This window comes from Amycolatopsis sp. NPDC001319 (assembly GCF_042896185.1).
Classification (GTDB): domain Bacteria; phylum Actinomycetota; class Actinomycetes; order Mycobacteriales; family Pseudonocardiaceae; genus Amycolatopsis.
The window spans coordinates 391818-433398 of sequence record NZ_JBIAWY010000010.1 but is presented as its reverse complement, the minus strand read 5'-3'; the positions used below and the strand labels follow the sequence as shown (position 1 = coordinate 433398).

47 protein-coding genes are annotated in these 41581 nt (G+C 71.8%); 14 read left to right on the top strand and 33 right to left on the bottom strand.

Going from position 1 to position 41581, the window contains the following annotated elements:
* Window positions 1–169 precede the first annotated feature (169 nt).
* Window positions 170–829 (top strand): helix-turn-helix domain-containing protein, encoded by a 660-nt coding sequence (locus ACFY1H_RS35390; protein WP_386953789.1) that lies wholly within the window; start codon window positions 170–172, stop codon window positions 827–829.
* A 1-nt stretch (window position 830) separates the two neighbouring features.
* Here ACFY1H_RS35390 and ACFY1H_RS35385 read toward each other — a convergent pair whose 3' ends face one another.
* Window positions 831–1247: a hypothetical protein gene (locus ACFY1H_RS35385; RefSeq protein WP_386953772.1), complete on the bottom strand. Its 417-nt coding sequence runs from the start codon at window positions 1245–1247 to the stop codon at window positions 831–833.
* A 170-nt stretch (window positions 1248–1417) separates the two neighbouring features.
* Here ACFY1H_RS35385 and ACFY1H_RS35380 point away from each other — a divergent pair, with 170 nt between their 5' ends.
* Together ACFY1H_RS35380 and ACFY1H_RS35375 are read left to right on the top strand one after the other, a co-directional pair.
* Window positions 1418–1765, top strand: a complete 348-nt coding sequence (locus ACFY1H_RS35380) for a hypothetical protein (protein ID WP_386953769.1) — start codon at window positions 1418–1420, stop codon at window positions 1763–1765.
* Between the two features lie 126 nt (window positions 1766–1891).
* Entirely contained in the window at window positions 1892–2635 is a 744-nt protein-coding gene (locus ACFY1H_RS35375) for a hypothetical protein (RefSeq protein WP_366578405.1), read from the top strand.
* A gap of 82 nt (window positions 2636–2717) precedes the next feature.
* Here the strand turns inward: ACFY1H_RS35375 and ACFY1H_RS35370 are convergent, their stop codons facing one another.
* The gene (locus tag ACFY1H_RS35370; protein ID WP_386953766.1) at window positions 2718–3113 is read right to left on the bottom strand and encodes a hypothetical protein; all 396 of its coding nucleotides are present in this window, start codon (window positions 3111–3113) and stop codon (window positions 2718–2720) included.
* Between the two features lie 149 nt (window positions 3114–3262).
* On the opposite strand from ACFY1H_RS35370, the gene ACFY1H_RS35365 reads away from it, so the two are divergent.
* Window positions 3263–4687 carry a lamin tail domain-containing protein gene (locus ACFY1H_RS35365; protein WP_386953763.1) on the top strand — a complete coding sequence of 475 codons (1425 nt, stop codon included), beginning with the start codon at window positions 3263–3265 and terminating at the stop codon, window positions 4685–4687.
* A gap of 49 nt (window positions 4688–4736) precedes the next feature.
* On the opposite strand, the gene ACFY1H_RS35360 is transcribed toward ACFY1H_RS35365, so the two are convergent.
* From ACFY1H_RS35360 to ACFY1H_RS35340, 5 genes are all read right to left on the bottom strand, one after another.
* Window positions 4737–5354: a class I SAM-dependent methyltransferase gene (locus ACFY1H_RS35360; protein ID WP_386953760.1), complete on the bottom strand. Its 618-nt coding sequence runs from the start codon at window positions 5352–5354 to the stop codon at window positions 4737–4739.
* On the bottom strand, window positions 5351–5893 hold the full coding sequence (locus ACFY1H_RS35355) for a hypothetical protein (RefSeq protein WP_386953758.1): 543 nt from the start codon (window positions 5891–5893) through the stop codon (window positions 5351–5353). Before ACFY1H_RS35355 ends, ACFY1H_RS35360 begins: the two co-directional genes overlap by 4 nt.
* The gene (locus tag ACFY1H_RS35350; protein WP_386953755.1) at window positions 5890–6372 is read right to left on the bottom strand and encodes an RNA polymerase sigma factor; all 483 of its coding nucleotides are present in this window, start codon (window positions 6370–6372) and stop codon (window positions 5890–5892) included. The genes ACFY1H_RS35355 and ACFY1H_RS35350 overlap by 4 nt, the downstream gene beginning before the upstream one ends.
* Before the next feature lie 61 nt (window positions 6373–6433).
* Entirely contained in the window at window positions 6434–6661 is a 228-nt protein-coding gene (locus tag ACFY1H_RS35345; protein WP_386953752.1) for a hypothetical protein, read from the bottom strand.
* 50 nt (window positions 6662–6711) lie between these two features.
* Entirely contained in the window at window positions 6712–7143 is a 432-nt protein-coding gene (locus ACFY1H_RS35340) for a hypothetical protein (RefSeq protein ID WP_386953749.1), read from the bottom strand.
* A gap of 116 nt (window positions 7144–7259) precedes the next feature.
* Between ACFY1H_RS35340 and ACFY1H_RS35335 the strand changes: the two genes are divergently transcribed.
* Window positions 7260–8912, top strand: coding sequence for an ABC transporter substrate-binding protein (locus ACFY1H_RS35335; RefSeq protein ID WP_386953747.1), 1653 nt, complete (start codon window positions 7260–7262; stop codon window positions 8910–8912).
* On the opposite strand, the gene ACFY1H_RS35330 is transcribed toward ACFY1H_RS35335, so the two are convergent.
* From ACFY1H_RS35330 to ACFY1H_RS35310, 5 genes are read right to left on the bottom strand one after another with little or no spacing between them, the layout of a single operon-like run.
* Window positions 8905–9606: an SDR family NAD(P)-dependent oxidoreductase gene (locus ACFY1H_RS35330; RefSeq protein ID WP_386953744.1), complete on the bottom strand. Its 702-nt coding sequence runs from the start codon at window positions 9604–9606 to the stop codon at window positions 8905–8907. The genes ACFY1H_RS35335 and ACFY1H_RS35330 overlap by 8 nt on opposite strands.
* 3 nt (window positions 9607–9609) lie before the next feature.
* Window positions 9610–10443 carry a polysaccharide deacetylase gene (locus tag ACFY1H_RS35325; RefSeq protein ID WP_386953741.1) on the bottom strand — a complete coding sequence of 278 codons (834 nt, stop codon included), beginning with the start codon at window positions 10441–10443 and terminating at the stop codon, window positions 9610–9612.
* A complete protein-coding gene (locus ACFY1H_RS35320) occupies window positions 10440–11579 on the bottom strand; it encodes a C45 family autoproteolytic acyltransferase/hydolase (RefSeq protein ID WP_386953738.1) in 1140 nt (379 codons plus the stop codon). Before ACFY1H_RS35320 ends, ACFY1H_RS35325 begins: the two co-directional genes overlap by 4 nt.
* Window positions 11580–11587: 8 nt before the next feature.
* Entirely contained in the window at window positions 11588–12889 is a 1302-nt protein-coding gene (locus ACFY1H_RS35315; protein WP_386953735.1) for an MFS transporter, read from the bottom strand.
* 19 nt (window positions 12890–12908) lie between these two features.
* Window positions 12909–13628, bottom strand: a complete 720-nt coding sequence (locus ACFY1H_RS35310) for an SDR family oxidoreductase (protein WP_366578383.1) — start codon at window positions 13626–13628, stop codon at window positions 12909–12911.
* A 174-nt stretch (window positions 13629–13802) separates the two neighbouring features.
* Here ACFY1H_RS35310 and ACFY1H_RS35305 point away from each other — a divergent pair, with 174 nt between their 5' ends.
* Entirely contained in the window at window positions 13803–14585 is a 783-nt protein-coding gene (locus ACFY1H_RS35305; protein WP_386953732.1) for a methyltransferase domain-containing protein, read from the top strand.
* A gap of 219 nt (window positions 14586–14804) precedes the next feature.
* On the opposite strand, the gene ACFY1H_RS35300 is transcribed toward ACFY1H_RS35305, so the two are convergent.
* The 8 genes from ACFY1H_RS35300 to ACFY1H_RS35265 are packed head-to-tail and all read right to left on the bottom strand — an operon-like array spanning window position 14805 to window position 22405.
* Window positions 14805–15872 (bottom strand): ABC transporter substrate-binding protein, encoded by a 1068-nt coding sequence (locus ACFY1H_RS35300; RefSeq protein ID WP_386953730.1) that lies wholly within the window; start codon window positions 15870–15872, stop codon window positions 14805–14807.
* Window positions 15873–15909: 37 nt separating this feature from the next.
* Entirely contained in the window at window positions 15910–16596 is a 687-nt protein-coding gene (locus ACFY1H_RS35295) for an SDR family NAD(P)-dependent oxidoreductase (protein WP_386953727.1), read from the bottom strand.
* Complete coding sequence (locus ACFY1H_RS35290; protein WP_386953725.1) at window positions 16593–17411, bottom strand: polysaccharide deacetylase; 819 nt, start codon at window positions 17409–17411, stop codon at window positions 16593–16595. The genes ACFY1H_RS35295 and ACFY1H_RS35290 overlap by 4 nt, the downstream gene beginning before the upstream one ends.
* 11 nt (window positions 17412–17422) lie before the next feature.
* Window positions 17423–18832 carry an amidase gene (locus tag ACFY1H_RS35285; RefSeq protein ID WP_386953722.1) on the bottom strand — a complete coding sequence of 470 codons (1410 nt, stop codon included), beginning with the start codon at window positions 18830–18832 and terminating at the stop codon, window positions 17423–17425.
* Window positions 18829–19599 carry an SDR family NAD(P)-dependent oxidoreductase gene (locus tag ACFY1H_RS35280; protein ID WP_386953719.1) on the bottom strand — a complete coding sequence of 257 codons (771 nt, stop codon included), beginning with the start codon at window positions 19597–19599 and terminating at the stop codon, window positions 18829–18831. Before ACFY1H_RS35280 ends, ACFY1H_RS35285 begins: the two co-directional genes overlap by 4 nt.
* Complete coding sequence (locus tag ACFY1H_RS35275) at window positions 19589–20341, bottom strand: ABC transporter permease (RefSeq protein WP_386953716.1); 753 nt, start codon at window positions 20339–20341, stop codon at window positions 19589–19591. The genes ACFY1H_RS35280 and ACFY1H_RS35275 overlap by 11 nt, the downstream gene beginning before the upstream one ends.
* Window positions 20342–20372: 31 nt before the next feature.
* Entirely contained in the window at window positions 20373–21269 is an 897-nt protein-coding gene (locus ACFY1H_RS35270; protein ID WP_366578369.1) for an ABC transporter permease, read from the bottom strand.
* Complete coding sequence (locus ACFY1H_RS35265) at window positions 21266–22405, bottom strand: ATP-binding cassette domain-containing protein (RefSeq protein ID WP_386953712.1); 1140 nt, start codon at window positions 22403–22405, stop codon at window positions 21266–21268. Before ACFY1H_RS35265 ends, ACFY1H_RS35270 begins: the two co-directional genes overlap by 4 nt.
* Window positions 22406–22578: 173 nt before the next feature.
* Here ACFY1H_RS35265 and ACFY1H_RS35260 point away from each other — a divergent pair, with 173 nt between their 5' ends.
* A complete protein-coding gene (locus ACFY1H_RS35260) occupies window positions 22579–23334 on the top strand; it encodes a FadR/GntR family transcriptional regulator (protein ID WP_386953709.1) in 756 nt (251 codons plus the stop codon).
* Between the two features lie 54 nt (window positions 23335–23388).
* Entirely contained in the window at window positions 23389–24501 is a 1113-nt protein-coding gene (locus ACFY1H_RS35255; protein ID WP_366578364.1) for a 3-isopropylmalate dehydrogenase, read from the top strand.
* Between the two features lie 6 nt (window positions 24502–24507).
* On the opposite strand, the gene ACFY1H_RS35250 is transcribed toward ACFY1H_RS35255, so the two are convergent.
* Window positions 24508–24636: a hypothetical protein gene (locus ACFY1H_RS35250; RefSeq protein ID WP_366578362.1), complete on the bottom strand. Its 129-nt coding sequence runs from the start codon at window positions 24634–24636 to the stop codon at window positions 24508–24510.
* A gap of 552 nt (window positions 24637–25188) precedes the next feature.
* Here ACFY1H_RS35250 and ACFY1H_RS35245 point away from each other — a divergent pair.
* The 3 genes from ACFY1H_RS35245 (at window position 25189) to ACFY1H_RS35235 (ending at window position 27791) form a co-directional block, all read left to right on the top strand.
* Complete coding sequence (locus tag ACFY1H_RS35245; RefSeq protein WP_366578360.1) at window positions 25189–25980, top strand: serine protease; 792 nt, start codon at window positions 25189–25191, stop codon at window positions 25978–25980.
* A 77-nt stretch (window positions 25981–26057) separates the two neighbouring features.
* On the top strand, window positions 26058–26963 hold the full coding sequence (locus tag ACFY1H_RS35240; protein ID WP_366578358.1) for an AraC family transcriptional regulator: 906 nt from the start codon (window positions 26058–26060) through the stop codon (window positions 26961–26963).
* A 102-nt stretch (window positions 26964–27065) separates the two neighbouring features.
* A complete protein-coding gene (locus tag ACFY1H_RS35235; protein WP_366578356.1) occupies window positions 27066–27791 on the top strand; it encodes an alpha/beta fold hydrolase in 726 nt (241 codons plus the stop codon).
* A 4-nt stretch (window positions 27792–27795) separates the two neighbouring features.
* Here ACFY1H_RS35235 and ACFY1H_RS35230 read toward each other — a convergent pair whose 3' ends face one another.
* The 4 genes from ACFY1H_RS35230 to ACFY1H_RS35215 all read right to left on the bottom strand — a co-directional run bounded on the left by ACFY1H_RS35230 (window position 27796) and on the right by ACFY1H_RS35215 (window position 31688).
* The gene (locus ACFY1H_RS35230; RefSeq protein ID WP_386953704.1) at window positions 27796–28932 is read right to left on the bottom strand and encodes a hypothetical protein; all 1137 of its coding nucleotides are present in this window, start codon (window positions 28930–28932) and stop codon (window positions 27796–27798) included.
* 567 nt (window positions 28933–29499) lie between these two features.
* On the bottom strand, window positions 29500–30096 hold the full coding sequence (locus tag ACFY1H_RS35225; RefSeq protein WP_386953701.1) for an MmgE/PrpD family protein: 597 nt from the start codon (window positions 30094–30096) through the stop codon (window positions 29500–29502).
* Window positions 30093–31424, bottom strand: a complete 1332-nt coding sequence (locus ACFY1H_RS35220; protein ID WP_386953698.1) for an MmgE/PrpD family protein — start codon at window positions 31422–31424, stop codon at window positions 30093–30095. Before ACFY1H_RS35220 ends, ACFY1H_RS35225 begins: the two co-directional genes overlap by 4 nt.
* 12 nt (window positions 31425–31436) lie before the next feature.
* A complete protein-coding gene (locus ACFY1H_RS35215) occupies window positions 31437–31688 on the bottom strand; it encodes a hypothetical protein (RefSeq protein WP_386953695.1) in 252 nt (83 codons plus the stop codon).
* 316 nt (window positions 31689–32004) lie between these two features.
* On the opposite strand from ACFY1H_RS35215, the gene ACFY1H_RS35210 reads away from it, so the two are divergent.
* Both ACFY1H_RS35210 and ACFY1H_RS35205 read left to right on the top strand, forming a co-directional pair.
* A complete protein-coding gene (locus tag ACFY1H_RS35210) occupies window positions 32005–32199 on the top strand; it encodes a hypothetical protein (RefSeq protein ID WP_366578346.1) in 195 nt (64 codons plus the stop codon).
* Between the two features lie 232 nt (window positions 32200–32431).
* Window positions 32432–33805: an MFS transporter gene (locus ACFY1H_RS35205; protein WP_366578344.1), complete on the top strand. Its 1374-nt coding sequence runs from the start codon at window positions 32432–32434 to the stop codon at window positions 33803–33805.
* On the opposite strand, the gene ACFY1H_RS35200 is transcribed toward ACFY1H_RS35205, so the two are convergent.
* The gene (locus ACFY1H_RS35200; protein WP_386953692.1) at window positions 33771–34379 is read right to left on the bottom strand and encodes a class I SAM-dependent methyltransferase; all 609 of its coding nucleotides are present in this window, start codon (window positions 34377–34379) and stop codon (window positions 33771–33773) included. The genes ACFY1H_RS35205 and ACFY1H_RS35200 overlap by 35 nt on opposite strands.
* Here ACFY1H_RS35200 and ACFY1H_RS35195 point away from each other — a divergent pair.
* Window positions 34378–35010, top strand: a complete 633-nt coding sequence (locus ACFY1H_RS35195) for a DUF2716 domain-containing protein (protein WP_386953689.1) — start codon at window positions 34378–34380, stop codon at window positions 35008–35010. The two genes, ACFY1H_RS35200 and ACFY1H_RS35195, sit on opposite strands and share 2 nt — an antisense overlap.
* Here the strand turns inward: ACFY1H_RS35195 and ACFY1H_RS35190 are convergent.
* The 7 genes from ACFY1H_RS35190 to ACFY1H_RS35160 all read right to left on the bottom strand — a co-directional run bounded on the left by ACFY1H_RS35190 (window position 34993) and on the right by ACFY1H_RS35160 (window position 41475).
* Entirely contained in the window at window positions 34993–35571 is a 579-nt protein-coding gene (locus ACFY1H_RS35190; protein WP_386953686.1) for a TetR/AcrR family transcriptional regulator, read from the bottom strand. The two genes, ACFY1H_RS35195 and ACFY1H_RS35190, sit on opposite strands and share 18 nt — an antisense overlap.
* Before the next feature lie 13 nt (window positions 35572–35584).
* Window positions 35585–37051, bottom strand: a complete 1467-nt coding sequence (locus ACFY1H_RS35185; protein ID WP_386953683.1) for a chloride channel protein — start codon at window positions 37049–37051, stop codon at window positions 35585–35587.
* A 36-nt stretch (window positions 37052–37087) separates the two neighbouring features.
* A complete protein-coding gene (locus tag ACFY1H_RS35180) occupies window positions 37088–37519 on the bottom strand; it encodes a nuclear transport factor 2 family protein (RefSeq protein WP_366578334.1) in 432 nt (143 codons plus the stop codon).
* A 65-nt stretch (window positions 37520–37584) separates the two neighbouring features.
* Window positions 37585–38742 carry an acyl-CoA dehydrogenase family protein gene (locus tag ACFY1H_RS35175; RefSeq protein WP_366578332.1) on the bottom strand — a complete coding sequence of 386 codons (1158 nt, stop codon included), beginning with the start codon at window positions 38740–38742 and terminating at the stop codon, window positions 37585–37587.
* Between the two features lie 59 nt (window positions 38743–38801).
* Entirely contained in the window at window positions 38802–39536 is a 735-nt protein-coding gene (locus ACFY1H_RS35170) for an SDR family oxidoreductase (RefSeq protein ID WP_366578331.1), read from the bottom strand.
* 45 nt (window positions 39537–39581) lie between these two features.
* The gene (locus tag ACFY1H_RS35165) at window positions 39582–40760 is read right to left on the bottom strand and encodes a thiolase family protein (protein ID WP_386953678.1); all 1179 of its coding nucleotides are present in this window, start codon (window positions 40758–40760) and stop codon (window positions 39582–39584) included.
* A 136-nt stretch (window positions 40761–40896) separates the two neighbouring features.
* On the bottom strand, window positions 40897–41475 hold the full coding sequence (locus ACFY1H_RS35160; protein ID WP_366578327.1) for a TetR/AcrR family transcriptional regulator: 579 nt from the start codon (window positions 41473–41475) through the stop codon (window positions 40897–40899).
* Between the last annotated feature and the right edge of the window lie 106 nt (window positions 41476–41581).

Here is a 41581-nt window from a genome sequence, read left to right as displayed (position 1 = left end):
CTCCAGCACTACAACACTCAACGCCGCCACAGCGCACTCGGCGGGCATCCACCCACCAGTCGACTGCCACCAACCTGACGGCCGAATACACCTAGACCGGCTGCTGCTCGACCGCTTGGCCATCGCCGCGGCCGCCGTCGTCGAACGCTACGGCCCCGCCCACACCACCATGGCCGACCCGGCCCTCGTCGAGCTCGCCATCAGCCCCGGCACCGACGACGCCGCCCGCGCGCGGGCCCTGCGCCTGCTCGGCTTCGCGGCGGACGCGATCGACCCGGCCGGCGCGGCCGTGCGCGTCGTGGCCGTGCGCTCGCCGCTGCCTCTCGACCAGCTCGGCGCCCTGGTGAGCCCCGGGCGCCCCGTGAAGGCGGCTCCGCTGGGCGAGGTGGGCGTCCTGCTCCTCACCGCCGTCGACGCCTCGCGCTTCCCGCCGGACGTGCGGGCGGGGATCGGGTCTCCCGGGCCGCTGCCGCGCTCGTGGCTGTCCGCCCGGACGGCGCTGCGCTTCACGACCCCGCGGCAGCCCGTCGTGGACTACTGCTCGCTCGGCGCCCTGGCCCTGCTCGCCCACGTCCCCGGCGACGCCGCCCGCGACAACACCGACGTGGCCGCCCTCGCCGGCCTCGCCGCCGACGACCTGAACACCCTCGACGCCTACTGCGCCACCGGCTCCGTCCGCCGCGCCGCCGACGTGCTGCACCTGCACCACAGCAGCGTCGCCCGCCGCCTCGACCAGCTCGGCAAAACCCTCGGCTACAGCCTGGTCTCCCCCACGGGCCCCGCGCGCGCCCAACTGGCCCTCACCGCCTGGCGGCTTCTGGAGGCCTGACTCACCGCGAGACGAGGACGGTCTCGCCGTCGCAGCAGGAGATCACCACACCGGCGACGTTCCGGACGCGGCCCTGGAGGATGTCGTGCTTGAGCGTGGCCGGATCCGCGGGCATCGCCGGAACCTCGTCCGCCGGATACACGTTCGGATCCCCGGCACGGCTCAGCCGGTCCTCCACCAGCACCGCGGAAAAGTCCACGGTCGCCCGCAAGAAGTCGGCGGCGGCCGGGAAGTCCGCGGTACGCCCGAATCCCCGGAGGAGATCCGTCACCCGCACGCCCTGCGGCTCCAGCACACCCCAGCGCGAAATCGAACTCGCTGCGCGCCGCACCGCCGGAGGAGAACCTTCGAGAACGCACTGCAGCCACGCACCGACTCGATCACCCAGGTGATCGACGTCGACCGGTTCCATCTTCACGTCCCGAAGCTTACGGGCGCACAGCGACTACGCGATGGGGCAAGAGCGGCCCGTGGCCAGAGTCGGGAGAGCTGCCGTCCGCGCGGTTGGCGCATTACGTGGGCCCGGGGAGCGGCGGGCGGAGCGTGTACCGGATGTTCCCGATTCCCGTGCGGCGTGGGGAGGGGGTCGTGGAGGTGACGCTCGCGTGCGGGTTCTGCGGGGCGGGCGTGCCGGTGCGGGTGCTGGACGTCCGGACCACGTGGCGCAAGCGGGCGTGGTGGCTGGCGTTGGGGTTGGGGCTCGTCGCGGCCGCCGTCGTGGGGACGGTGGCCGGGTGGTTCGACAGTCCCGGGTACGCGGTGCCGGGGATCGCGGTGGCGTATGTGGGGTTGTGGTTGCGGTACCTGGACGACGGGGTGCGCATCGAGGGCGAGTACCTGTTCCAGCCGTACAACCGGCGCGGCCATTCGATCCGGCCGGCGGACTTCGGGCGCGAGCACCACGAGCCCGAGCACGCGGACCGGTCGGCGCGGTGAGGGCCGGGGCGTCCACTTCGGTCGGAAGAAACTTCCGGAACCGGTGAACCGCACGGGATCCGGCAGCCGTGTCCTCGTCGAGTCGCCCGGACGAACCGGGTGCCAAGGACAACGGGGAGTGTTCTCATGTTCCGCAAGCAGGCGATGTTCCTGGCCGCTTTCGCCGCGGCGGGTGCCGCGGTGCTGTCCGCGTGCGGCGCGGGCAGCGACGGCGCGACGACCGCACCGGCGGGGGCCGACAACCTGCGCGCCGCCGCGGCCGCGCCGGCCGGGGCGCTGAGCGCGACCAGCGCGACCCTCTTCGACGACGCCGCGTTCTCCGACAACGGCGCCTCCCAGGGCATCTCCGGCAAGGGCTGCCAGACGCTGGCCCGGCCCAAGGTCACCTCGTCGCTGACCGCGACCGGCACGCTGAAGCTGTGGAGCGGCGCGAACTGCACCGGCAAGTCGATCACCGTCACCGGCAACGTGAGCAACCTCGCGAAGCTCGGCTTCGACAACAAGACCGTGTCGGTGAAGCTGGCCGGCGACGACACCAGCGGCAACAACAACGGCAGCACCGGCAACGGCGGAAACAACAACGGGGGCAACAACGGCGGCACCGCCAACGCCAACCTCACCTCCACCTTCGCCCTCCTCGACAGCGGCAAGAACTTCTCCGAGCCCGACGGCTCCCAGGTCGCCAGCGACAAGGGCTGCAACGAGGTCCGCAACCCCGACCTCGTCCGCTCCATCGACGCCGACGGCACCTACAAGATCTGGACCGGCGCGGGCTGCACCGGCAAGTCGATGCTGATCACGGGCGACGCGCCCGACCTCGAGAAGATCGGCTTCGACCGCCAGGTCGCCTCGATCCGCCTCGCCGGCTGACCCGGCAAGCACAACCGGCAAGCACAACAAACGAGAGCGCCGAAGGGATCCCCAGGGGTCCCTTCGGCGTTCCCGCGCACCGTCAGGAAAACACCGCGTCGTACTGCGCACGCGCGAAGCGGAACGGCCCCAGCCCGGCGTAACTCTCGCGGGACACCTCGGGGTCGTAGTCGGTCTGCCAGCCGAAGTCGCGCCACACGACCTCGTCGGCGGTCCGCTCGACGATCACCGTCACCGCGCCGCAGCCGAGATCGCCGCACTCCGGGCAGACGAACAACGGCACGCGGCCGTCGGGCAGCGCGTCGAGGCCGAGATCGGCGGGCGCGACAGCGATGACGTCGTCGCCCCGGGAACGCAACGACTCGCCGAGCCGCGCGCCGTCGATCTCGAAGTCGAGGTACTCGCGGTGCGTCCGGATGGCGCCTCCGAGGAATACCTCACCCGGGCGTACCGACGGGACCAGACGGAGCACGTTCACCGGCCGAGGTAACCACACAGTGGAACGGCGAGCCACCGAGTTCGCGCGTTCGTCCAGCGTTCACACCGCGATCATCCGCGGGAGGGCGCGTGTTCGGCCCGGGTCGGAACTGTCGGGTGGCCCTGTTCCCCGACCTCAGGACGGATTCCGTGACCGATTCACGCGTTCGCCGGTGGCACCGCAGCCTCCGTCGCCCCCTCGTCGCCGTCGCCGGACCCGTGCTGGTCCTCGGTGCGCTCACCGCGCCCGCGGCCGGTGCGGCGCCCGCCGACGACGTCCGGATCAACGAGGTGGTGACGACCGGCGACGTCAACGACTCGATCGAGCTCTACAACAAGGGCACCGCGACCGCCGACCTCTCGGGGTGGATCCTCAAGGACGACGACAACGGCTCGAAGTTCAAGATCCCGTCCGGCACCACGCTGGCGCCGGGCGCGTTCCGCGCGTTCGACGTGCACGACGCGTTCGGCCTCGGCTCCGAGGACGAGGCGCGCCTCTACCTCGCCAACGGCAGCACCCTCGTCGACAGCTTCGGCTGGGACGAGCACTCCGACCCGTCGTGGTCGCGCTGCCCCGACGGCACGGGCTCGTTCCGCCAGGCGTCCGCGCTGACGCTGGGCGGGCCGAACGCGTGCGGCGGCGCGGGCCAAGGCACCTCGCCGGTCGCGTGGCCGGGCAGCGGTTCGGTGTCGACGGCCGACGCGTCGAACGTCTTCGGCGAGGACCTTTCCGGTCTGTACCAAGAGGGCAGCGTGCTGTGGGCGGCCCAGAACTCCGGGAAGCTGTGGCGCCTCGTGTCCAACGGCTCCGGCGGCTGGAAGCCGGACACCGCGTCCGGCTTTTCCTCGGGCAAGAAGCTGCACTTCCCCAACGGCTCCGGCACGCCCGACGACGAGGGCGTCACGGTCACCGGCTCCGGTTCCTCGGCCGGCGTCTTCGTGGCCACCGAGCGCGACGGCGACAAGTCCGGCACCAGCCGGCTGTCCGTGCTGCGCTACGACGTCAGCGGCTCGGCGACCACGCTGAACGCGGCGCAGGAATGGAACCTGACGTCGGACCTGCCGTCGGTCGACTCCAACTCGGGCTTCGAGGGCGTCACCTGGGTGCCGGACGCGTCGCTGACCGCCGCGGGCTTCAAGGACTCCTCCACGGGCGCGGCCTACTCCCCCAGCCGCTACGGCTCGCACACCGGCGGCGTGTTCTTCGTCGGCGTCGAGGGCACGGGCATGATCTACGGCTACGTCCTGCAGGACTCCGGCGCGTTCACCCGCGTGGCTTCCTTCAGCAGCGGGATGGACGGCGTGATGGAGCTGCAGTGGGAACCGCAGGCCTCCCGCCTGTGGGCCGTCTGCGACGACACGTGCGACGGGCAGCACCGCACGTTCCAGGTCTCGTCGGGCTCCTTCACGACGGCAGCGGTGTACAACCGGCCGAGCGGGATGTCGAACTACAACAACGAAGGCTTCTCCGTCGCCCCCGCGAGCGAGTGCTCGGGCGGCTCGAAGCCGGTGTACTGGTCCGACGACAGCAACGACGGCGGGCACGCGTTGCGGAAGGGCAGCATCAGCTGCTGACGTTCTGCTGACGGTGGTCCCGGCCGCTTGGCCGGGACCACCGTCGTGTTCAGGCCGGCTTGCGGGCCGCGAGCCGTTCCACCGTCCCGAGTTTGAGCCGCTCCGCCTTCGTGATCTCGAAGCCGACGTCGATGACGAGGGGCAGGGGACGGCGGGTCTGGTGGTCGCCGATCTGGCGGAGGGTCACGCGTTCCAGGAGCCCCTGGGCCCAGTGCAGCGGGCGGTGGTGGCTGCCGACGTGGTCGAGCAGCAGCAACGCGCCGCCCGGACGCAGGACGCGGTGCATCTCGGCGAGGGCGGCGCGGTCGTCGGGGAAGCCGCAGAGGCCGAGGGTGCAGACGACGGTGTCGAAGCTCGCGTCGGGGAACGGGAGCGCTTCGGCGTCTCCCTGGCGCAGCGTCACGGGCCGGCCGAGGTCGTCGGCGCGACGCTTCGCCAGCTCCAGCATGGCCGGGCTGAGGTCGAGACCGGTCACGCGGACGTCGGCCGGATAGTGGCCCAGGTTGAGCCCCGTGCCGATGGCCACCTCCAGCACGTCTCCGCTCGCCTGCGCGCAGACCCATTCGCGGCCGCCGGCGAACTGGAGGCGTTCGAGAAAGCCGATGCTGCGGTCGTAGCGCGGGGCGTACTTGTCCCATTGGGCCCGGAGCCAGGCGGGGTCGGTCATCGGTTCAGGTCCGCGACGGGCAGGCCCATGGCCGCGCACGTCCGCTCGTCGCCGGGGAACACGGCCACGGCGCCCGCTTGGGCTTCGACCGCCTCGGAAGTGAGGACGCACGCGACCAGCGGCGGCACGGTGGGGCTGTGCCATTCGTAGTAGTCGTCTCTCCAGGCCGTGGCGCAAATGTCCATGATCACGGCAGCGATGTCGCCGCGGCCGTTGGGGCTGTTGCCGTTGATCCCGGCCCCGACGTGCTGGCCCGGCGCGTCGCTCGTGATGTCCGCGGTGTGGTAGCAGTAGGCGATCTCGCGGTCGTTGGGCTTGGCGTAGGTGATCTGCCCGGACGACGCCGGGGACGCCTGCGGGTGCTGCAGCACCGCGACCGCCCCCAACGCGGCCCCGATCACGACCGCGGCCGTGCCGGCGAGCGCCAGCCGGACCCGGCGCCGCACCGAACGCGCGCCCTGGGCCTCGATCGCCTCGAAGTCCAGCCCCAGCGGCGGTTCGTCGGAGCCGAGAGCCCGGTCGAGCAGGTCCCGGGTCATGAGCTGGCTCCTTCCGACAGCAGCGTCCGCAGGGTGGCGAGAGCGCGGGCCGACTGGGATTTCACGGTGCCTTCGGTGATGCGCAACGTCTTCGCGGTGTCAGCCACCGAGAGGTCGCAGTAGAACCGCAGCACCAGCACCGCCCGCTGCCGGGACCCCAGCGTGTCCAGCGCGGCGCGGACGTCGGCGCCGTCGTCGGGCACCACGTCCGCGCGCGGCCGCTCGGGCGGCGCCGTCAGCACCTCCGCCCGACGGTGCGGCCGGCGCGCGGCGTCGATCGCCAGCCGCGCCATGACGCGGCGCGCGTAGGCGTCGATGCCCGCCGGGTCGAGGCGGTGCCAGCGTTTGTACAGCCGCAGCAACGTCACCTGCACGATGTCCTCGGCCAACGCCCAGTCCCCGCACAGCAGGAACGACACCCGCCGCCACCGCGGCGCCCGGTCCCGCGCCACGTCGGTGAAACTCGCCCGATCCGCCACGCCACCCCTCTCGTCGCCGTCCCATACGAGCCGGGTGGTCCCGGAGGTTGCACGGTCCGGGTCAATAACGCCGGCAGATGTCCTCGGACGGGTTGAGGCACCAGCCGTCGGGGCTGTGGACGCGATCGCACGGCGTGTCACCGAAGCACCAGCCGTCGGTGGTCACCGTGCACGGCCCCGGCCCGAGACACCACCCGGGTGGGACGGCCGCTGCCGCGGTAGCGGGCACGGCGAGGGCGACCAGGGCGAACGAGCCGGCCAGCAACCCGGCGGTCAGGAATCTACGCATACCGCCGACTCTGCCCGATTCGGGCACCCCGCACCAGCGGCGACGGTGGTTCAGCGGGCCGTCAGGACGATCACGACCCGGTCGGGCCACTTGCCGTCGCCGACGAACATCTTCAGATCCTGTGCCCGGGAGAACACACCAACGCGCAGCTCGGCACTGTCGTCGAAGTCGTGCACCGTCACCGCGGACGAAGGTGTCTCGAGAACGCCTTCGAGCTTCGGCACCAGGCCCTCGGTGAACTCCGGCGGCGCCTCGTCGTGGAAGACCTCGACGCGAACCGGGCCGGCGGCCGAGGGACGCACCAAGACGTAGAGGGAGTCGACGTCCAGGTGGAACCGCTCCGCGCCGGGGTCCCAGGATTCGTGGCGCCCCGGGGTCTCGACATCCTCGACGACCAGGATGCCGTGGTCGAAAAACGCGGTCAGCGCGCCGCCGTACTCCGAATCGGCAAGCTGCGCGCCCGGAAACGCCGCAGATCCCATGCTGCCCCCATATGTCCGATTCATCCCGGAGAACCCTACCCAGCCCCGGCGAACGACAGCGCCGAACCGGCGCGCGTTTGGGATACTCCCCTCTGCCCCACGAAGGGAGACGGCTGGTGGTGACGCGGGAGCACGACGTCGCGGCGCGGCGGTGGCTGCAGCCGGAAGCCGGGGCCGGAAGGGGCAATGACCAAGCGTTCTTCCGGAGGCGGCGCGACCTGGTCGCCGTGGCCGAACGGGCCGTGCGGGTGCTGCGGGGGCAGTCGGTGCAGTACCTCGACGTGGCGGACGACGTGGCGCGCCGGGTGGTCGTGGACGTCACCGACGGCGACGGGCGGCTGGCGCGGCTGGACGTGGTCGATACCGCCGCGCCGTTCGGGCTGACCGTGCGTGAGCTGCAGGTGGCCACGGCCGTCGCGGGTGGGCTGGGCAACCAGGACATCGCCGGGGCGCTGCAGTGCTCACGGCGGACGGTGGCGACGCACCTCGAGCACATCTTCACCAAGACCGGCACGAACTCCCGCGTCACCGTGGCGACGCTGCTGGCCGAGCACGACGCGTACGCGGCGCCGTTGCCCACCAGGGAACTGGTGCTGCCGGCGACGCTGATGGCGCTCCTGCAAGAGAAACCCAGGACAAAGCCGCGCACCACCAAGCCCCGTCCCGCGCTCATCGGCGCGGTCTACGCGGCGGCCGCCGGCCCCGAGGTCGTGGCGATGCGCCGCGGGGACAAGCTGGCCGTCACCGAGCTGAACGCGCGGGGCGGCGTCGCGGGGCGGCAGGTGGAGCACGTGGCGCTCGGGGCGACGCCCGACGGCCTGCTGGACGCCGTCGAGGAACTGGCAGGGCGCGGCGTGGACGCCGTCGTATTCGGCAACTTCCCGCTGAGCTACGCGCGCAGGGCCATCGCGACGGCGGCCGCGGCCGGGGCACCCGTGTTGCACAGCATGACCGGGCCCGCGCTGTCCGACGACGTGCACGCGGACCCGCGCGGTCTCGGCGCCGTGTTCCAGGTCTGTTCCACCGAATCCGCTTACGTGCCGGGGCTTCTGCGCACGCTCCCCCACCTCGACCACGGGCGCCGACGCCGGCTGGCGGTGCTGCCGCGCGAGAGCACGTTCGACGCGTCGATCCCGGAGCAGGTCGAGCGCCACGCCGCGGGGGCGGGCTGGGAGCTGGTGTTCGCCGAGCCGGTGCCCGACCACACCCGCGATTTCAGCGCAATCGTGCGGCAGCTGGAGCGCGCGAAAGCCGACGCCGTCTCATTGTCGAGCTTTCCGGAGCCGACGCTGCGCGCGTTCCTCGCCGCCGCCGAACCGCTGCGCGACCGCACGCTCGTGCACGTCGCCTGGTCGCCCGCCGCCCCCGGCTTCACGGACCGGTTCCGTTCGCTGTCCGACGGGCTGCTGTGGTCGACGGTCATCGGCAACGTCGACAGCCCCGCCTGCCACGCGTTCGAACAGCGCTACCGCGCGGCCTACGGCGGCGAACCCGGCCTGGGCGCCGCGGCGGTGCACTTCGACATGGTCAACGTGCTCGCCCAGGTGTGGAGCCAGGTCAGCCGGCCGTGGGACTTCGCGGCGGTGCGGCGGCAGCTGCGGTCGGTCGCGTCGTTCGGCGTGACCGGCGCGCACCAGTTCCTCGGCCGCGGCCAGCGCGGCCTGAGCTACCCCGACGACACCGGCGACCCCACCCGCGGCCACCCCCACCTCGTCTACCGCATCGAAGGCGGCACCCACCGCCGCCTGGCGCCGGCGCTGCTCAGCTGAGCCACGACGGCCCGGTCACCGACCCGATGCCGTCCCCGCCGTCGACCGGCACCGAGCGCCCGTTGACCCACGACGCGTCCTCGCTCAGCAGCCACGCGACGGCCGCGGCGATCTCGTCGGGCCGGCCCAGCCGCCCGCTCACGCTCGCCGCCTCGACACCCTCGACGTACGCGCGCGGCACGGGGTTCACCTGCGAGCCGACGTCGATGAAACCGGGCGCGACGGCGTTGCAGCGGATGCCGTCGCGCCCGTGTTCCAGCGCGAACGCCCGCACCAGCGCGTCCAACGCGGCCTTCGACGCGGCGTACACGGCGGTGCCCGGCCGCGCCCGCGTCGCCGCGCCACTGCTGACGAACACCATCGCCCCGGGTCGCCCCGCGGCCACACGCTCGCGCACGAACTGCGCGCCCGCCGCGAACGCCGAGCGCGCGTTCACCGTCAGGACCCGGTCGAACAGCTCCTCGTCGCCGTTCGAGACGGGCGCGGCGGGGTACAGGCCCGCCGCGTGCACGAGCGCGTCGAACCCACCGTGTGCACCCTGCAAGCGCGCCACCGCCGAAGCCACGTCCGGCCGCGCCAGATCCAGCTCGGGCAGGTCCGCACCGACGACCGTCCACCCGTCCGCGGTCAGCCGCGAGCCGGTCGCCCGGCCCAAGCCACCGCGGGAACCCAGCAGCAGCACCGATTTCGCCACGGGTCACCGTCCTTCGAGGACGGTCCGGAACCGTCGGGCGACGTCCACACAGCGCTCGAACTCCACACCCAGCTCCCGGCAGCCGACGACGAATCGCTCGAGCGCCGCCATCCGCGCACCGCGGCCGACCACCTGCGGGTGCAGCGTCACCGTGGTCACGCCGCCGGGCACGGTCTCGGTCATGTAGCGCACGTCGCGCAGGAACCGCCCGAACATCGCGTCCGCGTCCTGCAGCCCCGGCATCACGCCCTGCGGCAGGCGCAGGTACTCCAGGTGCGGGTAGTCGTCCAGGGTCCACGACACCGGGAGCTCGACGATCGAGGAGGCGGCCCCGAACTGATAAGGACCGCCGGGATCGCAGACGTCCCCCGAACGCGCGAAGTACGGCTCGAAATCCGTGCCCATCAGCGAAGAGTCGTACTCCACGCCGAGCTCGCCGAGGATCTCGACGGTGTTGTCGGTGAAGTCCCAGCTCGGCGTCCGGTGCCCGGCCGGCGGCGCGCCCGTGAGCTGCTCGATCAACGCCGCCGAGCGCCGGTTCACGGCCAGCTCGGCATCCCGATCCAAAGTGGACACCGGTTCGTGCGCGTAGCCGTGCAGCGCGATCTCGTGTCCCGCCGCGGCGACGGCCGAGCACTGCGCCGGGTACGTCTCCAAAGTGTGCCCGGGAATGAAAAACGTCGACGGCACCGAGTGGCGCTCCAGCAGGTCCAGGATGCGGCCGATCGCGTACGCGCCGAACTCCCCGCGCGACACCGGTCCGGGCGTCACCTGGCCACGCGCGATCCACAGGGAGATGGCGTCGAAGTCGAACGTCAAGCAGACCGTGGGGCTCATGCGACGGCGACCTCCTCCGGCTCGAACTCGGTGCGTCCGGCGGGAGTGCCGTCGAAGAGCCGGTCGAGGTCCCAGCGGGTGTAGGCGTGCCGGCTCGGCGGCCCGGGCGCGATCCACAGCACCCGGTCGGTCAGATCCATCACCAGCGAGTACACCGTGCAGAACTTCTCCGCCGCAGGCACGTCCGGGTCGGGGTGGCGGCAGATGCCGTCCGGGAACGACCACTCGTCGCGCAGCGTCGCCACGACGTCGGCCACCCGCACGCGCCGCTCGTCCAGCGCGGGTTCCAGCAGGTGCCGCGCCCGGGCCGGCCGCAACTGCGTCAACGCGCTCGTGGCGGCTTTCCTGTCCTGCAACGGAAGGTTCGCCTGGAAGTGGTTGGAGTGCGTGATCAGCCCCTGCTCCGGCAGCAGTGTGCCGAAGACGCCGGGTGCAAGCTCGAAGTCGATGGACTCGCCGCCCGCGTCGGCGAGCAGCACGTTGCCCGAGGAAATCCGCTCGACGGGCAGCAACCGTTTGTGCGCCAGGGACATCGTCGGCGACTGCAGCACGCCGCGCAGCAGGTAGTGGTACGGCACGCCGCGCCCGCCGTGATCGAGGTCGGAGATCAGCAGGTTCGCGCACACGCCCAGGCCCGCGGAGTTGAGGCCGCTCTTGGCGAGCATGCCCGCCTCGGTCAGCGACAGCACGGAGAACCCGGACTCGTCGCGCGTGGCCAGCAGGAACGTGACCTCGGCCTGCTCCGGGTGCCAGTCCCAGTTCTGCGCGAGCAGCGTGTGGCCGTCGGCGGTGTAGCGCGGCAGCACGGACACCGACGTGCAGCCTTCGTCGCGGTAGCCGGTGCCGTAGAGCATTTCGGTGCGCGCGTTGAGGGCGGCCAGGCGGTGCGCCGGGTGGCCGGAGCCGCCGGCCATGCCGTGGAGCATCGCCGCGATCTCGGGGACATAGGACTCGGCGACGTCGAGGTAGATCCGGCCCCAGCGGTCGATGTCGGCGTCGGACAGGCCGGCGTCGTCGTGGAAGCGGCCGACGTAGGTGGCGAGGCTGCGGTCGATGAGGTCGGCGGTCTGCGCGCCGAGCTGCTCGCCCATCTGCCGGTAGCTGCCCTGCACGACGATCAGGCGCGGAGTGGTCATGGCGGTGCTCATTTCAGCTCGGTCCGGTAGGTCTCGGGCATCCGGCAGACCGCCACGAACGTGATGATCGCCGCGGCGGTCGGGAGCGCGGCCACCACGAGCGCGTTGCCGGTGGCGTCGATCAGCGCGGTGGCGATGAAGCCGGCGGTGCCGCCGAAGGCCATGACGGAGAAGTTGTAGCCGATGCCCAGCGCCGAGTAGCGGACGTTGGTGGGAAACAGCTCGGCCAGCGCCGCGGGCCCGGGCCCGGAGAACGCGGCGAGGACGAGCGCGATGACGATCTGGCCGAGGTAGGCGCCGGCCGTGCTGCCGGTCTGGAACAGCCACATCACAGGGAACGTCAGCACGATGAAGCCGCCGGAACCGATGAGCAGCAACGGTTTGCGCCCGATCCGGTCGGACAGCGCACCGAAGAACCAGATGGCCACGGTCAGCACCACGAGCGCGACGAGGTTCGACGCCTCGACGGTGCCGGAGTCGAGTTTCACCTGCGTTTTCAGGTGCGTCGGCAGGTAGGTGAGGAAGAAGAAGTACGCGACGGTCCAGCTCACGGTGAAGAAGAACCCCAGCGCCATGGCCGATTTCTGCGTGCGCAGCGCCAGCCGCAGCGGGCTCGCGCTCACTTCGCCCGCGGCCTTCTCCGCGCGGTAGAGCGGCGTGTCTTCGAGCCCGAACCGCAGCACGAGCGCCACGACAGCCGTCAGCGCGCCGACGAGGAACGGGATGCGCCACCCGAAGTCCTTCATGCTCTGCTCGGTCCAGAACAGCGAGTTGAGCGCGACGACCCCGGCGGCCACGAGGAAACCGGCGGCGGTGCTGACCTGGTTGAGGCTGCCGTAGCGGCCGCGGGCCTTCGGGGGCGCGTACTCGACGAGCATCGTCGCCGACCCCGCCCACTCGCCCGCGACCGCGAAGCCCTGGAACAGCCGCAGCACCACGAGCAGGATCGGGGCGGCGAGGCCGATCGTCGCGTAGCCGGGCAGCAGGCCGACCAGCACGGTCGCGGCGCCCATGAGGATCACGCTCAGGATCAGCGCCGGCCGGCGGCCGACCTTGTCGCCGAGGTGGCCGAACACCACGGTGCCCACGGGCCGGGCGAGGAAGCCGACCGCGAACACGGCGAACGTCGAGAGCAGCGACGAGAACGAGTCGCCGGCGAAGAACTGCGCGGACAGGTAGACGGCCGAGTACGCGTAGACGAGGTTGTCGTACTGCTCCAGCAGGTTGCCGATGCTGCTCGAGACGACGGCCCTCAGCTGGAGTCTCGGGGCGTCCGCCTCCGTGGCGGCGTGCGTGGGGTGCACGGTCATGGTTCCTCCTCGGGAAGGGTCAGGACGCCGCCAGGTACCCGCCGTCGACGGGCACCAGCGCGCCCGTGACGAACGAGGACTCCGGTCCGGCGAGGAAGGCGAGCACGTCGGCGAGCTCGCCGAGCTCACCCGCGCGCGCCATCGGGGCACCGTCCACGCGGGCGCGCAACGCGTCGGGCGGCAGGTCTTCGAGCAGCGCCGTCCGGAACACCCCGGGCAGCACCGCGTTCACGCGGATCCCCCGCGCCGCGAGCTCCACGGCGGCGACCTTGGTCAGCTGGTGCACCGCCGCCTTGCTCATCTGGTAGGCCACGGACGACGGCACGGTCCCCTCGCCGCCCGGCGGCGTGGTGACGCCGTAGATGGACCCCACGTTCACGACCGCGCCCCGGGTGGCGGCGAGGTCGTCGGCGAAAGTCTTGATCCCGCGCCACGGGCCGAACGCGTTCACGGCCAGCACGCGGGCGAAATCGTCGTCGGAGGTCGACAGCAGGTCGTCGCGCGCGCTGACACCCGCATTGTTCACCAGCAGCCCGACCGTCCCGAAGTGCTCGTGCACGTGCTCGCGCAGCCGCTCCCACGACGCGGGGTCGGTCACGTCGAGGTGCACCCGGTCCTTCTCGGTGCCGTCGAACCGCAGGTCCGCGCGCACGACGGCCGCGCCCGCGCGGGCCAAGCGGTCCGCGAAACCGGCCCCGAGCCCGCCGGCCGCACCGGTCACCACCGCCAGCGTGTCCACTCGGCTCTCCTCCCGATCGACAACGGTGCCGGGGAAGGTAGCCGGGCCGGCCCGGCTCGACATCGGTCGTTCGACCGATGTGCGAGAGCCGCGAATCGCGGTTGAAGTGGATCGGCCTGGTCATCTTCGCGTTCGGGTTCTCGCTGGACCCGCGGTCGTCGTAGGGTCGGACGCATGGCGATGCTGCAGTTCGACGACGAAGGCGCGAAGCGCACCGACCGGCTGTACGCGAGCCCGGACGTCGTGGCGCAGCGGAACGTGGTGCTGTCCTTGCTGGCGCCGCGGCCGGGCGAGCGGGTGCTGGACGTCGGGTCGGGGCCGGGGTACCTGCTGGAGTCGATGGCGCGGGCGGTGGGCGCGACGGGCGCCGCGCACGGGCTGGACCCGAGCACGGCGATGAACGCCCTGGCCGCGAAGCGGGCCGAAGGCCTGCCCTGGGTGCGGCTCGACGAAGGCGACGCGACCGCGTTGCCCTACCCGGACGACACGTTCGACGCGGCCGTGTCCACGCAGGTCTACGAGTACGTGCCCGACGTGCCGGCCGCCCTGGCCGAGCTGCGCCGCGTGCTCAAGCCCGGCGGACGCGCACTGATCCTCGACACCGACGCCGACTCGCTCGTGTGGCATACCTCCGACCTCGCTCGGCACCGCCGGATCCTCGACGCGTGGGACGAGCACCTCGCCCACCCGCGCCTGCCGCGCGAGCTGCCCGCGCTGCTGAAGCGCGCGGGCTTCCGCGTGACCGGGCACCACGTGCACCCGATCCTGAACCCCGAGCTGACGCCGGATTCCTTCAGCGCGACCCAGATGCACATCGTCGCCGAGTTCGTCGCCGGCCGCCGCGGGGTCACGGCGGCCGAAGCCGACGCGTGGCTGGCCGACCTGCGCAAGCGCGCCGAGGACGGTGAGTACTTCTACAGCCTCAACCGGTATCTGTTCACCGCCGAAGCGGAGTGACCGGCGCGTTTCCGGCGGACGGCCGCGAGCCGGGTGGTCACGCGCCGGACATCGCCATGACGAACCCGAGCACGGTGGTGGCACTGCCCGCGACCGGCAGCCACCAGGAGACGCTGCCGGGAGCACCCACGACCGCTGCCTGTGCCGCCGCCGGAATCCGCCCCATCGTTCCGAACTACGGCCGCGCGCCGGACGGGACGAGCTGGTTTCGGGCGCGGTTCAGCTCGCGATCTCCTGCTGCCACCGCGTGATCCAGGCCGAGAGGTTCTTGGAGATGGCTTCGCTGTCGAGCTGGATCAGCGATGAGATCTCCTGCTGGCCGTAGGGCACGTAGTTCGCGCTGAGGAACTGCTGGGGCAGCGTGACCTTGCTGTTCGTCGGGCCCTCCGCGATCGCCTGCACGAACTTGCCGTTGACGGCCGAGGAGATCTGGAAGTCCAGGTATGCGTGAGCGTCCTTCGCGCGGCTGGTGGCCGCGGGCAGGCACATCGCGGACAGGATGGCGGTGGCGCCTTCCTGCGGCCGGACGAAGGCGACGGGCGCACCGCTCGACTTCAGGGCGCTCGTGCGGTCGGCGTACCAGACGCCGATGTCGGCCTCGCCGCTCGTGAGCAGCTTGCTCATCTCGTCGGGGGTGCTGTAGATGGCCGCGAGACTCGGCTTCAAGGACGCGATCGCGGCGAAACCGGGGTCGATGGCGGTCTCGCTGCCGCCGTTGAGCCGGGCGGCCATGGCGAGGAAGTGGTAACCGGCGGTGCCGCTGACGTTCGAGATCGCGACCTTGCCGCGGTACTTCGGGTCCCACAGGTCTTTCCACGACTTCGGCGGCGTTTTCACGCGCTCGGTGTGGTAGACGATGCCGGTCATCGACGCGAGCTCGGCGACCCAGTAGCCGTCCTTGTCCACGGCCAGCGGGTACAGCTCCGACAGCGACGGCAGCTGCGCGCGGTCGAGCTTCTGCAGCAGCCCGGCGGCTTTCGCCTGGTACAGCGGCGCCAGGTCGAGGTAGGCGAGGTCGAACGCGTTGTTCGCGGCGCGCATCTTGGTCAGCGCGTCGCTCGAGATCGCGGTGATCAGGTCGACGCCGACGCCGGTCTTGGTGGTGTAGGCGTCGGCGACGGTGCTCTGCACGGCGCTCTGGAACGTGCCGCCGAAGCTGTTGATCTTCAGTCCGCCACCCGACGAGCCGGGTTTGCCCGCCATGTTCGGGCCGCAGGCGGTGAGCACGGCGGCGCCCGCCGCGGCGCCGGTGAGCCGGAGGAAGCCCCGGCGGTCGAGGGTCGGCATGGTGTCTCCTAGCTGGTCGGCACGGTGGGGAGGGGAGTCAGTGCAGGGAACGGCCGCCGTCGAGCGCGAGCGTTGCGCCGGTGGCATAGCGGTTGGTGGCGAGCAGCACCACGGCCTCGGCGATCTCGGCCGCTTCGGCGGTGCGTTTCACCAGGTACGGTTCGAAGTTCCGCACGGCCGCGCGAGCCTCGCCGCCGCGCTGCTCCTGGGCGTGGCGCGCGAGCGGGGTGTCGACGAGGCCCGGGCACACGCAGTTCACGCGGATGCCCTGCGGCGCGTGGTCGATCGCCATCGCCCGCGTCAGCCCGACCACCGCGGCTTTCGACGCGACGTAGGCGGGCATCTCCGGGATCGCGCGCAACGCGGCCGCCGACGCGACGTTGACGATCGCGCCGCCCTCGGGCATCAACGGGATGAACGCGCGCGCCGTGCGCCACACGCCGGTGACGTTCACGTCGAAGGCCCGCGTCCAGTCCGCTTCGGACACGGAGAGCACGTCGCCGACGGCGACCACACCCGCGCAGTTCACCAGCACGTCGCACCGGCCGTGCTCGGCGGCCACCCGGCCGGCCAGCGCGGCGACACTGTCCGAAGAGGACACATCCGTGGGCGGCGAAGCCGCCACATCGGCCACGACGACCGAGAAGCCGCGCTCCGCCAGCAGGTCCACCACTGCCGCGCCGATGCCGCTCGCGCCGCCGGTGACCACGGCGACCCCGGTCACGGCGCGAGCCCCGCTTCCGCGAGCAGCGCCGGCCGCACGCGGTCCGCGTAGTCCGCGCAGGACACGAACTCGCCCGTCCCGGCAGCCAGGATGTGCTTGATCGTCTCCTCCAACGCCCACAGCCGCGACGGGCGCCCGATCACCTGCGGGTGCATGGCCAGCATGAAGTGCGTGCCCTCCTCCTGCGAAATCCCGTCGTACTCGCGCGTCCACGACTCCGCGACGGCCGAGGGCGCCGCCATCGTGCGGCCCGGCAACCGGTTGCTGTAGAGGAAAAACGGCGCGTCGTCGAGCACCCACGCGAAGGGCAGCTCGACGATCGCGGTCGTGCGCCCCTGGTCGGCCAGCAGGTGCGCGGCGTCGGCGTCGAAGAGGTTCGACGAGAACGTCATCCCGAACTGTTCCATGTACCGCACGGAATCCGCGGTCAGCTCCCCCGCCGGCGAGCGCCAGCCGCGCGGCTCGCGCCCGGTCGCCTTCACGATCGCGTCCCAGCCCTTCCGGAACTCCTCCAGCTCGGCCTCGGGCCCCAGCTTGTCCGACCACTCGTGCGTGTAGCTGTGGTGCTCGATGACGATCCCGGCTTCGAGGATGGCCTCGATCTGCGCCGGGTACCGCTCGACCACGAGTCCGGGCACGAAAAACGTCGCCGTGAGCTCGTACCGCTTGAGCAGCGCCAGGATCCGCGGCAGGCCGACCTTCGGCCCGTAGTGGCCTTGCGAGAGCCAGACCGGCTTTTCCGCACCCGCCGGGTCGCGCGCGGTCCACAGCAGCTCGGCGTCGAGGTCGAAGGTCAGCAGAACGGGAGTGGGCATCGGCGGCGCTCCTAACGCGACGTGGACAGGGCGGGCACGGGCGGCAGGCGGAACACGCGGTCCTGGAACGTCGCGGCGTAGGACATCAGCACGTCCTCCGAACCGGGCCGCCCGATCAGCTGCAGCCCGGCGGGCATCGACCGGACGGTGCCGCACGGCACCGTCACCGCCGGGAAACCGGTGTAGTTCAGCAGGAACGTGAAGGCCACGAACCCGCGCCGCGCGTCCTCCGGCAGCTCGAGATCCCCGTCGGGGATCCGCGGCGCGGTGAACGGCACGGTCGGCGTGGCCACCACGTCCACGCCGTCGAGCAGGCGTTCCAGGTGCTCCACGGCCTTCAGCTGGGTTTCGACCGCGGCCGAGTACGCGGCGCCGGTGACGGCCGAGCCGCGCGCGAACTGGTGGCGGCCGTAGTCGGTCAGCAGCGCGTTGGCCTTCTCGTCGCGGAAGATCTCCTCGCCGCCGGTGGAGAACCGGTCGGCCTGCATCATGTCGTAGAACGCCTCGCTGAACCGCGGCGAGTCCAGGGTGGCCACCGTTTCGTCGAGCCGGCCGCCGCATTCGCGCGCGAACCCGGCGGCGGCTTCGTACGCCGTGGCCACGACTTCGCCGTCCGCGCCGGGTACGCCGCTGTCGCCGATCCACCGCACGCGCGGGGTCGCCGGGATCCCGGCCGGCTGCCGGATGCCGGTCGGCAGCAGGCCGCGGCTGAGCCCGTCGCCGGCGTACGGTCCGGCCATCACCTGGTGGAGCACGTGCGCGTCGCGGGCGTCGAGCGTGATCGGACCGCCCGCGGAGAACCGGCGCGTGCCGATGCGGCCGCCGGTGCGGGGCAGCGCACCGCGCGAGGGCATCAGGCCGACGCAGCCGCACAGCGCGGCGGGCACGCGGATCGAGCCACCGCCGTCGCTGCCCACGGCGATCGTGGTCAGCCCGGCCGCGATCGACGCCGCCGCTCCCCCGCTCGACCCGCCCGTGGTGCAGGCCGGGTCCCACGGGTTGCGCGTTTCGGGCTGCAGGTCGTTGACCGTGCGGATGTAGATCGCGAACTCGGGCGTGTTCGTCTTCCCGACGAGGATCCCGCCGGCTCGGCGGATCCGGTGCACCAGCTCGGCGTCGTGGTCGGGCACGTGGTGGTCGTAGACGCGTGAGCCGTACGTCGTGCGCACGCCGCGGGTGTCGAACACGTCCTTGACGGAGAACGGCACTCCCCACAGCGGCCCGGGTTCCTCGCCCGCGGCACGGCGGCGGTCGAGCTCGCGGACCTGCTCGCGCGCGTGTTCCTCGTCGACGGTGAGGAACGCGTGCAGCGACGGGTCGGTCTTCCCGATGCCGGCCAGCGTCTCGTCGAGGACCTCGCCGGCGGAGAGCACTCCGTCGACGACGGCGTTGCGGAGCTCGAGCGCTCGTTCGGGAATCATGACCATCCTCCCCAGATGGACCAGCCGCCGTCGACGGACAGCGTCTGGCCGGTGATGTAGGACGCGTCGCGCGAGAGCAGGAACCGCGCGGCGGTGGCGATTTCGCGGGGCTCGCCGAGCCGGCCCAGCGGCGTGCGCTGCAGCACCTGGCCCTCGTCGAGCAGCCCGCGGGCGAAGTTGGTGCGCACCAAGGGAGTCAGGATCGTGCCGGGCGCGATCGCGTTCACGCGCACGCCGTCGGGCGCCCACTCGGCGGCCAGCTGTCTGGTCAGCCCTTCGAGCGCGGCTTTCGTCGCGCCGTAGCCGGCGCGGCCGGTCAGCGCCCGGCCGGCGGCGAGGCTCGACATCGTCACCACGGCGCCGCGCGCGGCCACGAGGTGCGGGTGCGCGGCCCGCAGCAGCCGCGTCGCGCCGAGCAGGTGCGTTTCCAGCAGCGTGGCCCAGTCGTCGTCACCGAGCTCGCCGAACGCTTTGGTGAGCCCGGTGCCGGCGTTGCTGACCACCCCGTCGAGGCGGCCGAACCGCTCGACAGCGTTGCTCACCAACGCTTCCGCCACCGACGGCTCCCGCATGTCGCCCGCGACCGGCACGGCCGTACCGCCTTCGGCGCCGACCAGCTCGATCGTCTCGGCCAGCCCCGCGTCGGCTCCGAGCCCGTGGACGACGACGTCCCAGCCGCACCCCGCCAGCTCGACCGCGCAGGCCCGGCCGATGCCGGACGACGACCCGGTCACCACCGCCGCCGGCCGCGTGCCCTCAGCGCTCATCCTGGGTGCCCCCTCGCGTCACGAGCCCGACGAGCAGCGCGGAGACCAGCACGATCACGGTCGAGACCGCGGCGATCGTCGGGTTGTTCGAGTACTGGACGTAGGTGAAGATCGTGATCGGCAGCGTCGTGAACCCGCTGCCGGTGAGGAACAGCGTGACCACCGCTTCGTCGAACGAGATGACGAACGCGAACACCGCGCCGCCCACGATCGCGCCGCGCAGCGACGGCAGCACGATCCGGCCGAACGTGCGCAGCGCACCGGCCCCGAGCGAACGCGAAGCCTCCTCCAGCGCCGGATCGAGGCGCCGCAGCCCGGCCAGCACCGACCGCGTGACGAAGGGCGACGCGATGATCACGTGCGCCAGCAGGCCGCCGGGGAAGGTCCCGAGCCAGCCCGACAACGACAGCGCGAACAGGATGCCCAGCCCCAGCACCACCGCGGGCAGCAGGATCGGCGACAGCAGCACCTGTTCCAGCGCGCCGGTGACCACGCCGGGCCGGCGCACGATCGCGTAGCTCGCGAGCACGCCCGCCACGACGCTGAGCACCGTGGTCGTGGCCGCGAGCTCCAGGCTGGTCCACAACGCCTCGAGGAACTTCGGATCGTCCGCGGCGGCCGCGAACCACTTGAGCGTGAAGCCCTGCGGCGGGAACGTGAGGTACCCGGTCTCGGTGACCGACGAACCGATCGCGACGGCCAGCGGCGCGAGGGCGAAGACCACGATCACGGCGATCACCACACCGAACAGGATCCTGCCCGCCCACCCGCGCTCACCCGCGCGTCGCACGACGCACCGCCCAGGTCTGCAGGGACAGGATCACGAAGGTGATCACCAGCAGCACGACACCCAAAGCCGAAGCGAGCGGCCAGTTCTGCGCCGTCGTGGCCTGCTGGTAGATCACCGTGACGATCGTGGACACCTTGCCGCCGCCCAGCATCTGCGGCGTGATGAGCGCGCTCATGCTCGTCACGAACGTCAGCGCCGACCCGGCGGCCAGCCCGTCGAGCGACTGCGGGAACGTCACGCGCCGGAACACCTGCCCCGGCGGCGAACCCAGGGCCGCGGCGGCTTCCTCCGTGCGGCGGTCCAGCGCCGACAACGCGGCGACGAGACTGATGACCATGAACGGGAAGTACGTGTGCACGAGCCCGACCACCACGCCCGCCGGCGTGTTCAGCAGCTTCACCGACGACAGCCCGACGGCGTCGAGCGCGCGCTGCAGGAACCCGTCGCTGCCGAGCAGCACCTGCCAGCCGAACGTCTTCACGACGACGCTGGTGAGCATCGGGATCGTCACCACGGCCATCAGCGGGCCGCGCAGCCGCCGCGGGCCGCGCGTGATCGCCAGCGCGAGCGGATACCCGATCAGCGCGGAGATCACGGTGGTCGCGAGCGCGAGGCCGAGCGTGCGCAGGATCAGGTTGCCGTACAACGGCGTGGTGAAGATCGTGAGGAACTGCTCGAAGGTGAAGCCCCACGTCTGCCCGCCGGCGGCGTCGAAGTGCTCGAGCGAGAACCGGATCACGAAGTAGAGCGGCACCGCGAACCCGACAGCGAAGATCACCAGCATCGGCAGCAGGAGCAGCAAGACCCGGCGGGACGGCGTTTTCCGGGCTTTCCCGGCGGCGCGCGGCGGCGCGGCCGGCTGGGTGAGCGTGGCGGTCATGCGCCGGCCCCGTCGGGCAGGAGCACGGCGTCGTGCGCGGCTATGCGCAGCGAAACCTGTTGTCCTGCCTCGAACCGTGTGCTCGCCGTGCCGGTGACGAGTGCCTGGATCCGGGTTCCGGCGGCGTCGGCCTGCACGACGAGCGAGCTGCCGTAGTAGAAGCTCTCGGCGATCGTCGCGGGCAGCACGCCGGGTCCGGCCGGGGCCGGTGCGTCGATCCGCACGTCCTCGGGCCGCACGAGCACCATCACGTCCGCGCCCGGAGCGGCTTCGTCGCCGGTGACCAGCACGCCCGCGGCCGTGGTGACCGTGGTGGATCCGGTTGCCGGACCGGCCGCGGTCACGGTGCCCGCCAGCAGGTTCGCTTCGCCGGCGAAGCCCGCCATGAACGCGTTGACCGGACGCCGGTACACCTCGCGCGGGGTGGCGAGCTGCTCGATCCGGCCTTCGCGCAGCACGGCCATCCGGTCGGCCATGCCGAAGGCCTCCTGGCGGTCGTGCGTGACCATGATCGTCGTCGTCCCGGTGCGTTGCTGCAGCCGCCGGATCTCCTCGCCCACCTCGCGGCGCAGATTGGCGTCGAGGTTCGACAGCGGCTCGTCGAGCAGCAGCAGCTCGGGGTCCATCGCCAGCGCCCGGGCCAGAGCGACGCGTTGCTGCTGCCCGCCGGACAGGCGCACCGGGCGTTTGCCCGCGTGCCCGGCCAGCTGCACGAGCTCGACCAGCTCGGCCACGCGCGCCTTGATGGCGGCGCGGCCTTTCTTCTGCACCTTCAGCGGATACGCGATGTTGTCCGCGACCGACAGGTGCGGGAACAGCGCGTAGCTCTGGAAGACCAGGCCGATGTTGCGGCGGTGCACCGGCACGCCGGCGAGGTCGCGCCCGTGCAGCAGCAGCCGTCCCGCGGCCGGCTCGGCGAACCCGGCGATCGTGCGGATCATCGTCGTCTTGCCCGACCCGCTGGGCCCGAGCAACGCGATCAGCTCGCCGCGCCGCACCGACAAGTCGACTTCGTGCAGCACGCGGGTGGCGCCGTAGTCGACCGTGACGCCGCGCATGGCGAGCACGACGTCGGCTTCCGGCCGGGCGTCCGCCGTGGTCACGTCCGCGGCCCGGCTCCGAGTGGTGGCGGGCATGCGCACCTCCGCATCGTCGTGGGAGTGCCATCCGAGCTTCCTAGCATCTGGTCAGACCAGATGCTAGGTTGACGGGAGCCATCATTCATCGGCGCCCGGGCGGGGTCAAGACGTTCCCTCCGACCGGCTCGCCCCCGTCGACCTCACGCGGGTGGGCACGAGAGGATTGCGGAATGTTCACCCCCGTCACCAAGGGCCGGGCCTTCGAATCGGTCGTCGCCCAGATCGAGGCCGCCATCTACGGGGGCCAGTTCAAAGCCGGCGACTACCTGCCTTCGGAGCGCGCGCTGGTCGAGCAGTTCTCCGTCGGCCGGTCCACGGTCCGGGAAGCGCTGCGCATCCTGGAGAACATGGGGCTGATCAAGACCAGTCCCGGCAGCCACAAGGGACCGCGGGTGTCGGCGTCGATGACCGAGGGCATCTCGCGGATGCTCAACGGCGCGGTGAAGGTCGAGCAGATCTCGCTCGTCGACCTCGTGCAGTACCGCATGATGACCGGCTCCACGGCCAACTTCCTCGCCGCGCACCTGCGCACGCAGGAACACCTCGACGAGATGGCCGAGGCGATCCGGCTCATGGCCGAGGTCGGCAGCGGCGAAACCGAGGCGTTCGCGCGCGCCGACGCGCAGTTCCACGCCGCGATCCGCAAGGCGGCGGGCAACGCGCTGATGGACATCATCAACGACGTGATCGAAGAGGCCATAGTGGACCTCGTTCGCGACACTGTGGACTCTTCGACCGAGACCGACGAGGTGCGGGCGGAGTTCGTGCGCACGCACCAAGAGGTCTACGACGCGATCGAGCGCGGCGACGCCGAGACCGCCGCGTCGCTGTCGCGCCACAGTCTCGCGGCCGTGTACGGGCGGAGCCTGTCGGCCGAGGACCGGCGCCGGCTGGAGCTGCTCGACGCGTCGGTCCGCTCGGAGTAGCCCGCCCCGCCCTCAGGTCTCGAGCCTCAAGCCTCAGTCGAAGAGGAGACGCGCATGCGCAAGCACCACCTGGCCGTGATCGGCGGCGACGGCATCGGCCCCGACGTGACCGCGGCCGCCCTCACCGCCGTGCACGCGGCGGCCGGGAAGTTCGGGTTCGCCGTGGAGACCACGGAGTTCGACCTCGGCGCCGAGCACTACCTGCGCACCGGCGTGGTCCTCGACGAGCCGGCCGTGGAGAAGCTGCGCGAGCACGACGCGATCCTGCTCGGCGCGGTCGGCGACCCGCGCGTCGCGCCCGGCATCCTGGAACGCGGCCTGATCGTGGCGCTGCGGGTGGCGTTCCGGCAGTCGGTGAACGTCCGGCCGGTGCGCCTCTACCCCGGTGTGGAAAGCCCGGTGAAGGGCGTGACGCCGGAGAACTGCGACCTCGTGGTGCTGCGCGAGAACACCGAAGGCCTCTACGCCGGCGGCGGTTCGACCACCCACGCCGGCACCCCGCACGCCGTGGCGCTGCAGAACTCGGTGACCACCGTGGCGGCGACGAGGGAGATCGTCGAGTTCGCGTTCCGGCTCGCGGAGCGGCGCCGGCGGCGCGTGACGTTGTGCCACAAGACGAACATCCTCGTGCACGCCGGGCAGCTGTGGCAGGACGTCGTCGACGAGGTCGCCACGCGCCACCCCGACGTGGAGCACGACTACGTGCACGCCGACGCGATGTGCCTGCACCTGCCGACGAACCCGGGCCGCTTCGACGTGGTGGTGACCGACAACCTCTTCGGCGACATCATCAGCGACCTCGGCGCCACCGTCCAAGGTGGACTCGGCGTGGCCGCGAGCGCCAACCACAACCCGACCGGCAGCGCGCCGAGCATGTTCGAGCCCGTGCACGGCTCCGCGCCCGACATCGCCGGCCGCGGCTGGGCGAACCCGGCCGCGGCCGTGCTGTCGGCCGCGCTCTGCCTCGCCACCCTCGGCGAGCGCGACGCGGCGCTCGCGCTGGAGGCCGCCGCCGCGTCCGTGCTCGCCGAGCTCCCCGCCCTGGCGGGCCCGGACATGGGTGCCACCACCGATGAGCTCGGGCACCGGATCGCTGACCGCGTCGCCACGGTGGACCCGGCGGCGATCGGCGACCCGGCACGGTCGTTGGTCAGCGCGCTCGCCTGAGCGGGATCAGTTACCCGCGAGGATCTGGTCGATGCGGGCGAGCAGCTCGGGGCTGTTGCCGGTGATCTTGCGGAACTCGTCGAGCCGCAGGGCCGGGCCCTCGTCCAGCGACAGCTCGGCGCTCCGCACCAGCACGCGCTTCGCCGCGTAACCTCGCCGGAGCGCTCGCCGAGCTCCTCCAGCCGGTCGCCGAGCTCCGCGATCGACGCGAAGTCGAGGTAGTTCGGGGCGGGCGGGTGTAGGTCAGCACGGCAACGCCGTCGCGGTCTTCCACGGTCCCGTTGGGCATGAGTTGATCTCAAAGACGAACCCCCGCACATCCGGTCCGAACGACCCGAAAGGACCCGGAACCTGACCCCGCGCGCACCGTCCTCTGTGGACACCCGGGACCCCCGGCGCGATTCGTGTCTTGTCGGAGCCACTCGGGCGACCACCTGGCGAACGCCGTCCCGGCTTCCCGATCCCCTCTCCGTCCGCGGCCGACCGCGATACAAAAGGCGGCCGAACACCTGCTGTGGGTGGTCACGATGCAGGCGGCACTGGGTGGAAGTGACCGACAGCTGAGTCAGACAAAAACCAACCATCTCTGCGAACTTTCAGGTCAAGACTTTCGTAGCTAACCCGCGCCCGGCGCTCTCTGGTCTGCTCAGGGGCAAGATCCTGCAGGTCCTCAAAGGGAGATGGCGAATGAGGGCAGACGTGAGGCGCGTGGTGGCCGCGCTGGCCGGGGTGGTGGCGGCGGGCGTGGTGGCCGCGGCGGGGGCGCCCGCGGCGTCGGCCGGGCAGGAGCCGTTGATCGTGGGCGGGACGCCCACCACGATCGACGAGTTCCCGGCCACGGTGATCTTCAACGTGGGTGGCGCGCAGCACTGCGCGGGCAGCCTGGTGGCGCCCAACAAGGTGCTGACGGCGGCGCACTGCACCGACGGCGTGAAACCCGCCCAGATGGAGATCATCGGCGGGCAGACCAACTTCTCCGACACCACGGGCGAGAAGGCGGGCGTCACGGAGGTCTGGCAGAACCCTGACTTCACCATGTCCGGCATGCAGCACGACAACTCCGTGCTGACGCTGGACAAGAACCTCTCCTTCAAGCCCGCCACGCTGGTGCAGTCCGCCGACGACCCGGCCTACCGGACTGGCTCCGACGTCACCGTGGTCGGCTGGGGCACCACGTCGGAGAACGGCGACGTCTCGGACGGGCTGCTGAAGGTCACCGTGCCGGTGGCGGACAACGACACCTGCGCCGCGGCGTACCAGAAGATCGGGGACAACTTCGACAAGGCGTCGATGTTCTGCGCGGGCGTGCCGGAAGGCGGCAAGGACTCGTGCCAGGGCGACTCCGGCGGCCCGGCCTACGTGGACGGCAAGCTGGCCGGCATCGTGTCCTGGGGCCAGGGCTGCGCGCGCGAAGGGTTCCCCGGCGTGTACACCAACGTGGGCAACGACTACCAGGTGATCAGCTCTCATTTGGGCTGACCACCGCCCGCCGGCGGGCTGCGCACCAGCCCGCCGGCGGGGTAGCGTGTCCCTCCATCCGACGCAGCGGAGGCGCGATGGAGGGCATGACCGTCCGGCTGGACACCCGCGACGTCGACCTGGCCCGCGCCCAGGTGGCCGGCTCCTACTGCCCCCACGACCTCTCCCCGCGCGGCCCGGCGTTCCACGCCCGCCACGCCGAAGCGTCCGGCGACGAGCTCGGCGTCTTCTCCCTCTCCTACGGCGGCGATCCCGTGCAGGTCGATCCCGTGCCGTTCGGCGACTTCGTGCTGTTCTCCCGTCCGCTCGCCGGCGAGCTCACCGTCGGCGAGGACACCCGTGTCGCCACCGGACAGACCGTCGCCCTCGACGCGCGGTCCGCCCACGCGCTGGCGTTCGGCCCCGGCTGCCGGCTGCTCACCGTGAAGCTCCCCGGCAAGCTGCTCGCCCGCGCGGCTGCCGCGTCGGGCCGGGCCGCCGACATCCGCACCGGCCGAGCACTCGACCCGCGGCCGTGGGACGCGGTCACCCGGTTCGTCGTCCGAGAGGTGCTTCCCCACGGTCTGCTGAAAGCGCCGTTCGGCACGTCGGTGGCGCAGCTCGTCGCCGTCGCGGCGCTGGACTCGTTCGGCGGCGCCGCCCCGAGCCGCCGGCAGGGCACCGCGGCCGACGTCGTCCGCCGGGCCTGCGAGTACATCGACGCCCACTCCGGCGCGGCCGTTGGCCTGCTCGACATCGCCGCCGCGGCCGACGTCGCCCCGCGCACCCTGCAGGACCACTTCCGCGAGCAGCTCGGCACGTCCCCGACGGCCCGGCTGCGGCAGGTCCGCCTCGAACGCGTGCACGCGGAACTCCTGGCCGGCGCCGCGAAATCCGTGGCCGAAGTCGCCACCCGCTGGGGTTTCGGCAACCTCGGGCGCTTCGCCGCCGACTACCGCCGGACGTTCGGCACCACCCCGTCCGACGACCTGCACCGCGCCTGAGCCCCGCGCGTTCCGGCCAGGCCGCGGATTCCGGACAGCCGCGGCCCGGCAACACGGCTACCTTGCCCGCCACCGCATCACCGCCTGCGAAGGGAAGACGCCATGGCCACTCTCGTCCTCGTCCACGGTTCCTGGCACGACGGCCCGCTCTGGGAACCCGTCGCGAAGCACCTGCGCGACCGCGGCCACGAAGTGCACACCCCGACCGTCGCGGGTCACGGCAACGGCGTGCCCAAGAACGTCGACCACAACGACTGCACGCAGTCGATCGTCGACGCCATCACCGCCGCCGACCTGCACGACGTCGTCCTGCTCGGGCACAGCTTCGGCGGCACGGTGATCGCCCGCGTCGCCGAGGAAATCCCCGAGCGGCTCAAACGGCTGATCTTCTGGAACGCGTTCGTACCCGCGCCGGGCAACAGCCTCAACGACGAGCTCCCGCCCCACTACCGCGAGATGTTCGCGCAGACCGCCGCCGCCAGCGACGACAACTCGGTCGCCATGCCCTTCCCGCTGTGGCGCGAGGCCTTCATCCAGGACGCCGACGCCGAGCTCGCCGCGTCGACGCACCGGGAGCTGTCCACCGAGCCTTACCAGCCGTTCCTGGACAAGCTCGACCTCACGCGGTTCTACGCGAGCGACATCCCCAAGAGCTACATCAACGCCACCGAGGACACCGCCCTGCCGCCCGGCGAATGGGGCTGGCACCCGCGGATGTCGGGCCGGCTCGGGCTGTACCGCCTCGTGCAGCTGCGCGGCAGCCACGAGGTCATGTTCACCGCACCGGACCGGCTCGCCACCGCGATCGAGGAAGCCGCCCGCGACTGATCGGTCAGGCGCCGTAGGTCGCCTGCGTCACCGCGAACACGTTGCGGTTGCCCGCGCCTTCCTGGAGTGTCCACAGTAGATCGGCATTGGTCGCGTCTTCCCAGTACGACAGGCTTTCGCCGCTGGAGATCCACGTGTGCGTCGCCGGGCCGGTGGCCGGGGTCCAGTAGTAGAGCTTCTTCTGGCCCGAGGAGTTGAACCACCAGCGGTTGTTGTGCGAGGCGACGCCGTTGAGGTTGTACCAGGGCAGCTGCAGCGCCTCGCTCGCCGTGGTCGTGGCGGCGAACGTCGTCGCGCCCGCGGCGAACGGGAACCGGATCGCGCGCGGCGCGCGGTTCGGGTACGCGGTGCAGCCGGACTGGCAGGTGTACTCCGCCATCACGATCGACTTGCTCACGCGGTCGAGCGAGATCGACGACCACGCGAGGTTGGTGCCCGACGTGGTCTTCGACGTGATCGTGCCGACCTGTGGGAGCACGTAGGCGTAGTTGTGGGCGTAGTAGGTGCTGCCGGTCTGGTGCCCGATCTGGCCGGCCGTGCCGCCGGTGTTCGTCTTGAGGATCTTGCGCAAGTCGAACACGCGCATGCCGTGGCCGGTGTCGGCGACGTACAGGTAGTCGCCGTACCAGGACACGCCCCCGGCGTGGATCGGGATGTCCTTGAAGTCCGGCGCCGACGCCGTGCCGGTCGGCTCGACGAGCAGGATCTTGCGGTACTTGTTGGGGTAGGTGGCGTCCCAGTCGACGAGCGTGATGCGGCTGCGGGCCTGCGCGCCGTCGCAGCCGTCCTTGGTGTACCAGCTGACGAGCACGAGCTGGTGGCCGTCGTAGTTGCCGCTGTTCGCGGTACCCACGGCGTCGCGGCTGGTCGTGATGCCCTGCGGGTAGTTGGCGCAGTCGGAGTTGTCCGCGCTGTCGAACCGGAACCCGTCGGCCAGCCCCGCCACCGAAACCGACGACGGCAGCGCCGTCCGGTCGTGGTTCGCGTTGTCCATCACCGTGTGCACGGCGGCGGTCCCCAAGGTCGAGACCAGTGCCGCGTTCACGCTGTCGAACTGGTGATAGTCCGCGGTGAGCGTGTACTGACTTGTGGGCAGATCCGTCGGCGCCGTCGCCGCCAACGCCGGCGGCGACGCGACCACCGCTCCCGCTATGAGCACCGCGGCGGCCACAACCGCCCGCGACGCAACCAGAACCCGACGACGCACCGACATGAGACCCCCCAGGATCCGAAGCTACGTTCGCGGCCACGCTAGGGGTGGGTGGCGGGGTTACGCAATACCCCTAATGCCACCCCCGGTTACGGGGAGTCAGGGGTACACCTGCCGGTTGCTGACTGTCCACTCAGTACTCATCTGCCGGCCGCCTCGGAGTGGTGGCACCGCAGGGGCTTCGGCCGGTGTGAACGATGTTGGACGCTGACGACGCCCCGCCGGCCTGGACGACATCCCGACGGCCCGACAACGGTCCTGACTGCGACGACACCACTTGTTCACAGCACAGTGATCTCGACGCTTGCACGCCCAGCGGACCCCGACTGCCTCAGACCCCTCGCGCCGCTGACGTCAACACCCACCCGACGGCCGCATCAAGACGAACAACTCCGGGGTCCAGACAACGAATCCTCGCGGCAGTGACCACGTTCCGCCCAGCGGAGCCTCTTCCGAAGTTGCAGCCGCCGCAGTGCGAACCGCCCCACGCCGCCCGGGTCAGGACTCGCCAGTCGACCGCATCAGCGCGAACAGCCCCCGCCGCCCCGACAACGGGTCGTCAGCCGCCGTGACACCGTTGCGGGCCAGTAAAGCGGCCTCCACGCCCGTGGCGGCGGCGTGCCCGAGCTGGGCCGCGCCGAGGGGCGTGCCTGTGAGGGCGGCGAGGCCGGAGGCCTGCGTGGCCGCGATGCCGATGGTGTGGCGCAGGGCCGGGCCGCGCAGGTCGAGGACGCGGGCCGCCGCGGCGGCCGCGGCGACGGTGCCCGCCGTGGTTTCGAGGCACCAGCCGGAGCGGGTGTGGTCGGGGCCGAGGCCGTCGGCCACGGCGCGGGCGACCGCGTAGCCGGCGACGACGGCGTCGGGCGCGCCGTCGAGTGCGGCGACTGCGGCGACCACCGCGGCCCACTCGAGGTGCAGTTTCGCGGCCGCCGTGCCGAACAGGCGGGCGCGGCCGGTGGACCGGTCGGCGGCTGGGCCCAGTGCCTCGCGCACGACGTCGGCGGGTTCGGCCGCCCGGACGAGGGCGAGCGCGATGGCGGCCTCCGGGGAGTCGGCCACCGGGGCGTGGACGAGGGCCAGGATCTCCTCGGTCACGCGACCACCGCGCCCAGCAGCGCGCCGAGCCCGGGCGCGGTGGCGAGCCCGTCGACGGCCGCCGCCAGTTCGCGGGCCGCGCCGGGGCCGAGCACCGGTTCGACCAGGCGGTCGACCTTCCTGAACAGCTCCTCGTCGGTGAGCGGCCGGGCCTCGCTGCCGCGCGCGTGCTCGACGTGGACCTCCACCGGATCCTCCCCTTCCCGTTCGACGCGCACCGTCGCCGAGTCCCGCGGGCACTCGGCGACCGGCACGAGGTTCGTCAGCTCGCGCAGCCGGGCCACGTCGGCGGCGGCCGCGCGCTCGTCGGAGAACTGGCGCAGCCCGGCCTCGCCGTCGAGCAGGCCGACGGCCGCCGCGTGCCGGGCGCTGAAGCGCGCCTGCAGGCCGTCGACGGGCTGCGCACGGCCCATCAGCTCGGGCACCAGCGGGTGGCACCGGATCTCGACGGCCGTGATCGACCGCGGCTCCCCGATCAGCGCGGACGCGGCGACGGCAGCGTCGATCGCCGGGTGCGCCACGATCCCGCACGGGTAGGGCTTGAACGTGTTGCGCTCCAGCTCCCACGCGCCGGTCCACGCGCGCCGCAGCTGTTCGTAACGCGGCTGCGCGAACACCGGCAGCACGCCGCCCGGGCCGAGCGGATCGTCGGGCGCGGCCAGGCCGGCGGACGCCAGGCGCGCCGCGAGCACCCCCGTGGCCGCGGCTTTCCCCGCGTGCAACGGTTTCGTCATGGAGCCGAAGGCCTCGCGCTGGCCGAGCGTGCCCGTCGCCGCGATGCCGAGGGCGTGGCCGAGCCGCGTCGCGTCGAGGCCGAGCAGGTGGCCGGCGGCGACGGCCGCACCGAACACGCCGCACGTGCCCGTGATGTGCCAGCCGCGGTCGTAGTGGCTGGGCGAGATGGCGACCCCGATCCGCAGCTGCGCCTCGCACCCGAGGGCGAACGCGGTGAGCGCCGTGGCGCCGTCGGGAGCGGTTTCGGGTGCGAGCGCCAGCACGGCGGCGAGCGCGGTGGCGCCGGGGTGGATCACGGTGTGCAGGTGGGTGTCGTCGAAGTCGTCGAGGTGCCCGGCCGTGCCGGTGACGATCGCGGCCCACTCGGGATCGAGCCGTTCGCCGCGGCCGGGGACCGGGACGGCGCCGGTGGCCCCGAGCTCGGCGGCGGTCGCGAGCACCGCCTCGACCGCCGGGGTGCGGGCCGCGCCGATCGCCGCGCCGAGGACGTTGAGCAGACTGCGCCGCGCGGCCCGGGCCACCGCGGCGGGCAGCGGCGCTTCGGCCGCTTTCCGCGCGTGCGCGCAGAAGAGCCGGGTCGAGTCGGAAGCCATCCGAAGATCATTTCAACGCCGCCCGCCGAGAACAACGACAACCGCGCGCCGGTCCGTTGCGAAAATCGCAACGATCAGCCGTTCCCCCGCGCGCGCCCGCACCATCGGCGAAACAGCGGATTTTCTGTGGTGCGCCAGGAAAATCGTGCGGTGACACCCGTCGCGATCGGGATCCGCACGACGAGCGGATGGTGGTGATCGGCCATCCGGCTCGGCACCGGCCATCGACTCGACGACGAACGGGTGACTGCCCTCCACCGACACGCGCGGCACGAACCCGGGCACAGGTTCCCGCGGCTGCTCGCGTCCGACGCAACGAACGACCGATCCTTCGTTTCCCGCAGGTGCACCACTTAGTGCCTGGTCAGCGGATCCCCGATCGGCACCGCGAACACCAGGGGTTCGGTGAACAGCGGCAGCGCCACCACGTCGGGTGCGGCGGAGCCGAGCATCGGCGTCACCGCGCAGGCGGGTGACCGCGTCCATCGCGCAGCTCTGGTAGCAGCGGAACCGCAGGTCGGGGTGGCATTCGAGGAGACCCGCCAGCACCTCCGGCACGAAGCCGAGCCAGAGGGAGAACGTGTGCGCGTTCCACAGCACCTGCCGCGGACCGCCGGAAGCGGCGTGCGTGGTGACGATCGCCTCGGCCCGCCTGCGCAACACCGCGCTCAAGCACGCGGCCGGTGTCGGTCAGCCGGACGTGGCGCCCGTGCTGTTCCACGAGGTCGACCCCAGCTTGCGCTCCAGCGCGCGGATGTTGCTGCACCGTCGTTGACGCCGAGCTCGTCGACTGCACGGACGAAGCGCTCGTTCCCGGCGAACGCGAGGAAAACCTCGAAGTCGCGAAAGGACACTTCGTCGTCCACCGCTGTTGTTCTGCTCGCTGCGCGCCGGCGCGGACGGCAGGCCGCGCCGGACGCGGCGCGCGCGTTGCCTCACAGCTCGCGAGGTCTTGTACCGATCGGTCGGTACGGCTATAGTTCCGCGAAACATCCCAGGTCACGGGCGTGAAGATCGCCGGCCTGGGTCCGCCCGCCGCGGGTCCCGGGACCCGCGGCGGCCGCCACCGGCACGCCGTTCGCGTGCCGTCTCCCCCGATGACGCTGGAGGTAGTTGTGGTTGTCGAGCAGCAGCAGGCGACGCGGATCAGACCCGCGCGCGTGGCGTTCGCGAGTTTCATCGGCACCGCCATCGAGTGGTATGACTTCTTCCTCTTCGGCTCGGCGGCGACGCTCGTCTTCAACGGCCAGTTCTTCCCCACGCTCAACCCGCTGGCCGGCACCCTGGCGGCCTTCGCGACGTTCGGGGTCGCCTTCGTGGCGCGCCCGCTCGGCGGCATCGTGTTCGGCCACTTCGGCGACCGGATCGGTCGCAAGCGGATGCTGTTCCTGTCGTTGCTGCTCATGGGCGGCGGCACGGTCGCGATCGGCTTGTTGCCGACGTACGGCCAGATCGGCGTCGCGGCACCGATCCTGCTGGTGCTCGTACGGCTGCTGCAGGGCTTCGCCGTCGGCGGCGAGTGGGGCGGCGCGGTGCTGATGGCCGTCGAGCACGCCCCGCCGCACCGGCGCGCGTTCTACGGCAGCTGGCCGCAGGCGGGGGTGCCCGCGGGTCTCGTGCTGTCGGCGTCGGCGTTCCTCGCGGTGCAGCAGCTGCCGAAGGACCAGCTGCTGAGCTGGGGCTGGCGCCTGCCGTTCCTGGCGAGCGCGGTGCTCATCCTCGTCGGGCTGTACGTGCGGTCGCGGCTCGAGGAGTCGCCGGAGTTCAAGCGCGCCGACGTGCCCACGTTTCCCTTGCGGGACACCCTGCGGCGGTCCTTGCGCGCGGTGCTCGTGGGGATCTTCGCGCAGGCGGGGACGAACATCCCGTTCTACATCGCGAGCGTTTTCGTGCTGTCGTACGGCCCGAACGCGGCGGGCGTGTCCCGGGGCACGGTGTTGACCTGCCTCATCGTGGCTTCCCTCGTCGACATCGCGGCCGTGCCGTTGTTCGCCATGCTCGCCGACCGCATCGGCCGCCGCAACGTCCTCCTCGGCGGCGCGGTGTACTCGGCCGCCGTCGCGTTCCCGTTCTTCTGGCTCCTCGACACGGGCGCGCCGGGCGCGGTGCTGCTCGCGATGTTCCTGCTCGCGACCCTCGGCCACGCCAGTACCTACAGCGCCATGGCGGGTTTCCTCGCCGAGCTCTTCGGCGCGGAACACCGCTACACGGGCGTCTCGGTCGCCTACCAGGTCGGCGGCTTGATCACCAGCGGCCCGGCGCCGTTCATCGCGGCCGCGTTGTTCGCCGGCTTCGGCGGTTCGTGGGTGATCGCGCTGTACATCGTGGTGGCGTGCGCGATCACGTTCACGGCGCTGTTGCTGGCTCCCCGGCGGAGTTGACCGCGCGCAGGACTACGTCGCGGGTGTGGTGGGTGCCTTCCGGCCCGGGCCTGGTCCGGGGCCGCGACTCGTGGACCAGGATCGTCCAGCCGTCGAGGAGCCCCGCGATCTCGTCGGGCCGGTAGTAGTCGGCGTAGTCCACGCCCTCGTCGCCGGGGTCATGCCCGGCGACGAGCAGCGTGCCCCCGGGCGCGACCGACGCGAGCAACCGGTTCAGCGCCTCGTGCTCCGGCTGGTGCCGCAAGGGGAAGTACTGCACCGACACGAGATCGAACACCCCGGCCGGCAACGCGGTGGTGCTCAGATCGGCCCGCGTCCACGCCACCCGCCCGGCGACGTCGGAGCCGTGTGCTGCCGCCGCGCCCCGCCGCAACGCCGTCTCCGCCACGTCCACCGCCGTCACCCGCCACCCCCGGCGCGCCAGCCACACCGCGTCGGCCCCCTCCCCGCACCCGACGTCCAGCGCCTCCCCCGGCGCCAGCCCCGCGGCCTCCGCCACGAGCACCCCGTTGGGCTCCCCGCTGAACACCTGCGCGCGGCCGCGGTACATCTCGTCCCAGGACTCTGTATTCATGTGCCTCGCCTTCGTCACGACGTCCGGCCACCAATCTGCCGCGCGCGCGATCTCCTCGGCAAGCTCCTTTGCCGGAACGGCAAAGTCCTTCGCGATTCCCGATAGACTCCCGGCCGTGCCGGAATTCGCGTGGGTCGAACTCGACGGGGAGGTCCAGGGCGAACTGTGGAACGAGTTCGCCACCGAATACGGCTTCCGGCGCGGCCCAGATCCGGCGTCCTGGCCGGCGATCAGGGAACCGGCGCCGTCGTTGTGCTGGGCCCTCGGCTCAGCACCGATGCAGCCGGTCGCGCAACTCGTGTGCGACGTCCTGCGCGCCTGCACCGAATACTGGGACTCGGTGTTCTGGCACGACTCCGTGCACCCGTCGACCCAGTACCGGCCGCACCGAGTTACGGACATCACGGATCTCGATGGCTGGGAGTACACCCACTACCCCAACGGGGATTACCTGATCTTCGTGTCGAAGGACCTGTCGTTCGGCATCGTCGGCAACCACCACGAGCGAAGCCTGTGTTTCTTCGGTGAAACCGCCGTGCAAGCGGCCACCGAGCTGAACCGCAGGATTCTCGGCCCCCTGCTCCGCCGTGACGGGCAGACCGTGGACCCCGGCTCAGTGACCGAACAGTGACGTCACCAGCGTTTCCGCGATCTCCCGCAGCTCACCCGGCTCGTACCGCACCCGTTCCATGACCGCGAGGCCGCGCGTGGTGCTGACCACGAGCCGGGCGGCGGCGTGGAGGTCCACAAGGGACTCGACGCCGTCGTCCAGAGTGGACAGTTTCTTGTACACCAAGGTTTCCAGCTCGTCCAGCAGGGCGCGCACAGCGGATTCCGCGCGGGGCGACTCCGTGGCGGCTTCGATGGCGGTGCGGGTGGAGAGGCAGCCGTGGGCGGGGGTGCCGGCGGTGAAGGTCGTGATGCAGTAGTCGAAGAAGGACAGGAGGGCCGCGCGTTTTGTCGGCCGATCGAGCGCCGCGGAGGCGCCGGCGAGGAAGCCGGCCGTGTATTCGCCGAAGGCGCGCAGGAAGATTTCTTCCTTGCCGCCGTAGGCGTTGTACAGGGAGCCGCGCTGGACGCCGGTGCCGGCGGCCAGGTCGAGCATCGACGTGGCGCGGAAGCCGCGGTCGGTGAAGACGTCGAGGGCGCGCGAGAGAGCCTCGCGCTCGTCGAACTGGCGTACGCCCGCCATGGCACCCCTTTCCCTACCCGCCGGCCAGCCTAGTCCGCTGCGGGACGTCGAAGACGCCGTGCCGCGTGAGCAGCCCGGCCAGCCACCCCAGCGCCGCCGCCAGCAGGATCGGCGGCAGCAGGTCGAGCCCGCTCAGCTCGACCGCGAGCACGACGGCCGTCGCCGGGGCCCTCGACGCCGCGGCCAGGCACGCGGCCATTCCCGCCGCCGCGCCGCCCGCGATGGGCAGGGCCGAACCCACGGTCGCCCCGACGAACAACGCCGGCCCGATCGTCCCGACCACCCCGCCCGCCCCGACGGTCACCCCCGTCGCGACGACCTTCACGACCGCCAGCGCCAGCAACGCACTCACGCCACCCGCGGCGGCCCCGGGCTGCCCGACGCCGGCGACACCGGGCGCCACAAGCACGAGCAGCCCGACGGCCACCCCGCCAACGACAGCGCGAACCCAGCCAGAACAGGCCCAGGTGACGAGAGTCCTGAGCCGGCCCGGCCGGGCGGAATCCGCGACACCCCCGGCCCCACCCGAGCTACCGGCGACTTCATCGGCCGGACCAGCACCCGCGCGGATCCGCAGCCAGCGCCACGCCGCGCGCGCCCAACCCGGCTGAACGGCACCCCGGGCGACACGAGCCTCGCCCGAGCGAGAGCCACCGACGACGACGTCGGACCTACCCAATGCACTCCGGTGCGAGGCATCAGCAAACCGGCCCTCGCCCGAGCCACCTCGCCGTGAGCCGGCCGCACTGCGGGCCCAGCCGGGCCAAGTCGCGCCCGCGTACAGCGACCACGCCAGCACCACGCCGAACAGTCCCGCCACCACACCGCCGAACGGGGACCCGGCCACGTCCACGTCCGGTAGCCGCAGCGGTTCGCCAGGCAGTGCCCAGCCCGTGAGGGCGCCGGAGGCCGAGCCGAGGGCTACGGCGGCGAGCTCCGCGCCGCCGAGGGCCTCGAGGAGGACCTCGGCCACGAGCACCACGCCGGCCAGCGGCGCGCCGAACGAAGCGGCGACGCCGCCGGCGACGGCGGCGGCCGCGACAGGGCGCAGGGAAGCGGGAGGTAGCCGCAGCACGCGGGCCAAAGTGGAGCCCAGTGCGGCCGAGATGTGGACGACCGGGCCCTCCGCGCCGCCCGAACCGCCGGAGCCGAGCATCGTGCCGGAGGCCAGCGCTTTGGCGCCGGCGACGCGGCCGCGGACCGGCGAGCCCGCGAACGCCTGGCGCACCTGGGGAATCCCGCCGCCACCGGCGTCCGGTACGAAGCGCACCACCACCACGCACAGCAGCGCGCCGGCGACCGGCGCGAGCACGACGACGGCGGGCGGCGCACCGGCCACCAGCGACCGGAGCGCGCCCACCGTCTGTCCGAACGCGACAGCCGCGACTCCGGCGACCGCGCCGGCGAGGGCAGCCGAGCCGAACAGAGCCGCCGAGCCGGCCCGAGCAACGACGCCGGACAGGCCGGTGGAGCCGGACAAGGCGGCCCTCGAGAGCAGCGGGCCCGAGCGCACGCGTCAGGCCGCGTTCAGGCGCTGGTGCAGCTCGTACGAAGCCCGCTCGACGTGGTTGTGCACCAGCTTGCCGTCCTCGATCTCCCACACGGCGGTGCCGCTGAACGAGATCGGGCGACCGTCCGGTTCGGACCCGAGCACGCCGTTGTTGCGCCCGTGCACGTTCCACCGCGAGGCGACGCGGCTGCCGTCGTGGTTCTGGAACGTTTCGACGATCTCCAGCTCCAGGTCGTGCACCTGCTCGAGGAACGCGCCGATCCACGCCTTGAAGTTCTCGCGGCCCTCGATGCGCACGCCCGCGTTCGTGATCACGAAGTCCTCGACCACGAAATCGTCGGCCGCATCCGGGTTGTGCGCGTTCCAGACCTCGTTCCAGAACGATTCGACCAGCTCCGCCGAGTTCGGCACGGTGACCTCCAGAGTCATGTTTGACATTGCTGTCAAAGATAGCTCCGGGACGGCCTCACCGAGCCCCTTTGCGAGCAGGACCACACCGAGAGCTAGCCGGCGAACGCGTCGGCGAACCGGTAGCCGTCGAGCAGTTCCCGCGCGGCGACCAGGTACTGGATCGTCGGCGTGCCTTCCTCCAGCCAGTTGAGGCGGGCGTCGCGGTACAACCGCTCGATCGGGTACTTGCGCGTGTAGCCGATGCCGCCGTGCACCAGCAGCGCCCGGTCGGTGACGCGCCCGACGGCCTCCAGCCCGAACTGCTTCAGCAGCGAAGACTCGGCCGGGATCCGCCGGCCGGCGTCCCACTTCGCCGCGGCATCGGCCAGCATGCCGCGCAGCGCGTACACATCCGCCGCCATCTCGGCGAGGTAGCGCTGGATCGCCTGCCGTGACGCGATCGGCTTGCCGAACGTCACCCGTTCCTGCGAGTACTTCACCGAAAGCTCGAGCGCCCGCGTCGCCGTGCCGAGCGAAGACGCCGCGATGAACACCCGGCTCACCTCCAGTGCCCGCTCCAGGTGCGCACCACCCTCGCCTTCGGCGCCCACGAGCGCCGACGCGGGCACCCGTACGTCGGTGAACGTGAGCTCACCGTGCTCGGCGCCCTTGCAGCCCATGGTCTCCGGCAGCGGCGCGATGGTGAACCCGGGCGCGTCCCGCGGCACGACGAGCGCGGAAACGTCCACCTCGGACGTCTTCGCGAACACCAGGAAGTGCGACGCGATGTCCGAGTTGGTGATGAGCCACTTGCGCCCGTTCAGCACGTACTCGTCACCTTCGCGACGCGCCACAGTGGACAGATCGGCGCCGGTCCCGTTGCCGGGTTCGGTGAGCGCGAAGGCGAGCGACTTCTCCCCCGTCGCCGCACCCGGCAGGATCTCGTTCTTCTGCGCGGCGCTCCCGATCTCCGACAGCGCGTGGGCGAACGAGTTGTGGACGTGCACGATCGCCCGGATCCCGCCCTGGATCTTGGCGAACTCGGCGAGGATCGGCAGGTACTGCGCGATCGACAGGCCGGAACCGCCGTACTCGCGCGGCACGATCAGGCCGAAGGCGCCGCACGCGCGCAGCGCCGGCAGCACCACGTCGTAGGGGATCTTCTCGGTGTCCTCGATCCGGTGCTCCAGAGGGTCGAGCTCGTCCCAGATCGTGGCGAAGACGGCGTCGCGCAGCTTGCGGTAGTCGTCCTCGGGCAGGCCAGTGTTCATCGGGTCCTCCTCGGTTTCACAGGCTTGGATTTCGCGGGCTTGGGTTCACGGTCACGGATTCACAAGGTCCAGCCGCCGTCGGCGGCGAGTACCGCGCCCGTGCAGAAGGTGGCGTCCTCGGCGAGGAACACCGCGGCGCGGGCGATCTCCTCCACGGTGCCGAAGCGGCCGAGCACGGTGGCGTCGGCGATCTTCTGCCGCGCCCCGCCGGGGATCGCGGCGGTCATGTCGGTCTCGACGAACCCGGGCGCCAGCACGTTCACGCGCACGCCTTGGGGCGCAAGCTCTTTCGCGAGCGAGCGGGCAAAGCCCACCGCGGCGGCCTTCACGCTCGCGTACGCGGTGTCGCCGGCGAAGCCGACCGTTCCGACGGCGGACCCGACGAGCACCACGCTGGGGTTCGAACCGCCGGCCAGCCAAGGGATCGCGGCACGCACCAGTGCGGCCGTGCTGCGCAGGTTCTCCTCGATCACGCGCCACCAGTCGCCGGGGTCGGCGCGGGCGAGCTTGCCACCCTGCCACACCGCGGCGTTGAGCACGAGCGAGTCGAGCCGGCCCCACTGCCCGCAGACCTGCCCGACGACCGATTCGGCCGTGTCGGGCGCGGCGAGGTCGAACGCCACCGGCAGCACCCGGCCAGGCGCGTCCGCGGCCAGCTTCGCGACACGGTCCCCACCGGAGCGGTACGTGCCCGCGACCCGCAGCCCCCGGTCGAGCAACTGCCGCGCGATGCCCTCGCCGATCCCCCGCGAGGCACCGGTTACCAGCGCGACCCTGACGTCTTCTGCATTCATGAAATGATTGTACCGATCGGTCTGTACGAATAACTGTGACGAAGGTCAGAGCCGCTCGACGATCGTGGCGTTGGCCATGCCGCCCCACTCGCACATCGTCTGCAGCCCGTAGCGGGCGCCGCGGTGTTCGAGCGCGCCGACGAGGGTGGTCAGGATCCGGGCGCCGCTCGCGCCCAGCGGGTGGCCGAGCGCGATCGCTCCCCCGTGCACGTTGAGCCGCTCGGGCTCGGCTTCGGTCTCGCGCAACCAGGCCAGCGGCACCGGCGCGAACGCCTCGTTGACCTCGAACAGGTCGATGTCGCGGACGGTCAGCCCCGCCCGCGCGAGCACGGCGTGCGTGGCGGGCACGACACCCATGAGCATGAGGATCGGATCGTCGCCGACCACGGCCGTCGTGTGGATCCGGGCGCGTGGGGTGCACCCCAGCGCCTCGGCCTTGGCCGCGCTCATCAGCAGCACGCCGGCCGCGCCGTCGGACAGCGGCGACGAGTTGCCCGGCGTGATCTTCCAGTCGATCCCGGGGAACCGGCTCGCGGCGGCTTCGTCCACGAAGGACGGCCGCAGACCGGCCAGACCGGCCACTGTGGTCGACGGGCGGACGGTCTCGTCGGCCGTGAGCTCCGGCGCCTCGGCGACCGTGATCAGGTCCGGTGCGAACACCGCCTGCGATTCGGCGGCGCGGCGGTGGGATTCCGCGGAGAACGCGTCCAGCTCGTCACGGCTGAGCCCCCACCGCGCGCAGATCAGCTCGGCGGAGATCCCCTGCCCGACGAGACCGCCGGGGAACCGCTCGGCCACGCGCGAGCCGAGGTGGTCGGTGCCCTGGGTGTCGGAGTGCATCGGCACGCGCGACATCGACTCCACGCCGCACGCGATCACGACGTCGGCCGCGCCGGCCTGGATCGCGTGCGCGGCGAAGTGCACGGCCTGCTGGCTCGAGCCGCACTGACGGTCGACCGTGGTCGCGGGCACCGACTGCGGGAACCCGGCGGCGAACACGGCACTGCGCGCCGGGTTCACGGCCTGCTCGCCCGCCTTGGTCACGCAACCGCCGATCACGTCGTCGACGAGCGCGGGGTCCAGGTCGTTGCGCGCGACGAGGCCGGCGAGGACGTCGGCCAGCAGGTTCACGGGGTGGACGTGCGAGAGCGCGCCACCCGGCTTCCCCTTGCCGACGGGGGTGCGCAGCACGTCGACGACCACCGCGTCGCGTGGTGAAGTCATGGGTCCTCCCGGAGTCCGGCGTTGGATCACCGGGGACCATACCTGTATGGACCGGTCGGTACAAGGATTCAGGCACGCGACAGCCCGCAACGGGAATCGAATCGGGAAAACGGGAACCGAGGCGAATGTGCCCGGGTCAGGCGCGGATGCCCTCGATCAACGCGTCGAGGAACATGTCGGCGACCTCGTCCGGCGTCAGCTCACCGTCGGGCTCGTACCAGAGGTAGGTGTAGTTGAGCATGCCGAGGATGCCCTTCACGAGCAGGCGCGGGGTCTGGCGCAGCACCTTGGCGCGCACGCCGTTGTCCAGCGCCTGGCGCCAGTAGCCTTCATAGCGTTCGCGCGCGGTGATCACGTGGTCGCGCCACTCGCCGGTCAGCGCCGTGTACTCGCGGAAGAACACGGCCCACTCCGAGCGGTGCTCGGCGATGTTGCGCAGCAGCCCGCGGGCCATGCGCCGCAGCAGCTCCTCGGCGCCGAGGTCCTCGTCGAGCAATTGCTCGGCGTAGGCGTTCATGGAGTCGACCTGCTCTTTGCTGATAGAGTAGAGCACGGCTTCTTTGCTGCCGATGTAGTGGTACAGCGCGCCCCGCCCGAGGCCGGCAGCGGTACCCAGCTCGGCGATGCCGGTGCCGTGGTAACCGTTTCGCGCGAACAGCTCGGCCGCGATGCCGATCACGCGAGCCCGGTTCGCCTCGAATCCCGTCACCGTCATCTCGCCGACGCCCGCCTTCACCCCGTGTGGACCGAACGTTCCAAGGATATCCGCCGGCGACCTCGCCCTGGCGCAAGGGCGAGGTCCCGGCACGTCGGCCGGCCGC

Coding starts and splice junctions, on each gene's coding strand:
- ACFY1H_RS35290 (WP_386953725.1), bottom strand. CDS start 17,411: ATGCCCACTCCCGTTCTGCTGACCTTCGACCTCGACGCCGAGCTGCTG.
- ACFY1H_RS35255 (WP_366578364.1), top strand. CDS start 23,389: ATGCGCAAGCACCACCTGGCCGTGATCGGCGGCGACGGCATCGGCCCC.
- ACFY1H_RS35195 (WP_386953689.1), top strand. CDS start 34,378: ATGTGCCTCGCCTTCGTCACGACGTCCGGCCACCAATCTGCCGCGCGC.
- ACFY1H_RS35390 (WP_386953789.1), top strand. CDS start 170: ATGGCCGACCCGGCCCTCGTCGAGCTCGCCATCAGCCCCGGCACCGAC.
- ACFY1H_RS35320 (WP_386953738.1), bottom strand. CDS start 11,579: ATGACCACTCCGCGCCTGATCGTCGTGCAGGGCAGCTACCGGCAGATG.
- ACFY1H_RS35175 (WP_366578332.1), bottom strand. CDS start 38,742: ATGAACACTGGCCTGCCCGAGGACGACTACCGCAAGCTGCGCGACGCC.
- ACFY1H_RS35265 (WP_386953712.1), bottom strand. CDS start 22,405: ATGCCCGCCACCACTCGGAGCCGGGCCGCGGACGTGACCACGGCGGAC.
- ACFY1H_RS35270 (WP_366578369.1), bottom strand. CDS start 21,269: ATGACCGCCACGCTCACCCAGCCGGCCGCGCCGCCGCGCGCCGCCGGG.
- ACFY1H_RS35235 (WP_366578356.1), top strand. CDS start 27,066: ATGGCCACTCTCGTCCTCGTCCACGGTTCCTGGCACGACGGCCCGCTC.
- ACFY1H_RS35190 (WP_386953686.1), bottom strand. CDS start 35,571: ATGGCGGGCGTACGCCAGTTCGACGAGCGCGAGGCTCTCTCGCGCGCC.
- ACFY1H_RS35180 (WP_366578334.1), bottom strand. CDS start 37,519: ATGTCAAACATGACTCTGGAGGTCACCGTGCCGAACTCGGCGGAGCTG.
- ACFY1H_RS35345 (WP_386953752.1), bottom strand. CDS start 6,661: ATGCGTAGATTCCTGACCGCCGGGTTGCTGGCCGGCTCGTTCGCCCTG.
- ACFY1H_RS35375 (WP_366578405.1), top strand. CDS start 1,892: ATGTTCCGCAAGCAGGCGATGTTCCTGGCCGCTTTCGCCGCGGCGGGT.
- ACFY1H_RS35315 (WP_386953735.1), bottom strand. CDS start 12,889: ATGACCGTGCACCCCACGCACGCCGCCACGGAGGCGGACGCCCCGAGA.
- ACFY1H_RS35355 (WP_386953758.1), bottom strand. CDS start 5,893: ATGACCCGGGACCTGCTCGACCGGGCTCTCGGCTCCGACGAACCGCCG.
- ACFY1H_RS35340 (WP_386953749.1), bottom strand. CDS start 7,143: ATGGGATCTGCGGCGTTTCCGGGCGCGCAGCTTGCCGATTCGGAGTAC.
- ACFY1H_RS35360 (WP_386953760.1), bottom strand. CDS start 5,354: ATGACCGACCCCGCCTGGCTCCGGGCCCAATGGGACAAGTACGCCCCG.
- ACFY1H_RS35260 (WP_386953709.1), top strand. CDS start 22,579: ATGTTCACCCCCGTCACCAAGGGCCGGGCCTTCGAATCGGTCGTCGCC.
- ACFY1H_RS35285 (WP_386953722.1), bottom strand. CDS start 18,832: ATGATTCCCGAACGAGCGCTCGAGCTCCGCAACGCCGTCGTCGACGGA.
- ACFY1H_RS35220 (WP_386953698.1), bottom strand. CDS start 31,424: ATGGCTTCCGACTCGACCCGGCTCTTCTGCGCGCACGCGCGGAAAGCG.
- ACFY1H_RS35280 (WP_386953719.1), bottom strand. CDS start 19,599: ATGAGCGCTGAGGGCACGCGGCCGGCGGCGGTGGTGACCGGGTCGTCG.
- ACFY1H_RS35245 (WP_366578360.1), top strand. CDS start 25,189: ATGAGGGCAGACGTGAGGCGCGTGGTGGCCGCGCTGGCCGGGGTGGTG.
- ACFY1H_RS35200 (WP_386953692.1), bottom strand. CDS start 34,379: ATGAATACAGAGTCCTGGGACGAGATGTACCGCGGCCGCGCGCAGGTG.
- ACFY1H_RS35160 (WP_366578327.1), bottom strand. CDS start 41,475: ATGACGGTGACGGGATTCGAGGCGAACCGGGCTCGCGTGATCGGCATC.
- ACFY1H_RS35240 (WP_366578358.1), top strand. CDS start 26,058: ATGGAGGGCATGACCGTCCGGCTGGACACCCGCGACGTCGACCTGGCC.
- ACFY1H_RS35325 (WP_386953741.1), bottom strand. CDS start 10,443: ATGAGCCCCACGGTCTGCTTGACGTTCGACTTCGACGCCATCTCCCTG.
- ACFY1H_RS35170 (WP_366578331.1), bottom strand. CDS start 39,536: ATGAATGCAGAAGACGTCAGGGTCGCGCTGGTAACCGGTGCCTCGCGG.
- ACFY1H_RS35300 (WP_386953730.1), bottom strand. CDS start 15,872: ATGCCGACCCTCGACCGCCGGGGCTTCCTCCGGCTCACCGGCGCCGCG.
- ACFY1H_RS35305 (WP_386953732.1), top strand. CDS start 13,803: ATGGCGATGCTGCAGTTCGACGACGAAGGCGCGAAGCGCACCGACCGG.
- ACFY1H_RS35165 (WP_386953678.1), bottom strand. CDS start 40,760: ATGACTTCACCACGCGACGCGGTGGTCGTCGACGTGCTGCGCACCCCC.